This is a genomic window from Chloroflexota bacterium (genome assembly GCA_020161265.1).
In the GTDB taxonomy this organism is placed as follows: domain Bacteria; phylum Chloroflexota; class Chloroflexia; order Chloroflexales; family Herpetosiphonaceae; genus Herpetosiphon.
In genome coordinates this window covers 403,204-460,874 of sequence record JAIUOC010000004.1, presented here as the reverse complement: position 1 = coordinate 460,874, position 57,671 = coordinate 403,204, and the positions used below count along the sequence as shown (strand labels likewise).

At 50.5% G+C, this 57,671-nt stretch carries 47 protein-coding genes (2 of these 47 only partly in view); 17 read left to right on the top strand and 30 right to left on the bottom strand.

Annotated elements, in window-relative coordinates; genetic code table 11:
- Positions 1 to 529, top strand: the 3' portion of a protein-coding gene (rsgA, locus tag LCH85_11945) for a ribosome small subunit-dependent GTPase A (GenBank protein MCA0352698.1). 392 nt of this gene lie to the left of the window's left edge; only the last 529 of its 921 coding nucleotides appear in the window; its start codon lies beyond the left edge, outside the window; the stop codon is at positions 527 to 529.
- Between the two features lie 51 nt (positions 530 to 580).
- Here rsgA and LCH85_11940 read toward each other — a convergent pair whose 3' ends face one another.
- Both LCH85_11940 and LCH85_11935 read right to left on the bottom strand, forming a co-directional pair.
- The gene (locus LCH85_11940) at positions 581 to 1,762 is read right to left on the bottom strand and encodes an AAA family ATPase (protein MCA0352697.1); all 1,182 of its coding nucleotides are present in this window, start codon (positions 1,760 to 1,762) and stop codon (positions 581 to 583) included.
- 98 nt (positions 1,763 to 1,860) lie between these two features.
- Positions 1,861 to 3,081 (bottom strand): SH3 domain-containing protein, encoded by a 1,221-nt coding sequence (locus LCH85_11935; protein ID MCA0352696.1) that lies wholly within the window; start codon positions 3,079 to 3,081, stop codon positions 1,861 to 1,863.
- A gap of 152 nt (positions 3,082 to 3,233) precedes the next feature.
- On the opposite strand from LCH85_11935, the gene LCH85_11930 reads away from it, so the two are divergent.
- Positions 3,234 to 3,857, top strand: a complete 624-nt coding sequence (locus LCH85_11930) for a histidine phosphatase family protein (GenBank protein MCA0352695.1) — start codon at positions 3,234 to 3,236, stop codon at positions 3,855 to 3,857.
- A gap of 137 nt (positions 3,858 to 3,994) precedes the next feature.
- On the opposite strand, the gene rpoD is transcribed toward LCH85_11930, so the two are convergent.
- From rpoD to lysA, 3 genes are all read right to left on the bottom strand, one after another.
- Positions 3,995 to 5,197, bottom strand: coding sequence for an RNA polymerase sigma factor RpoD (gene rpoD, locus LCH85_11925; GenBank protein ID MCA0352694.1), 1,203 nt, complete (start codon positions 5,195 to 5,197; stop codon positions 3,995 to 3,997).
- Between the two features lie 15 nt (positions 5,198 to 5,212).
- Positions 5,213 to 7,150, bottom strand: a complete 1,938-nt coding sequence (dnaG, locus tag LCH85_11920; protein ID MCA0352693.1) for a DNA primase — start codon at positions 7,148 to 7,150, stop codon at positions 5,213 to 5,215.
- Between the two features lie 215 nt (positions 7,151 to 7,365).
- Positions 7,366 to 8,697: a diaminopimelate decarboxylase gene (gene lysA / locus LCH85_11915; protein ID MCA0352692.1), complete on the bottom strand. Its 1,332-nt coding sequence runs from the start codon at positions 8,695 to 8,697 to the stop codon at positions 7,366 to 7,368.
- A 187-nt stretch (positions 8,698 to 8,884) separates the two neighbouring features.
- Between lysA and LCH85_11910 the strand changes: the two genes are divergently transcribed.
- Positions 8,885 to 10,747 (top strand): LpqB family beta-propeller domain-containing protein, encoded by a 1,863-nt coding sequence (locus LCH85_11910; protein ID MCA0352691.1) that lies wholly within the window; start codon positions 8,885 to 8,887, stop codon positions 10,745 to 10,747.
- A 74-nt stretch (positions 10,748 to 10,821) separates the two neighbouring features.
- On the opposite strand, the gene LCH85_11905 is transcribed toward LCH85_11910, so the two are convergent.
- Positions 10,822 to 12,930, bottom strand: coding sequence for a glycosyltransferase family 39 protein (locus LCH85_11905; GenBank protein MCA0352690.1), 2,109 nt, complete (start codon positions 12,928 to 12,930; stop codon positions 10,822 to 10,824).
- A gap of 444 nt (positions 12,931 to 13,374) precedes the next feature.
- Between LCH85_11905 and LCH85_11900 the strand changes: the two genes are divergently transcribed.
- The 5 genes from LCH85_11900 to LCH85_11880 all read left to right on the top strand — a co-directional run bounded on the left by LCH85_11900 (position 13,375) and on the right by LCH85_11880 (position 17,340).
- Complete coding sequence (locus LCH85_11900; protein ID MCA0352689.1) at positions 13,375 to 13,671, top strand: hypothetical protein; 297 nt, start codon at positions 13,375 to 13,377, stop codon at positions 13,669 to 13,671.
- 213 nt (positions 13,672 to 13,884) lie between these two features.
- The gene (locus LCH85_11895) at positions 13,885 to 14,550 is read left to right on the top strand and encodes a pyrimidine 5'-nucleotidase (GenBank protein ID MCA0352688.1); all 666 of its coding nucleotides are present in this window, start codon (positions 13,885 to 13,887) and stop codon (positions 14,548 to 14,550) included.
- Positions 14,551 to 14,635: 85 nt separating this feature from the next.
- On the top strand, positions 14,636 to 15,121 hold the full coding sequence (locus LCH85_11890) for a PaaI family thioesterase (GenBank protein ID MCA0352687.1): 486 nt from the start codon (positions 14,636 to 14,638) through the stop codon (positions 15,119 to 15,121).
- 3 nt (positions 15,122 to 15,124) lie between these two features.
- Positions 15,125 to 15,754, top strand: coding sequence for a macro domain-containing protein (locus LCH85_11885; protein ID MCA0352686.1), 630 nt, complete (start codon positions 15,125 to 15,127; stop codon positions 15,752 to 15,754).
- 146 nt (positions 15,755 to 15,900) lie between these two features.
- The gene (locus LCH85_11880; GenBank protein MCA0352685.1) at positions 15,901 to 17,340 is read left to right on the top strand and encodes a hypothetical protein; all 1,440 of its coding nucleotides are present in this window, start codon (positions 15,901 to 15,903) and stop codon (positions 17,338 to 17,340) included.
- A gap of 50 nt (positions 17,341 to 17,390) precedes the next feature.
- Here LCH85_11880 and LCH85_11875 read toward each other — a convergent pair whose 3' ends face one another.
- Entirely contained in the window at positions 17,391 to 18,080 is a 690-nt protein-coding gene (locus LCH85_11875) for a CvpA family protein (GenBank protein ID MCA0352684.1), read from the bottom strand.
- Between the two features lie 134 nt (positions 18,081 to 18,214).
- Positions 18,215 to 19,660, bottom strand: coding sequence for a tetratricopeptide repeat protein (locus LCH85_11870; protein ID MCA0352683.1), 1,446 nt, complete (start codon positions 19,658 to 19,660; stop codon positions 18,215 to 18,217).
- Positions 19,661 to 19,895: 235 nt separating this feature from the next.
- Between LCH85_11870 and LCH85_11865 the strand changes: the two genes are divergently transcribed.
- Together LCH85_11865 and LCH85_11860 are read left to right on the top strand one after the other, a co-directional pair.
- The gene (locus LCH85_11865; protein MCA0352682.1) at positions 19,896 to 21,095 is read left to right on the top strand and encodes a M20 family metallopeptidase; all 1,200 of its coding nucleotides are present in this window, start codon (positions 19,896 to 19,898) and stop codon (positions 21,093 to 21,095) included.
- The gene (locus LCH85_11860; protein ID MCA0352681.1) at positions 21,092 to 22,051 is read left to right on the top strand and encodes a M28 family peptidase; all 960 of its coding nucleotides are present in this window, start codon (positions 21,092 to 21,094) and stop codon (positions 22,049 to 22,051) included. The genes LCH85_11865 and LCH85_11860 overlap by 4 nt, the downstream gene beginning before the upstream one ends.
- Before the next feature lie 56 nt (positions 22,052 to 22,107).
- On the opposite strand, the gene dnaA is transcribed toward LCH85_11860, so the two are convergent.
- Positions 22,108 to 23,526, bottom strand: coding sequence for a chromosomal replication initiator protein DnaA (dnaA, locus tag LCH85_11855; GenBank protein MCA0352680.1), 1,419 nt, complete (start codon positions 23,524 to 23,526; stop codon positions 22,108 to 22,110).
- A 342-nt stretch (positions 23,527 to 23,868) separates the two neighbouring features.
- Positions 23,869 to 24,081 carry a zinc ribbon-containing protein gene (locus LCH85_11850; GenBank protein ID MCA0352679.1) on the bottom strand — a complete coding sequence of 71 codons (213 nt, stop codon included), beginning with the start codon at positions 24,079 to 24,081 and terminating at the stop codon, positions 23,869 to 23,871.
- Between the two features lie 295 nt (positions 24,082 to 24,376).
- Here LCH85_11850 and carB point away from each other — a divergent pair, with 295 nt between their 5' ends.
- From carB to LCH85_11835, 3 genes are all read left to right on the top strand, one after another.
- Entirely contained in the window at positions 24,377 to 27,574 is a 3,198-nt protein-coding gene (carB, locus tag LCH85_11845) for a carbamoyl-phosphate synthase large subunit (protein ID MCA0352678.1), read from the top strand.
- A 133-nt stretch (positions 27,575 to 27,707) separates the two neighbouring features.
- A complete protein-coding gene (locus LCH85_11840) occupies positions 27,708 to 28,349 on the top strand; it encodes a cyclase family protein (GenBank protein MCA0352677.1) in 642 nt (213 codons plus the stop codon).
- Between the two features lie 49 nt (positions 28,350 to 28,398).
- Positions 28,399 to 28,953, top strand: a complete 555-nt coding sequence (locus LCH85_11835; protein MCA0352676.1) for a hypothetical protein — start codon at positions 28,399 to 28,401, stop codon at positions 28,951 to 28,953.
- A 92-nt stretch (positions 28,954 to 29,045) separates the two neighbouring features.
- Here LCH85_11835 and LCH85_11830 read toward each other — a convergent pair whose 3' ends face one another.
- Entirely contained in the window at positions 29,046 to 29,963 is a 918-nt protein-coding gene (locus tag LCH85_11830) for an ADP-ribosylglycohydrolase family protein (GenBank protein ID MCA0352675.1), read from the bottom strand.
- 100 nt (positions 29,964 to 30,063) lie between these two features.
- A complete protein-coding gene (locus tag LCH85_11825; protein MCA0352674.1) occupies positions 30,064 to 31,227 on the bottom strand; it encodes a GPI inositol-deacylase in 1,164 nt (387 codons plus the stop codon).
- A 302-nt stretch (positions 31,228 to 31,529) separates the two neighbouring features.
- On the opposite strand from LCH85_11825, the gene LCH85_11820 reads away from it, so the two are divergent.
- Positions 31,530 to 31,814 (top strand): hypothetical protein, encoded by a 285-nt coding sequence (locus LCH85_11820; protein ID MCA0352673.1) that lies wholly within the window; start codon positions 31,530 to 31,532, stop codon positions 31,812 to 31,814.
- A gap of 26 nt (positions 31,815 to 31,840) precedes the next feature.
- On the opposite strand, the gene LCH85_11815 is transcribed toward LCH85_11820, so the two are convergent.
- The 13 genes from LCH85_11815 to LCH85_11755 form a co-directional block, all read right to left on the bottom strand.
- Positions 31,841 to 33,046 (bottom strand): hybrid sensor histidine kinase/response regulator, encoded by a 1,206-nt coding sequence (locus LCH85_11815; protein ID MCA0352672.1) that lies wholly within the window; start codon positions 33,044 to 33,046, stop codon positions 31,841 to 31,843.
- 344 nt (positions 33,047 to 33,390) lie between these two features.
- Complete coding sequence (locus LCH85_11810) at positions 33,391 to 34,491, bottom strand: pyridoxal phosphate-dependent aminotransferase (protein ID MCA0352671.1); 1,101 nt, start codon at positions 34,489 to 34,491, stop codon at positions 33,391 to 33,393.
- A 20-nt stretch (positions 34,492 to 34,511) separates the two neighbouring features.
- On the bottom strand, positions 34,512 to 35,285 hold the full coding sequence (locus LCH85_11805) for a class I SAM-dependent methyltransferase (protein ID MCA0352670.1): 774 nt from the start codon (positions 35,283 to 35,285) through the stop codon (positions 34,512 to 34,514).
- 3 nt (positions 35,286 to 35,288) lie between these two features.
- On the bottom strand, positions 35,289 to 36,341 hold the full coding sequence (locus LCH85_11800) for an STAS domain-containing protein (protein ID MCA0352669.1): 1,053 nt from the start codon (positions 36,339 to 36,341) through the stop codon (positions 35,289 to 35,291).
- Between the two features lie 163 nt (positions 36,342 to 36,504).
- A complete protein-coding gene (locus LCH85_11795; protein MCA0352668.1) occupies positions 36,505 to 36,924 on the bottom strand; it encodes a DUF3054 domain-containing protein in 420 nt (139 codons plus the stop codon).
- Positions 36,925 to 36,977: 53 nt separating this feature from the next.
- Positions 36,978 to 37,622 (bottom strand): RNA ligase family protein, encoded by a 645-nt coding sequence (locus tag LCH85_11790; protein MCA0352667.1) that lies wholly within the window; start codon positions 37,620 to 37,622, stop codon positions 36,978 to 36,980.
- Between the two features lie 35 nt (positions 37,623 to 37,657).
- On the bottom strand, positions 37,658 to 38,113 hold the full coding sequence (locus tag LCH85_11785) for a hypothetical protein (protein ID MCA0352666.1): 456 nt from the start codon (positions 38,111 to 38,113) through the stop codon (positions 37,658 to 37,660).
- Positions 38,114 to 38,198: 85 nt separating this feature from the next.
- Positions 38,199 to 38,957: a Crp/Fnr family transcriptional regulator gene (locus LCH85_11780; protein ID MCA0352665.1), complete on the bottom strand. Its 759-nt coding sequence runs from the start codon at positions 38,955 to 38,957 to the stop codon at positions 38,199 to 38,201.
- A gap of 29 nt (positions 38,958 to 38,986) precedes the next feature.
- Positions 38,987 to 39,988, bottom strand: a complete 1,002-nt coding sequence (locus tag LCH85_11775) for an MBL fold metallo-hydrolase (GenBank protein MCA0352664.1) — start codon at positions 39,986 to 39,988, stop codon at positions 38,987 to 38,989.
- Positions 39,989 to 40,189: 201 nt separating this feature from the next.
- Entirely contained in the window at positions 40,190 to 41,572 is a 1,383-nt protein-coding gene (locus LCH85_11770) for a VWA domain-containing protein (GenBank protein ID MCA0352663.1), read from the bottom strand.
- Between the two features lie 125 nt (positions 41,573 to 41,697).
- Entirely contained in the window at positions 41,698 to 42,633 is a 936-nt protein-coding gene (locus tag LCH85_11765; GenBank protein MCA0352662.1) for a MoxR family ATPase, read from the bottom strand.
- A 171-nt stretch (positions 42,634 to 42,804) separates the two neighbouring features.
- Positions 42,805 to 45,804, bottom strand: coding sequence for a hypothetical protein (locus tag LCH85_11760; GenBank protein ID MCA0352661.1), 3,000 nt, complete (start codon positions 45,802 to 45,804; stop codon positions 42,805 to 42,807).
- A 26-nt stretch (positions 45,805 to 45,830) separates the two neighbouring features.
- Positions 45,831 to 49,913, bottom strand: coding sequence for a tetratricopeptide repeat protein (locus LCH85_11755; GenBank protein MCA0352660.1), 4,083 nt, complete (start codon positions 49,911 to 49,913; stop codon positions 45,831 to 45,833).
- Positions 49,914 to 50,063: 150 nt separating this feature from the next.
- Between LCH85_11755 and LCH85_11750 the strand changes: the two genes are divergently transcribed.
- Together LCH85_11750 and LCH85_11745 are read left to right on the top strand one after the other, a co-directional pair.
- Positions 50,064 to 50,912 (top strand): glycosyltransferase, encoded by an 849-nt coding sequence (locus LCH85_11750; protein ID MCA0352659.1) that lies wholly within the window; start codon positions 50,064 to 50,066, stop codon positions 50,910 to 50,912.
- Positions 50,909 to 52,009, top strand: a complete 1,101-nt coding sequence (locus LCH85_11745; protein ID MCA0352658.1) for a glycosyltransferase family 4 protein — start codon at positions 50,909 to 50,911, stop codon at positions 52,007 to 52,009. Before LCH85_11750 ends, LCH85_11745 begins: the two co-directional genes overlap by 4 nt.
- On the opposite strand, the gene LCH85_11740 is transcribed toward LCH85_11745, so the two are convergent.
- The 4 genes from LCH85_11740 to LCH85_11725 all read right to left on the bottom strand — a co-directional run bounded on the left by LCH85_11740 (position 51,995) and on the right by LCH85_11725 (position 56,324).
- A complete protein-coding gene (locus LCH85_11740; GenBank protein ID MCA0352657.1) occupies positions 51,995 to 52,588 on the bottom strand; it encodes a histidine phosphatase family protein in 594 nt (197 codons plus the stop codon). The genes LCH85_11745 and LCH85_11740 overlap by 15 nt on opposite strands.
- A gap of 21 nt (positions 52,589 to 52,609) precedes the next feature.
- A complete protein-coding gene (locus tag LCH85_11735) occupies positions 52,610 to 54,025 on the bottom strand; it encodes a hypothetical protein (GenBank protein MCA0352656.1) in 1,416 nt (471 codons plus the stop codon).
- 34 nt (positions 54,026 to 54,059) lie between these two features.
- A complete protein-coding gene (locus LCH85_11730) occupies positions 54,060 to 54,584 on the bottom strand; it encodes a VTT domain-containing protein (protein ID MCA0352655.1) in 525 nt (174 codons plus the stop codon).
- 432 nt (positions 54,585 to 55,016) lie between these two features.
- A complete protein-coding gene (locus tag LCH85_11725; GenBank protein ID MCA0352654.1) occupies positions 55,017 to 56,324 on the bottom strand; it encodes an NERD domain-containing protein in 1,308 nt (435 codons plus the stop codon).
- 156 nt (positions 56,325 to 56,480) lie between these two features.
- On the opposite strand from LCH85_11725, the gene LCH85_11720 reads away from it, so the two are divergent.
- Positions 56,481 to 57,260: a type III pantothenate kinase gene (locus LCH85_11720; protein MCA0352653.1), complete on the top strand. Its 780-nt coding sequence runs from the start codon at positions 56,481 to 56,483 to the stop codon at positions 57,258 to 57,260.
- A 115-nt stretch (positions 57,261 to 57,375) separates the two neighbouring features.
- Here the strand turns inward: LCH85_11720 and LCH85_11715 are convergent, their stop codons facing one another.
- Positions 57,376 to 57,671, bottom strand: partial view of a HAMP domain-containing protein gene (locus tag LCH85_11715; protein ID MCA0352652.1) — the end only. 940 nt of this gene lie beyond the right edge of the window; only the last 296 of its 1,236 coding nucleotides appear in the window; its start codon lies off the right edge, out of view; its stop codon occupies positions 57,376 to 57,378.

Sequence of the window (57,671 nt, the reverse complement as noted above, 5' to 3'; positions counted from 1 at the left end):
CAGCGATAGCCCGCAAAAGGTCTTTGGCATCTACGAGCAAATTGGCTATCCGGTGTTTTACACGAGCGTTAGCACTGGCCAAGGCATCGAGCAAGTTCAAGAGGCGATTCATAATAAAATTTCGGCCTTTACTGGCCCTTCGGGGGTTGGCAAATCAAGTTTGCTCAACGCAATTCAGCCAGGCCTGAATTTGCGGACTGGCGATGTCAGCGATGCGGTCAATAAAGGCCAGCATACCACGGTGGCAGGTGAATTGGTGCCATTGCATGCTGGTGGTTTTGTGGCCGATACCCCTGGTATTCGCGAGCTGGGCCTCTATCAAATGGAGCCAGACGAACTCGAATGGTGCTTCCGCGAATTCCGGCCATTTATCGATCAATGTGGCTTTAGCGATTGCACCCATACCCACGAGCCAGAATGCGCGGTTTTGGCCGCAGTTGAGGCTGGCCAAATCAGCAGCGCCCGTCATCAAAGTTACCAAAAACTACGCGACCATACCGCTGAACAAAGCGCAAGTCAACGCTTTTAAACCAAAAACCCCCATCCCTGCGATTTGGGATGGGGGTTTTTATGCCTATAATTAGCGTCGATTGTTGTTTTCGGTTGAGCGAGCAATCGATGGGCCAGGGGTATGTGATGGTGGCCCAGCAACTTCACGGGCTGATGGCGGAGCTTGCTCTTGTTTAGCCGCATAATCTGCGGCAAATGCTGCCAAGGTTGCATCAGGCTCGTAGAAGAAATCGAGGTTATTGCCATCCTTGGCTTCTTCTTCCGAGACCACAATTTGTACTTTTGCCCCGCTGGGAATCCCGCCCGAAGCCAGCAAATCGGCCAACGGAGCATCGATATCCTTCATCAAACGCGAGCGCAACGGGCGAGCGCCAAAGCGTGGGTCGAAACCACGGCGCAAAATATAATCGCGAGCTTCCTCGTTTAAGCTAATTTCCACGCCATGGCGGCGATATTGTTCATTCGATTCGGCAACCATGCGATCAAGGACTTGACGTAATGTATCGCTACTTAATGGCCGGAAAGCGATAATTTCATCGATCCGATTGATCCATTCAGGGCTAAAGACCTTTTGCAGCGATTCAAAGCCGATTTGATAAATTTGTTGGCCAGTCGATTCGACGACGCGATTGGGTGTGCGGAAACCGATGGTGCGTTGCGAGACATAATTTGCCATTTCCTGAGCGCCAACATTCGTGGTCATGATAACAATAGCGCGATGGAATGAAACTTTGCGCCCGCCGTTGAGCAAGGTAATCTCGCCATCTTCCATGATTTGCAGCAACAAATTCCAAAGCTCGGATGTGGCTTTTTCGATTTCGTCAAACAAGATCACTGCATTTTCTTGCTCGATCAACTCAGGGTCGAGCAAGGGCTTTTGATCGCGTCCGACGTAGGAGGGAGGAGCGCCAAGCAACGCCGAAACTTCGTGGCCTTGGCTAAACAGCGAACAATCGAGCTTGAGAAACCCACCGCCTTGCGGATGTAAAAATGCAGCTAAGCGCTTAGCACATTCACTTTTACCAACGCCAGTTGGCCCAAGAAACAGCAACGTTGCGCGTGGACGTTGCTGACTACCAGCACTAAAGCCAAAGCGAGCACGATTCAAGGCACGAATTAAACTTTCGATCGCACGATTTTGGCCAAAGACGCTGGTGCGTAATTCTTGTTCAACGGCATCGAGTGGGTTTTTATCACCGCGCACCGCTCGTTGCATGGAACCGCTGATCGGTGTTTTTTGCTGTTCATCCATACTTTACCTCCAAGACAGATACGGCAACCATGGCAAAACCCGTGAGACTATTGTATCCCACGGGTTTTTGCTGAGTCAAGGATGCTTAGTACTGTTTTTTAGGGTGCTACAGGGATGGTATTTAATACCGCAGGGTTGATAGTCAGGATCTGACCAACGACCCATCCTTCACTACCGTTTGGTAACTTGATTTTGAACCAAGCGCTATCGCTGCTGCGGTTGATCAACGAGACATTTACCCCAGCATCAACTTGGGTCAAAACATCGCCGCCAGGTGCTGAGCGCACATTGCCGCCATTGAAGGCTACGGCAAATGGTGCATCACCACTGACAGGGGTAATTTTGTTGACTTCAGTTGCAGGTAAGTCGATCAGGCTGCTATTGAGCCAGCCCGATTGGCCACTTTGGCTGATCGCCACCAAATACCAAACTTCGCCATTGACTGGCATCTTGACGACAATCCGCGCAATTTCGCCAGCAGTTACGTTGCCACGTTGGTTGGCCGGGCCAAACGGCGTGGTGTAGACAATGCCTGGGCGGCTGATCACCACATTATCCAACGGAACTGGCACGCCACCAGGTGCAGCAGTTGGTTGAACTGGGGTGACTTGGGTTACTGGAGTCGAGCCGTCAGCAGGTGTTGGCACCATCGTGCCAGAAATTGGATCGGTGGTGGTTGGGGTTACATCGATAGGAGTTACTGCGGTATCGCCCAAGAAGCGATCAAGTGCATCGCCCTTGATTTCAATCGCTTCATCAGCGGTCGCCAAAGCAACACCATCGGCGCTAGCGACTGTCACCTTAACCGTATATTCCGACGATTTGCGGCCATCTTCGTGGCCTTCCATTTCAGGAATAATCAAGCGAGCCTTGCCGCCGCTGACAGTTGTGGTCATTGCGTCAGATTCAAAAAACTCAAATGGGCGGCCATCTTCCAATAAGATCGCTCCCACTTGGCTGTTATCAGGGGCATCTGTGGTAATTGAGATTTGAGCCGTCAATTTGCCATCGCTCACAATCATGCTGGCACGATCGATCGTTAGGGCTGTGGTTGGAACTTGAGTTGGAACCAGATCTTCTTCGCCACCACCTTGGCCCCAAACAGCATAGGCGATTGCACCCAAAACCAAGAACAATACCACCACAACCAAAATGATCCCTAGCCCACCACCTTTTTTGGGTTCTTCGGGGGTTGGCAACGACGTATAGTCAGTTGGAACATAATCAGCTGGCAACGAAAGTTGATCGGGGACTTTTTTGCGCCGTAACTGCCAAACAGTCGTTGGCTGAGAACGTGGTGTTAAGGCAACTTGAGACATTCGGCTCGCCTCCCCCACGAAGTGTGGGTTACTAAAAAATGCAAAGTTATCGCTTTAGGGCGTATTATAGCGAGGAGAGATTGATTTGACAACGAAGCCAAGTGTTGGCTCTGATACAATAGCCTAGCATTAGTGTCAAGCGAGGTCGTCTTATGCGGTTGATCGTGGTTCGTCATGGCGAAACGGCCTGGAATGCTGAACGCCGTTATCAAGGCCATTTGCCAATTCCGTTGAATCAGCGCGGGCGCGAACAAGCCTTATGCGCTGGTCAACGCCTAGCAAAATTAGCAATCGATCATCTTTATGCCAGCGATATTGCCCGTGCTTGGGAGACCGCCACCATCATTGGTGAACAGATTGGCCTTACGCCTGAGCCATTAATCGATCTGCGTGAGATCAACGATGGCGATTGGGCCGGCCATACTCCCGAAGAATTGCACGATCTGTTTCCCGACCATATGCAATTGATCAAGCTTAACCCCGATAGCACCCAACGCCTGAATGGCGAATCGTATGCTGAGTTGCAACAGCGCATGGCCAAGGCCTTCGAGCATTTTGCCGCCAATCACCGTGGTCAAACCGTGGTAGCGGTTTCACATGGCGGCGCAATTCGTGCTTTGGTTTGCCACTTGCTGGCCGCACCGCTACGCCACTTTGGCCGTTTATGGCTCGATAATGGCGCATTCGTCGAGATTGTAGCGCACGGTGATGAATGGCGAGTCTTGCGGGTTAACGATGCCGCTCATCTTGATGGGGTATTTGCCAAAGGAGAATGAGAGCATAGAACATAGAGCATAGAGCATCGGTACTGGAGTCAGGGATCAGGAGCTTGAAACAGGATGCTTTCAAATCCTGATCCCTAGCCCCTGATCCCTAGCTTCTTCGTGCTCTTCGTGGTTAATATTAAATCGATTTATTCGAGATAATCACGGAGTTTTTTGCCAAAGCGCGGGTGTCGCAGTTTGCGCAGCGCCTTAACCTCGATCTGGCGAATCCGTTCGCGAGTTACGCCAAATTCTTTGCCAACTTCTTCGAGCGTGCGTTGGGTACCATCTTCTAGCCCAAAGCGTAGCTTCAACACGCGCTTTTCACGCTCAGTCAGTTGATCGAGTACCTGCGCCACTTGTTCACGCAACATCTGATGCGAAGCTGCATCGGAAGGCGCTTCAAGTTTTTCGTCGGGCAAGAAATCGCCTAGCTGGCTATCTTCTTCTTGGCCAACGGGGGTTTCCAGCGAAACAGGCTCCATCGAGGTTTTGCGAATTGCCCGCACTTTCTCGACTGTCAGATCGAGTGCTTGTGCCAGTTCTTCATCGCTTGGCTCGCGGCCATTCTCTTGGGTTAAACGTCGTGCTGTGCGCATCATACGGTTGATCGTTTCGACCATGTGCACCGGAATTCGGATGGTACGAGCTTGGTCGGCTATTGCCCGTGTGATTGCTTGGCGAATCCACCAAGTGGCGTAGGTTGAGAACTTAAAGCCTTTGGTGTAATTAAATTTCTCGACCGCGCGAATCAAGCCGACATTGCCTTCTTGAATCAGATCGAGCAACGAAAGTCCACGGCCAATATATTTTTTGGCGACACTGACCACCAAACGCAAGTTGGCGGTGGTCAAGTGTTCACGGGCTTGCTCGCCGCGATCGATCCGACGGCGCAAGGCTAGGCGTTCAGCATCCGAAAGCGTATGATCATGCTCGATCAACTCTTGTTGGGCTTTATCGCCATCTTCCATGGCGCGGGCTAGCTCAACCTCTTGCTCGCCTTTGAGCAACGGCACTAAGCCGATTTCGCGCAAATATAAGCGCACGGTGTCGTTGACACTGATGCCCTCATTGGAAAAATCGGCTTCAGGATTCTCGCTGACCGTAATTTCATCGTCGTCGTCGCCAGTTTCCTCGACTCGAATATTGGCCTTTTGCAAGGTATCGCGAATTTCTTCGAGTTGCTTATCCTCGTCACGCTGCGAATCGATAATTTGCTGAATTTCGCCAGGCGTAACATAGCCGCGTTTTTTGCCAGTGGCTAAAAGATCGCTGAGTGTGCGTAAAGCGGGAAAATCGTCAGTTTCATCACCCGCAAGCTCAGAGTCGAGGATTTCATCGTCAAGAGCCATCTGTTCCTCCTCTAATTATTTGAGCGAATCACGGGTATCAAGAAAATAGCTGCTGCGACGCGGTTCCGAAGTCGCACGCAAATAATGTTGTATGGCCATGGCTTGCTCCAGCAATCGTTCCTGTTGATCAGGTTCGGCGGCGGCAATTATCTGACCAAGGCGGTCGCTCCAGCGCTTGCCTAAACGGTGGCGCAACGGGCGCAAACATTCCTCGGCCTCACGAGTCACACGGAAACTACGGGTTGGTGGAGCATGATCCCAATTAAGTAGGCGTTCGCCATGGGCTTGCAATTCGGCTGGTACCGTTTCAAGCCATTCAATTGGATTGGGAGTAGCCATCGCCTGGGCTGAGCGCCACAGATCCCATAATACACGATTTTCGACTCGTTCAAAAAGTTCGCTCACATCGCCACTCCACAACTCGCGCAGGGTTGGCGCTGCGGCTAAATCATCACGTAGTTGTTCGCTGACCACTGCTTGCACTTGGGGAAAGCGAATTAATAACGATAAAAGAAAATCTTCGCGCCGTGCCTCCTGCTCTAAGATTGAAAAAACTGGCGGTGGCGCAGCGGGGCGGCTTTGACGATGGTTTGGTTTGCGCTGACGCTCTGGTTGGTCGCCACCAATTGATCCTTCAATTAATCGCTGATCGATCTTGATCTGGTTGGCAAGCCGCTGAATATAATGGGCTTTTTCAACTGGATCGGCAATTTGATTGAGCAACGGCGTAAGGCGTTCGACCGCTGCCGATTTGCCTTTGGCACTATTCAAATCCAAGCCTCTCGTCAAAGTTGCTAGATAAAAATCCATCAACGGCTGAGCATTGGCAATCAGCGAGCGCCATTCCTCAGGGTTATTGCGCACAATATCATCAGGGTCGCGGCCATCAGGCAGCAGGGCAATCTTGATCGTGGCATCAAGCTCGCGCTCCCAACGCAACATACCCGAAGCAGTTGGCACAGGCCGCACATGGGTATCGAGCGTTTCGCGCAAGGTTTCCAAGCCACGCAAGGCCGCCGATTGACCAGCCGCATCTCCATCCATTGCCAAGGTGATGCGCTTAGTCATTTTGTTGAGTTGGCCGGCATGCACATCGGTCAAGGCTGTGCCCATCGGCGCTAGTACATTGCGAAAGCCCGCTTGATGGGCCATAATCACATCAACATAGCCCTCAACCACCACCACGCTATCGGTGCTGCGAATCGTCTCGCGGGCTTGAAAGAGGCCATACAACAGGCTACTTTTATCAAACAGCAAGGTTTGGGGCGAGTTGATATATTTGGGGTGACCATCGCCCAAAATTCGTCCACCAAAGCCGACAATCTGGCCCTTGGCATTATGAATTGGAAACATCAAACGCCCACGAAAGCGATCATAATAGCCGCCCTGCTCACGTTCCAAGGCTAAACCAACTTCGGCCACTTCACTCGGATTGGCTCCGTGGCGATCGTGCAGATAGCCCAATAAACTTGACCAATCTTCGCTAGCATAGCCCAACTGAAATTGCTCAACGGTTTGCGGGGTCAGCCCACGTTGCTCGATATAGCTGCGCACATGAGCCGCTTTGGGCGATTGCAACAGTTGATGGCTCCAAAAACGAGCAGCGGCGGCATTCAACTCCAACATGCGCGAACGCAGCACATCTTCTTGGTCATCTTGGGCGGTGCGCTGGCGTAATTGCACTCCTGCGCGAGCCGCAAGTTGATTCAGCGCCTCAGGGAAGTCGATGCCCTCGCGTTGCATCAGAAAATCAAAAATTGTGCCGCTAGCTTTGCAACCAAAACAGTGATAGCTATTACTATCGGCAAAAACCGTAAAAGCTGGTGTGCGGGTATTCGAATGGAATGGGCAAAAACCCACCCAATTGCGCCCCGCCTTACGCAGCGGCACATAATCGCTGATGAACGACACAATGTCAATGCGTTCTTTGATATCGTCAATAACTGAGTTCATAATTTAGAGCATAGAACATAGAGCATAAGTGTATGGGTTGTTGGTAACTGGGGGTTGGGGATCGGTGACTCATACCATCCCAATTACCCTTACCCATCCCAATAATTATTTCGATAGCTGCGAGTCAGTCATTCTCCGCGCCTCTGCGTTAAGCTAAGAATTGATCTACGAACCATCCAAAGCCCGATCCCCAACCCCCAATTGCCGATCCCCAATCAAATATCCCGCGCCATCAAATCGGCATAGGTTTCGCGGCGTTGAATGAGCGTCGCCTGGCCCCGATCTAACAGAACCAAGGCTGGGCGTGGCACGCCATTATAGGCGCTGGCCATACTGAGTGTATAGGCTCCCGCGACAGGCACTGCCACAAGCTCGCCAACTTCGGCAGCAGGCAACGCTACTTCCCGAATTAAGACATCGCCCGACTCACAAAACCTTCCGGCCAATTGCACAGGAGCAATCGGCGGAGCACAAGGACGAGCAGCTAATGCAGCGGTATACTGAGCATTGTACAACGAAGGCCGCAAATTATCGCCCATTCCACCATCAATATGCAAATAATCGCTACCACCAACCACCGTTTTATGCCCAGTCACGCTATACAGGGCCACGCCAGCCCGCGCCACTAACGATCGGCCAGGCTCGATAATCAAGCGCGGCAACGGAATCTGATAGCGTTCGCAGCCCAATCGCACAGCATTGGCAATCGTATTGGCGTAGGTTTCGATATCGCCAGCTTGCTCGTTGGGCATATAAGCCACCGCTAAACCACCACCTGGGCTGAATTCAGTTAAAAGCCAACTTCGCTCACGCCGTTGCTGATCGGCAAAGGCCAACAAACGCCCAATCATCTCGCGCAGGGCCGCCCAATCGCGCATTTGCGAGCCAATATGGGCGTGTAACCCAACCAAATTCAGGCCTGGTGCTTGTAACGCCAAGCGCACTGCCTCGGCAGCAGTACCATCATCAAGTGGCATGCCAAACTTAGCGCTGGCGGCTCCGGTGCGAATATGGGCATGTGCGCCCGCCGCTACATCTGGCGCGATACGCAAGAGAATCGTTTGCGGTGTTGGGCGTTTGGCGCAATAGTCGGCCAAAAATTTAAGCTGATCAAGATTATCGACCACAATTCGGCCAATTCCCGCCTCGACCGCTTGAGCTAATTCGGCTGGTGGTGTACCATTGCCGTGCAAATGAACATGGTCAAGCGGCATTCCAGCACGTTGGGCAATTGCCAATTCGCCACCTGACACCACATCCAACCCCAAGCCCAAGGAATGCACTAATCGCGCCACGCCCACATTTAACAAGGCTTTGCTGGCATAGTGAATGCTGACATTGCTGCCATAGGCATGGCGTAATGCGGCACTATAGCGCATCGCAATCGTGCGAATCGTTTCAGCATCCAGCAGATAGAGCGGGGTACCATATTCAGCCGCCAGCGCCACCAGATCGCAACCAGCAATCTGCAAGCGATCATGAACAACACTGGCACTGATTGGCCAAACATGGGCATTGGGCATGCGACGAACTTCGGCGTGTTCCATTGGCTCATCCTCGTGGCTTGGCTAGATGAAAATTAGGCCTATCGGCTTTATCAGGTTTAACAAGCTTTTATGACAGATATCTCAGATCTGTACAATATGGTTTGCACAATGACCATTGTATAGTAAGACCCAGATGCCGTAGATGACGGATCGAGAAACTGGTTCTTTTGCTTAGGAGGAAGTCGCAATGTCTCGATTGAAGGTTCGCTTAACTGGTCTACTTAGCGCTTTAGTTATGGTTGGTACGTTGTTCAATGGCCATGCCAATGCTGCTCCATGGGCCAATCGTTCAGCCTTTGTCTCACCCAAGTTCGAAGAAGTCTGGCGACGGTCGGATGATCCACGGGTTCGTGATGGGCGCTCGTTGTATTGGGGTTTTGGGCCGTGGTTTGATTATAACGAATATTACCGTGAATCGCCAAATGGCCTGCGCCGCGTGCAATACTTCGATAAAGCTCGCATGGAAATCAATGGGATCAACGGTAATACCGATGTAACCAATGGTTTGTTGGTGGTTGAATTGGTATCAGGTCAATTGAAAACTGGCGATAATGCCTATGATAACGCCTATCGGACTGCCGCCGACCGCGTGCCAGTTGCAGGCGATGGCTATCAAACTAACAGCAATTCGCCAACCTATGCCTCGTTTGCAGCAGTTTCAACCTACAACAACAATGGCTACCGCGATCCAGATCGCCGCGATCAATCGATTGCCGATGCGATCGACAAATCGGGCAATAAATCAACCCGCAACGATTTACGCGATGCCTACAAAGATCAAACCAAAATTGTGGTTTATAACGCGACAACTGGTCACAATATTCCGCAAGTCTTTTGGGATTTCTTGAATCGGACTGGCCCAGTTATTGTCAATGGTCAGCGCACGAATGGCTCAATCGTCGATTGGACTAGCGCGATGGGCTTGCCAATTAGTGATCCCTACTGGGTCAAAGCCACAGTTGGCGGCGTGCAAAAAGATCTGTTAGTGCAATTGTTTGAACGGCGGATTTTGACTTATACCCCAACCAACGATGCCGCCTATCAAGTCGAAATGGGCAACGTCGGTCAACACTACTTCCAATGGCGCTACGGCCATTTGGGAACACCATGGAATAGCTCAGAACCGAGCTTGCCAATTGCTTTTGGTTCAAAGCGTGATGGTGGAGCCGAATGGGATACCTACGCCATGAACGGCGATGGCAGCAGCCAATTGTTGTATGCTAGCAACGATAGCAAGGAAACCGTGCCATACTCATGGGTACGTTCGTGGGACCCAAGCAAAGTTAAATTGTTCGTCGATTCACGCCGTGGCAATGGCAGCAATCGCCAAATCTGGATGGTTGGCGCTGATGGTGCAATGAGCCGCGTGACCTACACCGACGGTACGCCCACCCCTCCAGGTGTGCCTTACCAAGGCTATGTTGGCACTCCATCAAACGATTACAACGCTTCGGTTTCGCCCGACGGCAGCAAAATGGCCTTTGTCTCAGATCGTTCAGGTAAGCCTCAAATCTTTGTGAGCTATACCAACGGGGCCAGCCAAACTCAAGTAACGCTTGATGATTGTGAACATCAAACCCCCAGCTGGAGTGCTGATGGTCGCTATCTCTACTGGGCCTCGAACTGTGGCACGAACGCCAAATACAATGTTTATCGCGCCGAACTGAACTGGTTGGCTGATCAACCAAGCAACGATTATCCATATCTATCGGTCGAATTGCGCAACAAGGTCAATTTGACCAACAGCACAACCAGCGATAATGGCTTCCCACGGGTTTCGCCCGATGGCACCAAAATCGTCTTTACTTCAAATCGTGATGGTAATAGCGAAGTCTATTTGATGAATGCTGATGGCACGAACCAAACCCGTTTGACCAACAGCAGTGCCGAAGATGGTGCTCCTTCGTGGAAACTCGACGGTACCAAAATCGCTTTCGATAGCAACCGCGATGGCAACTGGAATGTGTATGTGATGAACACCGATGGCACTGGTCAAGCGCAATTGACCAACAACAGCGCTGATGATCGCTGGAATGTTTGGGGCCAATAATTCGTCCCCTCACCCCAACCCCTCTCCCACTTTATGCGGGAGAGGGGTTTTTTGTTAGTTGTTACTTCGTTATTTTAGGCATTGCCACAATCGTAGAGGCTAATTTGCATCGCCCCAAAACCGCCACCACGATTCTGCGTCGTTTGGGTGGTACGAGCGCTCGTACCACCTGGCGCACCACTATTTTGAGTAGTGGTATCAAAGCCATTTACAATTGTGCAGGAGTTGTTGATCCAGATTGAGATATCAGATTGGCTGTTGCTGCCAGCCCCAAAGCCATTGCCACCGTTGCGATTCCAATAAATATAGCGCAATTGATTATTCGCTACCATTGTCACCAACTGCTCCTTGGTTAGCACATTGTCGATGCCCATAAAGCCGCCCATATATAAGACTGGCCGCCCCGTTGCCAGCACATAATCTGAGCCTTGCATCGAGCTTGGCACGGCCATGAGATATTCCATATCGTGGGTATTCGCTTGCAGATAATCGATCAAGGCTTGATTGACGGTCAAAGTACCATTATTAGGTGGCCCTGAAACGACCCCGCTATAGGCACTTGGCAACGACTGATTGTCACTAGCGTTCATGGTGGTATAGCCCGACCAAATGCTAGGTGTGATCAACAAGCCAATCAACAAGCTGCTGAACGCCAATTGGGCTAGGCGTGGAATTTGGCGAATATTGGCCCAGAGCAAAACCCCCACACCCAACATAACCATAATCACGCTCAAACCCAACCACCACGGATACTCGACAAACGCCAAGGCCGTAGTTTGTTGTAAACCCAAACTGGCTAGCACTGCCAGCATTAAGCAGGCACTCGCTGCCCAGCGATTGACTTGCCACCAGCGCCAAAACTCGACCGCGCCAATCCCAACCAAGGCCGCCAAGGGAGCTGCCAGCATGGCCAGATAATATTCGTGGTAAAAACCAGCAATGCTAAAGAAGATGATTGCGGTCAGCAACCAACCGCCCCAAAGTGCCGCTGCGCCCTGTTTAGCTCCAACCGGCCAGCCTAAGCCACCGCGTGCCAACAGCAATAGCAAACTAGCCAAACCAAATGGCAACAACCAACTAACTTCTTTGCTCAGTGGCGTGCTAAATAAACGATCAAAGCCCTCTTCGCTGCCGCCAACAATTGCCGAAGAACCACCGCCACGGCCTGCATTCGGGCTAGTTTGGTTAGGCGAGGTGGAATTGCCATTGCCTAGGTTTGGTTGAGCAGGCTGAGGATTTGCCCCAGTTTGATTATTGGGCGGCGTGAAATTGCCGTTACCACGTTGTGGAAATGTACCATTGCCACGCTGCCGCATGCCACCAGCAGTTCCGCCACCAGCATTCATGCCTTGCAAGCGTTGCAAACCGTTATAGCCCAGCATTAAACTGAGCACCGAATTATCGCCACTGCTACCAACATAAGGCCGCTGATCGGCGGGAGTGAGATCGACCGCTACTGCCCACGATAAACTAACCACCGCAAAAACCACGCTTGCGACCACTAATTGTAAGATTGTGCGCCACCATGGCTGCTTGGTACTGACAATATAAAACAGATAGATTGCGGGCAAGGGCAAGATGGCTTGGAGCATTTTGATATTAAAACCGATGCCTATCAGTACTGCGCCCAAGAGCAAAAAGCGCCATTTGGTGGTTTCGCTGGCTTTAATAAAGGCCCATGTCGCCAGCAATAAACAGAAAATCAGCAGGCTATCAATCGTATTATTGCGGTCGGTCGCGATCACTACAGGCGTGACTGCCAAACTTAAGGCCGCCAGCAAACCTGCTGTTACTCCAAACTTGCGCCGCACCAAGTGATTCAGCACAATGATCGAGCCAAGCCCCGCCAAAATCTGCGGCAACAACACCCCAAAGGCATTTACGCCAAAAATAGCAGCTGAAGCCGCTTGCAGCCAAAGCCCAACTGGTGGCTTATCGATGCTGACCGCAGCCCCAGGCTCAGCCGCCACAAAGAAAAAGTTATGCCACGATTGCAACATACTGGTAATGCCAGCGCTGTAATAATGATTGACATAGCCCAATTCGCCTAAATTGGCTAAACGTAAAGCTGCCGCTAAAACCACAATCAAGGCCAACGCCAACCGTGGCCAAGCATCAATCAAGCGAGCTAAACCTTGACGGGGGTGATCAGTGGCCTGCTGATCAAGCGAGAGTGCACTCATGAAGCTTGTTCCTTCCTTCGCATATGCCACACTGTTCGTGGCGAGCACTCAGCTTCGTTGCTGTTGTCCAAATCAGCGTTAACAAACCACAAACCTTTGAAAAACCGATGAAGAAACGCTGGCGGAATAGCACTTGCTATCGAATGGAGAGGTCAGGCGACAAACGAATTGTAACCGCGAAGAACACGAAGAGTCCGAAGTTGGGGAATTGGTAGTGATAATCAGTAATTAGGGTCACTGGACGGGTAATCCAAATATTAGAACGTGATCAGGTTGTCGTTTGGCTAAAAAGTAGGGTACTATACCCAATGCAACCCTTGTTTGCACCCCATAGTTCACCCTCAACCATGCGGAGGTAGATATTTGATGATCGGCGGTGGCTTGATTTTCAGCCTGACCGCTAGCCCCTCTCGTTGCGAGAGGCCAGCCCAAAGGAGCAACCCCATGATGCAAGAATACGATTTAAGCTATCAACGCCAGTACGAGCTGCTTGAGCATTTGGCCGAGCTAGCGAACTGGTGGCGCTTTGCCAACACGGCTCGTCGCCCAATGTTGGTTGAAGCCTATCACGAAACCCTTGATGCCCTCTATACGGCTGGCTGGAACGCCGAATTAGCGCCAACGCAATTGTTGCCACCCTGGCTGATGCCCGATTGTTATCTTGCCAAACACCCTCACCCCTGCGCCAACGATCCTCAATCACTCCACGATTTATTTGGTGAGCGCGATTGTAGCGCCTAACCTAGCGTTATCGGGAAAGCCCAATTTGCAATGGTGCAACTCCTCGCAACAGCTAAAGGTTTAGCCAAACTAAGCCCATTTCTTAACATGCCATTTACACAGGCCTCTTGATCTGCGTGATAGACTAGAAAAACCCTCAATTTGAGGTTTTGGCTGATCGCTTGATTTATTGAGGTATTGCAACCAGCACTGATGTTGTCGAAGGAGGCTCCAATGACGCTTCGTTTTGCTTTGTACGATTTAGATAACACCCTTTACGCTGACTCATCGGGGCTGATGGAACAGATTAATGATCGGATTGGGTTGTTTTTTCAAGAGCATTTACATTTAGCAGGCGAGGAAGCCCAACGCTTGCGCCAACATTATTATGAGCAATATGGCACAACCTTAGCGGGTTTACAAAAACACCACGGCGTAGTCGAAACCGAAGAATATTTGGCATTTATTCATCAATTAACCCTTGATGTGCTGTTGCCTGATGATGGCACGTTGCATGTTGCGCTCCAAGCCTTGCCCTTACAAAAAGTGATTTTCACCAACTCACCGCGTGAACATGCGGTGCGCGTGCTCAATCGGTTGGGCTTGCACGACCATTTTGCGCAAATTTTTGATATTCGGGCCTTTGAATTTTTGGCCAAGCCCGATTTAAGTGCTTACCATACGGTTTTGACTGCGCTGAACGCTCAAGGCCATGACTGTGTGTTGTTTGAAGATACCATGGCCAATTTGGCTCCCGCCAAAAGCTTGGGCATGACCACCGTGCTAATTGCACCCGCTGGTACCCAACATCCTTTTGCTGATATTATTGTGCCGAATGTATTGGCTGGCACCTTGGCCATCCACGAACGCTGTGGTGTGCCGCTCGATTTAGCGGCCTAACGCATTATTCTATGCTACATTAATCAACAAATGTACTTCGATCACAAGCCTATGGCAATCCCATAGGCTTATTTAAGGTGTTGCCATGACCCCACTTTTGGAGCAAACCCAACAACTTTTGGCCCGCATGGACGAGCGTGAACAGCAATTAGCCTTGACGTTAATCAAGCGCATAGGCAAGCACCAAGCCCATGGAGCCGGCTTTACTTGGAGTTTAGGCGTGGTGTATGAGGATGTTCAGCCTGGTTTCTCGCGCTGCTCGTTGCAGATCGACCCAGGCCATTACAATCCGGCTGGTATCGCTCACGGCGGCGTAGCCTATAGCCTGCTAGACACAGCTATGGGTGGCGCGTTTTGGACAGCGCTCGAACGCCCGTTGGGTTGTGCCACGCTCGAATTGAAAATTAACTACTTGCGGCCAATCGTTGCTGGCACAATCATCGCCACTGCTGAATTGGTCGAACGCACCACACGGTTTGGCATTTTGACCGGGCGGGTGGTCAACGAAGCTGGCGAATTATTGGCTTTAGGTCAAGGCACATTTGCGATTATCAATTATCCCAAGGAGTGAGCAATGCAGATTATTCTGGCCGATGTTCAACCAGCCATGGTCGCCGCATGGCAGCACATTTGTGGCGATTTGCCGAACGTTAGCATTCAGCATGGTTCAATTCTCGATTGCGCGACTGATGCCGTGGTTAGCCCTGCCAACAGTTTTGGTTTTATGGATGGCGGGATTGATATGCTTTATAGCCGCTTTTTTGGCTGGCATGTGCAAGAACGTTTGCAAACAATTATTCAACAAGCCCATTTTGGTGAGTTGTTGATTGGCAATGCAGTGATTGTGCCAACCGATCATGCCAAAATTCCCTATGTGATTGCCGCCCCAACCATGCGTGTGCCGATGATTTTGCGGGGCACAGTCAATCCCTATTTGGCCTGCCGCGCAGTTTTGCTGCTGATTAAACATGGGCATTTAGCTGATGGCCAAGCAATTGCTGATGTGGTTAAAACCGTGGCGATTCCAGGCTTGGGAACCGGAGTTGGGCGGGTTGAGCCAGCAATTTGTGCCCGCCAAATTCGCGCGGCGATTGAGGCCGTTAATGGGACAAACTCAACATTTCCGAGCAGCTGGTGGGAAGCCCAAGCTCAGCATCAATGGTTATACGGGGCTGATCCACGCGATTTACAACGCGGAGAATAAGCTGAATCCTCACCAAGGATGAGTGCAAATCACCCGAAAAAACACCCATGCGGGTTCCCTCAAAAGTTTTCTTTTTTAATCTCTTTATGCTAGCATAGGGGTAATCTTTACGACCGCTATTCGTAGTTCTTGGAAAGGAAGTAGCAATGTCGCGAATCCGCGCTTCATTCCGTCTCGCCATTGTTCTATTGGCAATGTTGTTCCTCGTTGGCCCGGTTTTTGTTGCTCGGGCGCAAGTCAGCCCAGCCCAAACTCAAACTCCTGCCACTCCCAACGATACTCAGTATCTATGGATTGCTGGTAGTTCATTTCAAACCCGCGACTCAACCACGGCGTTTGAAACCACTCGCAACGTTAATAATCAACCAACTGGTTGTATTTATGCCACCAGCAGTGGCGAGTTTACCTCCCCAGTCGCTGTGCCCAACGGTGCTACGATCTTGGGCTTGGATTACTATCTCTACGACACCAGCACGACTCAAACCAAAGCTGAGTTGACGCTCAACGATAGCGATATGGTCACTCCCCGCGAATTGATCACGGTGGAAATTTCTAGCTCGGTGGGCTTGACCAACACCTATGCCCCGATGAGTTCGCAATATGCCCCATATGTGGTCAATATGCAAACCCGTGGCTTGTTCCTTGAGTGGTTTCCACGGGTAACCAATTCGGCGATGCAATTGTGTGGCGTGCGGATCGCTTACACTGCACCCGCCGAACCACGCCCATCGACCGATTATCTGTTTATCGTTGGTAGCACCTTGGTCAACAATAATTCCAGCACCGAACATGGCTATGCTGGAGCTGGCTGTACCTTTGTCAAAATTAATGGGCGCACGCTCAATGCCGATGTTGATTTGCCCCAAGGCAGCCAACTAACGGCGGTGCGAACCTATTTCCGCGATATCAACAGCGCTGATCTAACGGTCAAATTAATTGCATCAAACGGCCAAGGGGTAACCAATACTCTCGCCACCTTGACTAGCCCAGTTTCGAATACGGCAGTGGTGAATGCTGACCAATCGTTGAATTACACCGTCAACGAAAGCAGCGAATCATTGAGCGTTTTGGCTGATTTTGGTGGGGTGTTGAGCAACCAAATTCGCTTGTGTGGGGTGCGTTTCCAATATACCAACCCCAGCGCTAAGCCAAGCCAAGATAGCCGCTTCATCACTGGTAGCACCTTCGTGCCCCGCCGCTCGAATGTCAATTACACCAGCGATGCTAATGGTTGTGTCAATGTCAGCAACGAAGTTGAAGATTTGACCACCAATGTGACTGCGCCTGAAGGAGCCAAAGCCGCCCGCGTCACCTTCTACTACAAAAATGCTGCGGCTGGCCCAACCCTCAACCTCTACAGCTTTGTTGGCAGCGGCGATTTTACGTCAATCACCAGTGTGCCAGTGATGGGTACAGGTACGCAGAACTCGGTCAGCATCAATTACCCAATTGAAAACGAAGAAAAAGGCTTTGCCTTGGTGTGGGATGCGTCGTCGGCAAGCAGTGAATATGCTTTGTGTGGGGCAAAAATCGACTTCCTCTACACCCAACAGGTCTTCTTGCCAGCAACCTTGAACAACTACTAAATTTCAGGTTAAATAACAATGGCCGAAGTTGCTTCGGCCATTGTTCTATTTTAGGCTGGTGGCTTATCTTTTTTAATCTCAGCCAAAATCAAATCACGCAAAATTGGGTTGTTGACGGTATCAGGAGCTGGGGGTTTTGGCTCTGGTGGTGGAGGGGGAGCGGCTGGTTTTTCCTCGGCCTTTTTCTTTTCTTCTGGTTTTGTTTCCTTACCATGAATTTTATAGATTAAGCGCTGCAACAAACGCAGATTGACAATCACGGCAATTGCGACAATTCCAATTAGCAACATCGTCGGAAAGCGCTCAATAAACAGCATAGCGACACGGCTATCCGCAGCCCAAACGCTGACCATCAAATCGTTATTATAAACATTGCCATAGCGCAAAATTAGGCTGAGCAGCAAGATTCCATTGAACAAGCCAGCGCCAGCACCAAACCAGCGAGAGCGGCCTTGGGCCAATTGCTTGCGCGACGGCAGCAGCAACGCCCCGCCATAGCCAATGAAAATTGTACAAACCAGCAAGAGAATAATCGAAACCCAAGCAGTCGTATTGGCAATATCTTGATTAAAGCGGGTAGCATTATTTGGACCCCAAATTGGCCCCCACAATTCGGCTAACAAGGCTCCCAACAAAATGCCAATTAATGTCATGGCCTCACGCTGAATTCCGCGGCTCGCACCTAAAACCGTTAAGCCCAGCGGAATACCCAGCAACAATCCATTGAAGACTAGACCCACAACAACCTTCCTTTGTGCTGATGGTTTTGCTACGAGCTATGATAGCACAGCCCTTGCTTGATCCGCACAACCAACAAGCGACCTTCCGAAATTCGAAAGGTCGCTTGCAAATACCAGTGTTGCTTGGATTTTGGTTATTGTGAGTTGCCCCGAACGTAGTAGCCTTGGTCGAGGTATTGCGGGCTGAACAACACCAAATCCGTTGCATCAGGGGCTACATCAAACACCAAGGCAATGGTAAAGTTGCCACCAGGTGCGGTTTGTTTTTGGTTGATGTAGGGGAAACCACGGTTAACAAAATCGGGATAGACATTGGTAACCGCTTCGGAAGCATCAAGATTGGCGCGATAAACCCGCCCTTGCGCATCTTTCAAGACCACCAAATCGGCAGGAACCGTGCGACCGCCAAAGGTATCGGCCATCAACAAGCGTACCGCAACCCAGCGACCTTGGGGCTGGAGATTAATCGCATTGCCATCGGCAATCAAATTACCACCAGCATAATTGAAGAACCAACCATCGATATTCAATGGAATCGTACCATCCGAAGGCAAGAAGGCTGGTTGCGCACTACCCAATTGTTGATCAACTGGGAAGGTATTGGGATCAACCGTTGGCACAACTTCAGGGGTTGCTGGTGCATTCGGGTCGGGAGTTGGCTCGACAATTGGGGTGGCCAAAGCCAAATCAGCCGTTGGTGAAATTGGGTCAGTTGGTCCACCTACCAAGGTTGGTTCAGCTGTGCCATTACCAGCAACTTGACCTTCGCCTGAATCTCGATTAACAAATTGCCACAAAATAAAGACAAACAGCGCCATAATTGCAATAACCGCCAAGGCCCGTTTCAGGGTGCTGGAGCCTTCGGTCGTTTTGCGCTTGCCGCCTTTGGGTGTAACATTATTGCTTTCAGCCGTTGCCGCCGATAAAGTTGGCGAGCGCCGAATCGGTTTTTTAGCCTCTTCTGGCTTAACTTCGATTGTCGAGATATCGACGCGCTCGCGGTTCATATAGGCATCGAGATCGAGGTCATCGCCAAAATCGGGAATATCGAAATCGACCGATGAATCGCCACCGCTACTCTTTTGGCGATCGCTGATCGCGTTAGAATAGCTGCCCAATGAATCCAACGACATGGCAAATTCTTCGTCTGGCGTTAGTTCGCGGGTACGCGCAGGCTCGGCTTTGGCAGCGGGCGCAGGAGTTGGCTCAACGGCACGGGGGCTTGGTTGACCCCAATCGACATCAAAATCATCAAATGCGGTAGTGGTTGCTGGCTCCACAAAAACTGGTGCAGGTTCTGGAGCAGGCGGTGGGGTTGGAGCAGCAGACTTAGCCGCAGGACCACCCAACGCATCTAAACCTTGACGAGCCAATTCATTCGACGGATCAAGTTCGGTGACTTTCTCCAGCGCAGCACGCTTTTCTTCGCGATCCTCGGCAACACCAGCTAACCACAACCATGCTTGAGGGTCGTAGGGTGTTTCGCGGGTCAGCAAACGGAAAAGTTTCCGCGCCTCTTCTTTGTCACCCGCACGCGCAGCTTCGATACCGAGCTGCAGGATGCTCTCTTTGTCTGCCATGCGGTCTCCTTGCCTGCACGTATTGTTCCAGGCACTAGCGCACAATTTGTGCCATAAGAGAGGGATACAACGGTATTGGGCGTTATTGTATCACACGCCTTAGATGCGGGCAAAGCCTATTGTTAAGAGTTAGGGGTGATTTTTTGCCAATCTCAGCTTTTGTCAAAGATCAAAATCTGTGTAGCATGACGGTAGTGGTCTTTTCGGCGCAAGCTCACAATTAAAGGAGTTGTCTATGGCTAGTCGTCCAGATTTTCGGTATGTTGCTCACACGTTGGTCGAGCAATTGATCACTGATCGCCGCGATTTACACCAGCATCCTGAACTTGGCTTCGAAGAGTTTCGTACCGCCAAAATTGTGGCTGATCGCTTGCGTGAGTTGGGCTACGAGGTTACCGAGGGGGTTGCCACCACCGGCGTTTTAGGCCATATTCCGGCTCAGCCAGGCGGCAAAGTCGCCATGTTACGCTTCGACATGGATGCCTTGCCAATCCACGAGCAAAACGATGTCGATTATCGCTCAACCGTCGATGGCAAAATGCATGCGTGTGGCCATGATGGCCATGTTGCGATTGGCTTAGGCGTGGCCGCAGCCCTGATGCAAAATCGCGAAGCGCTTGGCACAGGCGGGATTAAATTGCTGTTCCAGCCTGCCGAAGAAGGCGGCGGTGGTGCTCAAAAGATGGTCGAAGCAGGCGCGATGCAAAATCCACGGCCTGATATTTCGCTTGGCTTGCATATTTGGGCACCCATGCCGTTGGGTAAAGCCAATGTGCGTTCAGGTCCAATTATGGCTTCTGCTGATACTTTTATCGTGGAAATTACTGGCAAAGGTGGTCACGGTGCTCAGCCTGAAACTACCGTCGATTCGGTATTGGTGGCTTCGCATATGGTCGTTGCCTTGCATTCAATCGTCAGCCGCAATGTTCACCCTGAACAGCCAGCAGTGCTTTCGGTTGGTTCGGTGCAAGCTGGCACAGCCCATAACATCATTGCCCACAACGCCACCCTGACTGGCACGATTCGCAGCTATGATCCCGAAGCTCGCGAGCGCTTGAAACAACGAGTGCATGAAGTGGTGCAAGGTGTGGCCGCAACCTTCGGTGCAACCGCCACGCTCAAATACGATGAAATGTGCCCAGCAACCATCTGCGACCCTGCGGCAACCGCCTTGGTACGTGGTGCGGCTGAAGCGATTTTGGGCGCTGAGAACGTCGATGACAGCGTGCGCACCATGGGTTCAGAAGATATGTCGGTGCTGTTGAATGAGGTGCCTGGTTGCTATTTCTTCTTGGGTGGGCAAACCCTTGAGCGCGAGTTGGGCGCACATCCGCATCATCACCCAGCATTTAGCTTCGACGAAGGCGTATTGCCCTTGGGCGTTGCGATTTTATGCGAAGCCGCAACCCGCTATCTCAACGGGAGCAACGAATGATCCAACGCCTTTGGTTCCAACGCTTGCTGCAACTTGGTATGATCATCAGCCTAACTGGTTGTGGTGCAACGACTGGAACACCTGTTGCTAATCCCGTTCAAACCGTCGCCGCTACGAGTGCGCCAACGATTGTGCCTTTGCCCAAGCCAAGCCTAACCGAAAGCCCTCAATTCAATGGGGCCAACGCCATGGAATTTGCCAAAGTCCAAATGCAATGGATTCCACGGGATACAGGCACACCTGGCTGGCAAGCTAACGGCGATTGGATTGTACAGACCTTGTTGGAATATGGCTGGGATGTTGAAGAGCAATTTTTCAACGTGCCCGAAAATAAAAAAGGCCGCAATATTATCGCTCGACGCGGAACTGGACCGTTAATATTGCTTGGAGCGCACTACGACGCTCGCCGCTACGCCGATAATGATCCCGACCCAACCAAGCGCATGCAGCCAGTGCCAGCCGCCAACGACGGAGCCAGCGGGGTTGCGGTGCTGCTGGAATTGGCGCGGGTACTCAAGCCCGAACGCCTCAACGAGGAAGTTTGGTTGGTGTTTTTCGATGCCGAGGATAATGGTGGGATTGGCACATGGAACTGGACGCTTGGCTCAATCGACCTAGCCCCCAAGCTCGAAACCGCCCCCAAAGCTGTGGTGATTGTCGATATGATTGGCGATGCTGATCAACAGGTCTACCTTGAGCAAAGCTCGACTCCGGCTTTACGTGCCGAAATTTGGCAACAAGCTGCCGATTTGGGCTATACCACCTTCATCTCGGAAACCAAACATCATATTCTTGATGATCATACCGCCTTCTTGCAACGCGGTTTTAGCGCCGCCGACCTGATCGACTTCGATTACCCGCATTGGCACACCACTAGTGACACGATCGATAAACTCAGTGTTTCGGCTCTAGAATCAGTTGGTCGCACGCTCGAAGAGTGGCTCACCAAGAATTAAGCTGATTAAACACAAATGCCACGGTTGATCGATCAACCGTGGCATTTTTTTTTCGATTAACGGGCGTTTTCGCCGTAGAGCCGTTGGCGCAGCGAGGTGATATCGTTGCGCAAACGGGCATCGCTGGTGAGGTCGTCGTTAATTTTGTTGTAGCCATGCATGACGGTGGTATGGTCGCGCCCGCCGAGCAACTCGCCAATTTCAACCAGCGAGGCATCGGTCTCTTCGCGCAGCAAATACATCACCACTTGGCGCGGCAACACCACATTGCGCGAACGGCCTCGCCCACGAATTGCCCGTTGATCGATGCCATAATGTTGCGAAACTTCGCGAAAAATATCATCAGATGTGACCCGTTTGCGCCGACTGGTATCGAGCAAATCGGCCAAGGCTGCTGAAGCAACTTCAACCGTAACCGGCGTGCGATTAAGGTTGGCATAGGCGATCACCCGATTCAAACAGCCCTCAAGCTCCCGAATATTGCTTTGAATTCGTTGAGCCAAGAAGTCGATCACCTCTGAGGAAACTGGCACTTGCAAGGTCTCGCCTTTAGCTCGCAAAATCGCCGTGCGGGTTTCGAGATCTGGGTTTTGCACATCGACAATCAAGCCCCATTCAAAGCGTGAACGCAAACGCTCCTCAAGGGTCAAAATCGCTTTTGGTGGGCGATCTGAGCTGAGCACAATTTGTTTGCCCGCGCCATGCAAGGTGTTGAAGGTATGGAAAAATTCTTCCTGTGTGCCTTCTTTGCCCGCGATAAACTGAATATCGTCGATTAGCAAAATATCGATATTGCGATAGCGAATGCGAAATTCTTCGGTTTGTTGGCGACGGATGGCGTTGATCAAATCGTTGGTGAATTTCTCCGACGACACATAGAGCACATTCACTTCAGGATTACGATCAAGCGCATAGTTGCCAATCGCCTGCAACAAGTGGGTTTTGCCCAGCCCCACGCCGCCATATAAAAAGAGCGGATTATAGGCTTGGGCGGGGTGTTCGGCTACCGCCATACAGGCAGCATGGGCCAAACGATTGGATGTCCCAACGATAAACGAGGAAAACGTATAGCGTGGGTTGAGCACTGACGAGCGATTGGGATCGCCCAACGGCAGTTGGTTGAGCATTGGCGCAGTTTGATTGAAACTGGCAAAACTTGGCTCGACCACCTCAGTTGTTGGGCTTGGCTCGCTGGGAGTTACGGCAACTGGCTCGCTTGGAGCTGGCGTAGCGCTGCTGATTATCACCCGTACATTGACTTGATAACCCAAAACCTCGCCTAAAGCACGGCGCAACACACTCATAAAACGATCTTCGATCACTTGTTTGGTGGTGACATTGGGTGCGCCAATCACCGCCAAATCGTTGGCTACCGAGACCAATGCTGTGGTTTTAAGCCATGTATCGTAATCGTAGCGAAGTATTTGGTTTTGCAACGTTCCGAGAGTAGTAAACCAAATCTGTTTTGTATCCAAAGCCAAAAGCTCCTCTGTGCTGGTGGGTCGTCCAACTCGCCGTTGAGTTCATCAGCCCACAGGAGAGTCGTTGTATCGATGTAGGCAAAATGTAGCTTGCATGATAGCGGATAGTAGCGTTTCTTGGCAAACTCAGCACAGCGTTGCTAAACCAATGTGCATAAGCCACGTTGTGGATATGTGGAAAACCATGCTGAATAAGTTCCAAGCAATCTATTTTACTGATTAGAATAAGCTAAATGCAAGAGTTTAACGCTTGGGATAGGATGTTGATAGCTAGTGGAAGCTTGTGGAAAACCCCACAAAAATGGAGACCTTGCAGTCTCCATTGATCGGATTGATTTAGGCAGCACGTTGATCATTTTTGCTGCGGTTGGGATTATTGCGTCGCACAAGGTTGGTCGAGCCACAAACATGGCACTTGGCATTATGCGGCAATGGGCCAGAAATTTGCATTTCATGATTACATTTTTTGCAGATCAAGGCCTCGCTGGCGAAATCGCTTACATCTTCATACTGCGCGGTATTAATCATTTTCGGTTTGAACAGCTTCATTGAATGCCTCCTTCGGCATGTGGCGTTGCTGCTTTTACTATAGCTAGCCACGCTGTTGAAGGCGACCCATGAAGATGACAAATCAAAGACAATTTGCCCCAAATCCCAACCGTATAAACACCCAAATAGAGCTGTCTGGAGCTGAGGGCACACAGGCGTTAGCAATGCTTGGTTTGAATTGTGGCAGGCAATTTCATCGTATAATGGCAGCCCGACACACGAACTTGGCTAGGATGGGGCGCGGCAAGCCAACGGCGTGCCTTGCGGGCGTACATCCCCCACTATGGAGATACCGATGCCAAAACGCAGCGACATTCACTCGATTCTGGTGCTTGGCGCAGGCCCAATCGTGATCGGGCAAGCATGCGAATTTGATTATAGCGGGACTCAGGCGATCAAAGCGCTTCGCGAAGAGGGTTTCCGCATTATTTTGGTCAATTCCAACCCAGCCACGATTATGACCGACCCGTCGTTGGCTGATCGTACTTATATTGAGCCGTTGGATGTGCCAACGGTCAGCGAAATTATTGCCCGCGAACGGCCCGATGCCTTGTTACCCACGGTCGGCGGCCAAACCGCGCTCAATCTGGCCATGGATTTGCACCGCGCTGGCGTATTGGATCAATATAATGTCCAGTTGCTCGGCGCAAATGTCGAAGCCATCGCTACCGCCGAGGATCGCGAGTTGTTCAAGCAGGCCATGGATCGAATTGGCTTGCAATCGGCGCGTTCAGGCATCGCTCGCTCGCTCGAAGAAGCCCTCGAATTAGTCAAAGCGACGGGCTTTCCTTCGATTATTCGGCCTTCGTTTACCCTCGGCGGCGCTGGCGGCGGGATCGCCTACAACTCCGAGGATTTTCGGCGGATTGTCGAAGAGGGCTTAAAACTTTCCCCCATCGGCGAGCTGTTGATTGAAGAAAGTTTGCTGGGCTGGAAGGAATACGAGCTTGAGTTGATGCGCGATAGCGCTGGCAATGGTGTGGTGGTCTGTTCAATTGAGAATTTCGACCCCATGGGCGTGCACACTGGCGACTCGATCACCGTTGCTCCGGCGATGACCCTCTCCGACCGCGAATATCAACGGTTGCGCGATATGGGCTTGGCGGTGATGGAAGTTGTTGGCGTGGCAACTGGCGGCTCGAATGTCCAATTCGCGATCAATCCCCACGATGGCCGCGTGATCGTGATTGAGATGAACCCACGGGTTTCGCGTTCATCGGCGCTAGCATCTAAGGCAACCGGCTTTCCAATTGCCAAAATTGCCGCTAAGTTGGCAGTTGGCTACACCCTTCCCGAATTGCCCAACGATATTACCAAATCAACCCCAGCCTCATTCGAGCCATCACTCGATTATGTAGTGGTCAAAATTCCGCGCTGGAATTTCGAGAAATTTCCTGGTTCGCAGCCAGTGCTTGGCACCGCGATGAAATCAGTCGGCGAGGCGATGGCTATGGGGCGCACCTTCACCGAAGCCTTGCAAAAAGCCTTGCGCTCGTTGGAAAATGGTCGCATGGGTTGGGGCGCTGATGGCAGCCAACCGGTGGCCCAAGAACGCTTGCGCGAACTTTTGATCACGCCAACGCCACAGCGCATTTTTGCCATGCGCACCGCCTTCGACCTTGGCTGGACGGTCGATCAAATTCATGAATTGACCAAAATTGATTATTGGTTCCTTGATCAGTTGGCCAGTTTGATTGTGCTTGAAAAAGAAGTGCGCAACTATGACTTGGCGACGATTCCCGCTGATCTATTGCTGCAAGCCAAACGCAACGGCTATAGCGACCCGCAATTGGCCTATTTGCTGAAGGCAACGCCAGCAGAGGTTCGCCAACAACGGCTTGGGCACAATATCAAGCCAACCTATCATCATGTTGATACCTGTGCGGCGGAATTTCCGGCCCAAACGCCCTATCTCTACTCTTCATATGAAACCGAGAGCGAAGCCAACCCCAGCGATCGGCGCAAAGTGATGATTTTGGGTGGCGGCCCCAATCGCATCGGCCAAGGGCTTGAATTTGATTATTGTTGCTGTCACGCGGTGTTTGCCCTGCGCGAGCTTGGCTATGAAACGATTATGGTCAACTGTAACCCTGAAACGGTTTCAACCGACTATGACACGGCGGATCGACTGTATTTTGAGCCATTGACCCTCGAAGATGTGCTGAATATTGTCGATGTTGAGCAACCAGCTGGCGTGTTGTTGCAGTTTGGTGGTCAAACTCCACTCAAATTGGCCAAAGGCTTAGAAGCCGCAGGCGTGCCATTATGGGGAACCTCGCCAGCCGCAATCGACCGCGCCGAAGATCGTGGTCAATTTGGCGCAGTGCTGGCAGAATGTGGTTTGCGGGCAACGCCTTATGGCTCGGCAACCTCGTGGGATGAAGCGCGGGCAATCGCTGAGCGCATCGGCTACCCCACCATGGTGCGGCCATCGTATGTGCTGGGCGGCCAAGGCATGGCGATTATCCACGATCAAGCGGGGCTTGACGATTATTTGCGCCATATTACTGAGGCCTCGCCCGAACACCCTGTGCTGCTCGACCGCTTCCTTGAAGATGCGACTGAACTTGATGTTGATGCGGTTGCCGATGGCGAAACCGTGGTAATTGCCGGCATGATGGAGCAAATCGAACGCGCAGGCATCCACTCCGGCGATTCGGCCTGTGTGATGCCAACCGTTGGCATCAAGCCTCAGGTGATCGAGCAACTTAAAATCGCCACCGATAAATTAGCCCGCGCCTTGGGTGTGGTTGGCTTGATGAATGTTCAATTCGCGGTCAAAGACGACGAAATTTACGTGCTCGAAGTCAATCCACGGGCTTCGCGTTCGATTCCCTATGTTGCCAAAGCTAGTGGGGTAGCCTGGGCCGCCCTCGCTGCCAAAGTGATGGCTGGCGTGAGCCTCAAGCAACAAGGTATCAGCAGTGCGCCGGAGTTACGCGGCTTCCACGTCAAAGAAGTTGTATTGCCATGGCGGCGCTTCCCGGGTGCGACCATCGCCTTAGGCCCAGAAATGCGCTCAACTGGCGAGGCCATGGGTAGCGGCGATAGCTTTGGAGCAGCCTTTGCCAAAGCTCAAGCAGGCTGTGGCCGCAGCTTGCCAACCAGCGGGGCAATCTTTGTCAGCGTCAACGACCACGATAAACCAGCCTTAGTGCCAGTTGCCAAGCAATATAGCGAACTAGGCTTCAAAGTGATTGCGACTGCTGGTACTGCCCAATATCTGCGTGAGCATGGTTTGGTCGTCGAAACGATCTACAAAGTTAACGAAGGCCGACCCAACGCCGCCGACTATATTATCAACGGCCAAGTTGATATTATTGTCAACACGCCATTGGGCCGTGCCTCGTTATTTGATGAGCAGGCGATTCGCCAAACTGCCTTGCGCCAAGGCGTGATTTCGATCACCACCGTGGCCAGTGCCGCTGCGGTTGCCGACGCGATTCAAGCGCTGCGCCAAGGTGGCTTGGGCGTGCGAGCTTTGCAAGATTAAGCCGTAGCCCGATTTGCAGCCAGTGGGTTTAAACCTACTGGCTGCCTGCTATTTTAGAATCATTTTTGTGAGACAATGGAAGCAGCTATTCTAGAGGTATGTGCAGCATACCTTGCCGTTGAAGGAGCCACCCATGGCCCACTTGATCGATATTAGCGTTCCGATTTCGCCAGCCCTGCCGGTTTGGGAAGGCGACCCGCCGATTGAACAAAAACGCGCCGCCGATATGAACAAAGGCGATATTTGTAATGTAACCCGCCTCAACACAGGGGTGCACATTGGCACGCACGTTGATGCGCCGCTGCACTTTATCAACAACGATTTGGCAGTTGAAAGCTTGGAGCTTGATCGGTTTGTTGGTGATTGTTATGTGGTGGAATTGACTGGCACTGGCCCAATTACTGGTGCTGAACTGGCCGCCGCGAATGTGCCTAGCGATTGTACTCGTCTCTTGCTCAAAACCAGCAATTCGGCCTTTTGGCAAGAAGAACCCTTGCGGTTCCATCGCGATTTTCGCGCACTCGACAGTAGTGCTGCCCGTTGGGTGATTGAGCACGATTTGCGCTTAATTGCAATCGATTATCTTTCAATCGAGCCCTTTGAGGCCGAACCAGGCAACCCTACTCACTGTATTTTGCTTGGCGGTCGGGTGGCAATCTTAGAGGGCATCAATTTAACCGAGGTTGCTCCAGGCCCATACAATCTGCTCTGCTTGCCCTTGAAAATTCTGGGCAGCGATGGTGCTCCAGCTCGGGCCGTGCTTCAACCACGCTAATTGCGAACGCTTGCTACAGCCAGTTTGTGGCAATTCTGGGAGTTTTACTATGTTGCATACCATTGATCTTGTGGTTGAGCCGGTAACCGATCCACGGATTACGCTTGTTTTGCAAGCCTTGCGTGGTATGTATCTCAATGGTGGCGTGATTTTTCGTAGTATTCGGCCAAATGATGCATCGGCGTATGATAGTTTGTTTGCTAATACGAATCTTAATCCCAGCCATCTGATTTATCGGTTTCTCAGCCATCCCACGCTTAATCGCGAATTGCCCGAGCTAGGGTTACCTACCGAAATCCCCTTTGACCTGCCGCTGACGTTTTATAGCGGCTATGAATATGAAGGCGCTTTGACCCATGCCTTGGTCAGCGGCGGAGCCTACACCAGCTCGCCATTTAGCGATGGCGATGCCCGCACCATGAGCAAAGTCTGTGTCGAGGCTATGTTGGGCGGCGAAATGGCTACCACCACGGTTTGCCGAATTGAAGGACCATGGGCACCATGGTTTAATTCGAGCCAATGGGATCGAAGCTTCGCCACTTTTAATCATGGTCAGCGTCGCTGGACGCTCTTATGTTTGACCGACACCAAGCATACTGCTTAACTAAAGTGGCGGCTCAATCGAAACATTGAGCCGCCACTTCGTTTAATCATTCAGCTTTGAGCGATACAGGATGAACGTTCATCCCTCATCCTTCATCCTTGTAAACGATACAGCCGCTCAGCAAATTCCACAATCAAATCATGACTGACAATCGGTTCACGCCATTCGCTAGGAATTCCAGCTTCGCCATAGTAGGCTCCGGCGATTTGGCCATAAATTGCGGCGGTAGTGTCGGCATCGTGGCCCAGATTGGCCGCCATCAAACAGCCCTCACGAAATGAATCGCTCTTAGCAAACGCCCACAACGCCGCTTCAAGCGAACGCACCACATAACCAGTACCTTGGATTTCGGGCGGTTGGCGCTGCCAAAACGAGCCAGCAGCAATCTCATCAATATCGGCGTGCAATGGTTGTTGCTGCCAATAATTGGCGATTGGGCTATAGCGCGGGTCCAGCAACGTTGCTTTATCGACTCCATTCAATGCCCCAATCAGCAAGCCAGCAAAATAACGACAAGCATCGACCGCCGCTGCTGCACCATGAGTTGTGCGCGAACTATCGACCGCCAGTTGCATAGCTTGCTCAGGCTGGTTGGCGTAGGCCAAAACTACTGGAGCCAAACGCATCAACGAGCCATTGCCAGCAGTCGCAGGATCGGTTGAGCCGCTGTAGGGGTTGCCCGTGCGTTGAAATGTGCTGAGCGCATTGCCAACTGTAATCCCACAATCAAAACACGAGCCAGTGCTGCTCATATAACCATAATCGCGCCAGCGACAATAGCGCTGCATCTGATCCGCTGGATCGAAGCCTTGGCGCTCGATCAAACTGGCGGCAAGGCACAAGGCCATCGAAGTGTCATCAGTCCACGCGCCGCGTGGCAAATTGAAAGGCCCACCACCAACCAGATCAGTCAACGGCTTAAATGAGCCTGGCGGGCTAAATTCGACCGTCGTGCCAACTGCATCACCAACCGCCAACCCCAACAAACAACCACGATATCGCTCAAGCATAGCCACCTCATCAACGTTGATGGATCAATTGTAGTGCTGCAATGGTTCTTGTCTATCAGTTCTCGGTTGCAATCTTAGCAGCATTCATGCCAGATTCAAGCTATTGCAACCACACCAAAATCTGCTGATAGGCCGCCTGATTGGCGAGCATGCCAAAATGATTCGTTGCATACACAATCGCTTGGTTGGCCGCAGGGATGTGAAGATTATGGCTTGGCTGCTCTGAATCGTGGCCCAACGCGCTGGCAACTGCGACTAAACCATCGCCCCGCAGATTGCTGAGGCTTTGCTGTTCTGAACGAGTTGCTGCCAAGGCGTAACAGGCCACATGGGCGGGTAGTGGCATTAAGTCGGGGCGATAAGCAGGCTGTTCAAAGCGATCAAACGTCGGCTGCGCATGCGGCAAAATCGTGCCATAGCGTAAATCGGTGATGCCAGCGCTGCGCAAACGGGCAATTTGGCCGAATAAGGCGCTATAGCGATTGCGCTCAAGCACATAATGCAGCCAAGCGCCATAACGTTCAAAAGCTGAACCATGGTGCGGCGTGGCTAAAAAAATCAATTTAGTTAGCCGTTGGCTCCAGCTATGGCCCAACTGCTCAGCATAATAACAGGCGCTGCGGGCGACAAGCCCACCCATGCTATAGCCGAGAATCACCAATTCTTCGACGGGTACAGGCCAATCGGCTAGCAGTTGTTCGAGCAATTGGCTGAGTTGCTGACCATTCTCGGCGATATGCAAGCCAGTGTTGTAGCGAACATGGATTGGGCTATAGCCAAGCTTTGCGGCGGCAGCTAAACCATGATCATGGTCCTGTTGCTGGAGTTGTTGCTCGTGCATACAAACCCCATGAATGTATAGCAATATGCGTGATTGGGGTGCGGCAATTGTAGCTGGCTCAAGTTCGGCTCCGGCTACCCGCAAGCTCATACTGGTTTGTAAGGGATTGTTGCTAGCAACTAAATAATCGCCCATAACGCCATTCAAGGCGGCAATCAGATCGTCGCGTTGGCGTGATGAGACTCGCTGCGAGTTGGCCGTACCAAGTGCCCCAAACAGCTGATCAAGGCTCCAGCCAACCAAGTGCGTAATACCATGAATTTGGCGATAGACCAAGCCTGGAATGCCACCAATGCGGCGATTGGGGCGGCGCATAATCGTGGCAAACAAGCCTTCGCTAATGTTGGTCACTTGGGTTGTCGCCTCGATCGCCAAGCGGCTGATGCCTTGCAGATCACGACCATACAAATGGGCTTTGGGCATAACGCCTCCCCGATTACAACCAAATTTCAAGCTATGATGCAGGTGGTTCTACCAGCTATTGTACCTCAGATAGCCAAGCCTCAGCCCCGTGTATGCTATACTATGTTAAGCTTCTTCGATCAATGTTGCGATGATTACCTAGATTCAGGATGGTACGAGTTGCCGTTATTCGCTTGAATCTATGCAATCTTCTCGCGCTTAATCAACTACCCATAGCTGCTAAAACGTACAGTATTGATCCTCAGCCAATTGACTATTGACTTCGCGAAATTCCCCACAACGCTATGAAACGAGGATGATGAATGGCCCCAAAAACCTATATCCACACTCGCAGCCAACGCTTGGCTGCTAATGCGGCTGCCAAGGAACGCTTGTTGGATGAACGAATTGCTCGGGTTGTCGCCGCTGCGCATGTCGCTGAGGCTGCTCGCTTGGTCGAAGTCTGCCCAGGTTGTAGGCAGGCTCCCTGCCAAACGCCACGCAGTTGTACGATTCGCTTACGAGCCATTACTCAACATCGTTTACGAGAAGCTGAATTGGCTGCCCTGTGGCCATCGAAGCACGAGTTGCAGATTAAATTAACTTAAACCCTTGTGGTGCAAATGACCACAAATCAACTCAATGAGCGTTGGCGAATTAGCACTTCATCAAGCTCATTGATCAGGGTTGGGAGTTCGACCAAGCGGTTTGGGCGAACCGTGCAGGGAAATTGTAAGGTCATGGTGGTTCCGCTCCCCAGCTCACTGGTAACCGTAATCGTGCCATCGTGCTGTTGAACCAGATCTTGCACAACTGCCAAGCCAATGCCATAGCCCGCGCCACCCTGAAGTTGAGCGTTGGCTGCCCGAAAAAATGGATTGAAAATCTTGGGCAGTACATTGCTTGGAATGCCAATGCCATAATCTTGGACTGAGATTTGGCCATCGGCTCGCAAGGTTAGGGTAATTTCACTATGCAGGTCGCTATATTTCAGGGCATTCAATAGCAAATTATGAAAGATCTGCATTAATCGCCCATAATCGCCATCAATCCATACTGCCACCTCAGGGAGGCGCAAGACCAACAAATGCGGCGCTCGCATGCCTTGAATTGAGGCGACAACTGCCCGCAACACGGCTCCAAGCTCAAGTGGCCGCCGCTCAAGTTTGCCATAATTGGTCGCCATCTGAGTTGAATCGAGCAAGATGCCCACCAAACGACTAATATGAATTGTCTGCAATCGCATTGTATTGAGCATTTGGCGTTCCCGCAACGGAATGCCACCCCAACTAGACACTCGGCGCTCAAATAGCTGAATATAGCCCAGCAAAATACTCATCGGGGTTTGAATTTCATGAATCGCTACATCAAGGTTTTGTTCAAGCTGTTGGGCTGCGCTCATGGCAGTGGCTAAGGCGAGGGTTAATGCTTGGACTTGTTGTTCGGCCACGCTTTGAGCAACAATCGCTCGGGCATAACGAATCGTTCGTTGAAAGACACTGGGGCTAAGATCACTCGCTAAGACATAATCATGAGCACCGCTATGCAGCGCATGCAAGGCAACCGACTCGTCGGTATCTTCAGCATACACAATCACAGGACAAATGGGAGCCTTCGAACGGATTGTTTGAAGCCAATTTAGCTCATCAATATGGGCTGTAAGCGCGATAATCACTACATCAATCCGTTGTGTCGCTAAACTATCAAGCGCTTGAGCCACTTCAGTAACGGGCACAAGCTGGTAACGCACCGCCTGAATTGCAGTGATCAGGCTCGTAATCTGCCTCGTTGCCTGCCCATTCTGATCAAGCAGTACAATCCGAACATGGTGAAGATCCATAAAATTCCTGTCTCGTGGCATGGCCAGCGATGGTGGGATAAGCTCAACCGTCATGGTTAATGCTGCAATCTGTACCAAACAGGGCAGCATCAGCACGTTAGTTGTGTTGGTAGATGGTTGATGTTGAGAGGTCAGTGCGCCGATTGGCTAGAACCAAAATAGTTGGGTTAGGATGTTCGATTTGGTGAGAAACCTTGGAGCGATTCGCGAGCCAACGGCTATCAAGTGAGGGCTATGATCGAATTAAATTGGCTTGATGTTGCTTGTACAAACCAATTTAGATGTCTTGGTAGTATAACATTTGCAGGAGTATCCTACAAATAGCGGGTTGAACCGAAGTTCACTCAAGTGGTAGGATTGATTATTTGGGTAAAAGTTTTCAAGGCTGCTTCAATTAAATTGCTGGGGCCGCCATAGCCAATCCGCAGCTGCTGCTGATAGGTCGATCCGAAAAACCGCCCAGGTACACAGCCAGTTTGTTGGGCTAATTGCTCAATTTGGGCTTGATCAAGCATAATTTTGGGAAAATAGGTGCAGCCCGCCGTTGGAATTATGCCGTTGATCACTTCGCGCTCAAGCAGCGGCTGCACATAGTGTTGTAGCAATTGGCGATTGGCGACAACATGGGCTTGGGCGGCAGTTTGATAATTAGCCAATTGTTCAATAATGCTGGCTGCCAGATATTCAGTCAACGGCGAACCAATGTTGATCAAATCGAGATAGGCTGGGCGCAATTGATCAAGCAGCTGGGGTGCGGCCATAATCCAGCCGCAACGCAGCATGCTTAGGCCATACACCTTCGATAGACTGTTGATCCCGATCCACTGCGGGCCAAGCTCGGCTACCGAAAGAAACTCATCCTGCGATACCAAATGCCAATAAATCTCATCAACCACAATTGTGATCGGGGCAATTCCAAGCGTATCGGTGGCTTGATTGAGGGTTTGTTGCAATCGAAGTAATTGGCTTTGGTTGCTCAGTGTGCTGCTGGGGTTATGTAAGTTGCTGATTAATAGCAGCTTGGTGCGGGGCGTGATGCTGCTGGCTAATTGGTCTAATTGCAAGTCAAAGCTCTGCGGATGGCGCGGCCAAGCACACCAAGTGGCTGCTCGGGCCGCGACACAACGGCTGAATGGCTCATATTGCGGGGTTTCGATCAGGGCATGATCGCCTGGTTGCAACAAGGCTTGGCATACCACCGCCAAAGCACTTGAAGCGCCAGCCACGATTAACGGCGGATAGCTGCTGCGGTGCCATGCTTGCAAGGCGTGCTGAAGGTTGGGATGCCCCCAAGGATTGGCTTGTTGGGCGGCTTCAAACCATGCAGCATCAGCCAACTGTTGTTGAATTGCGTTTCGAACGTTGGTCAAATAGACACTGCTATTGCTCAAAATCGCAGTGGCAGGCTGTTGTTTGGCCCATTCAAGGTAGAGTTGTTGTAGCATAAGATTCGCTTCTCTGCTGATTAAGCTTTGCGAGCAACCACACAAAACAATTGTTCATGCGGTTCGGCTGGCTGCCACGCAAAGCCTTGATACAACTGAACCTCAACAAAGCCTGCTTGCTCAAACAGCGCTTTAATTTCAGCTTGCTGATACGAACGGGTCGCTGGATCTCGTTGATGTGATTCTTCGGCAATAACCTGACCAGCCTGAATTTTTTGATAGCGATCGTTGGTTGCTTCACATTGGCTAGTTGGATCGAAACGCGACCAACTTTCGCGCCGAAATACTACGCCATCACTGCTGCGGGTAGCCTCAGTGCTAGAGGTCGATTCTAGTGGATCATCAGGTTGCCACAAGGTCATAATCGAGGCGGCAACCACGCCACCTGCCAGCAAGTGCGCATACACATTTTGCAGTGCTTGTTGCACGAGTGCTGGCTCGGTAATTAATTGCAACGAGCTCGAAGGAATTAAGATTGTGGCATATTGGCGGGGTAGCGCTAAATTTTCAAGCTGTTGTTGATAAAGGGTTGGGCTAAGGCCTAGAGTTCGGGCTTTGAGCCGACAGAGTTCCAACATATCGGGTGAATTATCAACCCCATCGATATCAATTCCCTCAGCCAGATAATCGAGCAATAAGCGACCCGTTCCGCAGCCAACATCAAGCACAGGCTGCCCACGTTGCGCAATCAATTCACGATAAAAAAAGCGATCACTCCAACCAGAAGTATCGCCGCGTAGCACATCCCACGCTTCGGCCATCAGCCCATAATATTCATAATCGGCTTGAATCATTGATTACCTCTTACGCTGTAGGGCGGTTAAATCTTCAATTGCATCAGCAATTGTGGCGTAGGTTGATGGTAAGGCGGTATGCAGATCTAGATCAACAAATATATGAGCAGTTTTTGGCTGAATACCAGTTAGAAAGACTTTTGCGCCTAGGACATAAATTGCTTGGACTAAACGCTTTAAGCCTTTGGCAAAGCTCTGATCAACACTGGTAACGCCAGTAATATCAAGCAATACGGTTTGAATCCGCTCACGATGAATATGTTTAAGCACAAGTTTTTGAATCTTCTCTAAACGATCATCAGAAACATAGCCGACAATGGGAATAACCACGGTATCAGCTAAAATTGGAATTGCTGGGGTTTCGAGGGCTGCAATCACATCAAGTAATTTTTGCTTTTCAAGGTTGTCGTGGTGCAATTGGTCATTCAGCGCAATTTGATCGAAGCGAGCTTCTTCAGCATCACGCGCCCGCAAAAATGCCTCATTGGCACTTTCTTCTAAGCGTTTGACTGCCATATTAATCACTAGGGCGGTGACAATCAACATACTCAAGGTGGCAATAATCTGAATAATCAATGATAAAATCGCGCTACTATCAAATTGATAGGGCTTGAACCATTGATTATATTCTGAAATCATCAATAAGGTTGAAATAACAACTGATAAGCTTAACGGATAAATTGTATAACGAAATCCAATTAAAATAGCGCTAACGATAATTAATAAAATCGAAACTAATGCCATAAATGAGGGAACATTAAATACGACCGCTAGAATTGCGCCTAATAGAATCGAGGTCATAATAAAGAAAAATGCCCCACGCCGTGGATAGCCGCGCCGAATCCAATATTGACTGGTTACGATAACGATAACACCACACACAGCGACAACCGTCATAATCACAAACGGGATTGTACGGGCTTGGGGAAAGGCTAAGGCAATCAGCATTATCACGCTGAGCGTGCCGGTTGAGGCTAAAATGGTACTGAGAATTTGATTAAGCAGGGTTTGTTGAATTTGGCGATACGATTGGCCGATTGATTTATCTGCTGCCATGAAAAGCTCCCAAGACCCTAGCAATATGGATTGATGCTTGGGGCTATTATACTCTAGGCCTTGCTCCAATGATAGTTATGATTGTGGCAAGTTGATGACAGCAATAGGTTAGCAATAGGCATTAGCGCAGCGCATAAACCTGCATTTATGCGCTGCACTTGGTTTAGCGGCTTTGTTTCCCAGCACGATAGGCCGACCAGCCGCGCCATGCTAAGAGCAAAATCATGTTGAAAATAAAGGTGGTAATTGCAAAGCCTGGCTTGAAATCGTGTTTCCATAGCACTGAACGCAAGGTTAAGCCAATTGGCGCGGCCACACACCAAGCCAAGGCCGTGCGCTGCAACGCCGTTTTGGTATGATCACTAATCGCTGGAGTGTACAGCTTTAGCAGCGGGGCGGCAATTCCCCAACCAATCACAAACGGCGCAGCCACATTCACCACATCCATGGCATTCACGCCTTCGGCATGCGAACGCCGCCCAATAATTACAAACAAGGCAAAAATCGCCACATCGCCAACAATCAGGCCAATTACGCGGGCCGAGTTGCTGGGTGTGGTTGCAAGTTCTTGATTTGTCGTCATAATCCACAATCCTTTGTAAAGCGAGTTGCTAGCGTGGATTGTAGCATAGCTGGTTACTCCCAGTAATCTTCCCAGCGCTCGGCAAAGGCTTGTTTGAGCCGCGCTTGATAGTGGCGCGTTTTGATTTTGACCATCCACAGATCGCTGCCACCAGTGCCGCCTTTGCAAACCACGCCCTCTTGCACTCCAAATTTCCCATTGCGCACATCTTCAAAAAATTGGCCAGTCAACTTACCTTCGTAAACCACCCGCGCACTATTGAGGCTGGTAAAATCGGCGACAAATTGCTGTGGCCCAATAAAACCATAGCCCTCAAGCCAAACATCAAACAAACACAATTCTTTGGGATCGCTGGTTTTGTGCAGACCAGCGAATGAGTTGAGGCCAAAAAACTCAGTAAACACGCGAATTTCGTTGTAGGCTTGATAATTGGCATGGCTCAGCAAGATTTCGGCTAATGGCTGGGCTAATGTCGCTTGAAACAGGCTTGATGCAGCCTGAATATGGGCATGAGCTTGACTAAATTGCTCGATGCCATGGCTGGTCAATTCAAAAGCTTCGCGGCGCGTGCCAAAGCGATGCCAACCAGCCTCACGATCCCAATCCCAGTGCAAATTTGTGCCATCATATTTTTCAAAGGCCCAGCAACGGGTCAAGGGTGCATTGCGGCTATCAGGCATTTTAGGGTAGTAGAGCATGATCATTCCTCATCTCCAGATCATGCATGGTCATTTTAGGGCACAATCTGGGGCAAATCGCCGTTAATTAAGTGTATTTTCCAGCTCACTTCAGCTTTTGTGCTTGGCAAATATTGATGATTGACCCGCACCTGCTGAACCACAACTTTATCCACAAGCTGGCGTTTCTGGCCGGATTGATCGGTTAATGTGCTGGTGATAATTGCGGTTTTGTAAAATTGATTAGCGGTATCATGGAATGCCACAGCTTGAAAATTAACAGTTTGATTGGCGTAAATCGCCGTAGCTTGCTGTAACTGGCTGCGTTGCTGGGCAATCTGGTCAACAAATACTTCTTGCTCGCTTAAGGAATCGGGTTGCTGCATAAATTGCAAATAAGCTTCAACTGCCGCTTGAGGATGGGCATGCAGCGGCGGTGTTTTATTCACTAGCAACAATCCACGGATTAACAATAATCCAGCTAATAACCCGCCAATGAGCCATTTTTGCATTCGCTTCTCCCAATTTGAAAGCAACAAAGCCACAAACGAATTAATTGAAAACGCTTGTGGCTATTTGCTCAAGTTGTTGCAAAACTCACTTAATCCGTTTGGCCAAGGCTTCAAGGTTGTGCAAACTGATGTGATAATGTTGATCGACGCTCAGATAGCGGCGTTGTTTGAAATAGCCAATCACTTGGTTGACTCGTTCGCGTGATGCTCCGACCAAGCCTGCCAAATCGCTTTGGGTCAGCCGAATTGGAATTTGCACCGTGCCCGTTTCATCGGCGTGGCCGTATTTTTGGGCAAACGCCAAGAGCTGGCGAGCCACCCGCCCATGCACATCGAGCGTCGCTAAAGCCTGAATTTGCTCATTGGCCAGCCGCAAACGACTTGAAAGCATACGCACAAGGTTTAAGGTAATCACCGGAGCGTTTTGCAAGGCTTCCAAAAAAGCTGTGCGATTCATCCAGAGCAAGGTTGATTCTTCTTGAGTAACCACGGTTGCCGAGCGGCCAGCGCTATCGATTAAGCTCATTTCGCCGACGGTATCGCCAGCCCCAAGCATGGCAATAATCACATCGGTGCCATCAGCTTGCTCAACATGAATTTTGACCGTGCCATTCAGAATGATATATACAACCTCGCCTGGTTGCTCCACCGACATCAAATTGGTTCCAGCAGGGAAGGTACGCCGCACCAAGCGCCGACTAATTTGAGCGGCCTGCTCAGGAGCGAGGCCGTCAAATAGCTCAACATCGCGGAGTAACGCCAGTTCTGTATCGCTCAACATTGGGCTATCTCCTAGCATGCGCCAGCCAAAACTCGGAGTAATCGTTGTTATGGTTGGATTCATGGGCGTGTTCCTCCACCTGCTACCGTTGATCAACTTGCAACGTCGCTGCTCAATGGCTCGGTTACAGCAGTGCTGGCATCCGCAACGCTGGCTACTTCGGGTTGCGGTTGGTTCAGCACCAATTCTAAGCCTTCGCGGGCAGCGACTGCCCCAGCAAACATCGATTTGGCATGGTTTTCAATTGTCTCGATCACATCGTCGCCATAGGTTGGCTCATGATGGAACAAGACTAATGTGCCGACTTTGGCCGATTTGGCCACATCACACGCCATCGTGGCGGTTGAGTGGCCCCAGCCTTGGGTTGAACCAAAGCCTGGTGCTTTGCCCAGATAATGCTCCTCGGTATATTGAGCATCGTGGATCAGCACATCAGCACCTTGAGCAAATTGAGCTAGCCGTTGATCACCATTAATATAGCCTTCTGTGTCAGTGGCGTAGACAACGCTCATTCCTTGCCATTCAATTCGGTAAACTAACACGCCATCGGGGTGTGCATATGAGCGCAAGGCTTTGATCACAATCATATTTTCATCGATATCGCTCAGATTATCGTGAAAACGATTGCGCAGCATCGCGCCGCCCACCGCCTCTGAAAGCAATAATACATCAGTTTCGCGGATGCTCGAAACGATTTTTTGGGCAGGCAATTCGGCCATCGACACTGGAAAAACCGGCGGCAACATCGTTTTTGCTAAGGTTTCTTCTAAATCACGTTCAAAAATACCAGGCCCAAAGATGTGCATATTGGTGTCACCACGATAGGCAGGGGTGAAAAATGGAAAACCCTGGGTATGATCATGGTGCATATGGCTGAACAAAATTGTCACATCGATGGGCTTACCACTGGCTTTGGCGCGGGCGTTGAGGCTTTTGCCAAGGTTAATAATGCCAGTTCCTGCATCGAGGATGATCGTATGGCCATTGGCCTCGACCTCGACGCATAACGTGTTGCCGCCGTACTTCAAATATTCTGGGCCGGATACTGGGTGGCTGCCACGCACACCCCAAAAACGCACTGTCATGGTTGTCATTGGTTGTCTCCTTCTGGGTTGACGTGGGTTTGATGTATCGTGGTTCTATTATGCCCAATTCGTAAACAAGCGGCTGTTAGCTAGCTCACACTTGCCCAACGAACTATAGCACAGGTTAATTGTGGATTAAAGCAACCACAGAGGGGATTAATCGAGAGGGTGCAGGAGCCACCTACGGCCTATAGGTGGCTTGCTAAATAGCTAGTTAGCCAACAAGCGATCAACCGCAGCGGTTAATTCAGCCAAGTTGGTGACGAGATGCACCCGATCGCAGAGCGGCGCGTAGAGCTGCATATCACTATCGCCAGTGCCCCATTGCCAGCGATCTTCGGGAGTAAACCAGATTAAGCGCTTGGCATGGCGACGAATTGTTTGCAATGATTCGAGCCGTGGATTGTTGAAATTATTGCGACCATCGCCCACAATAATCACCGTAGTACGCCAATCGACCGTACTAAGGTGGCTATGCAGAAAGGTATCGAGGCTACGGCCAAGGTCGGTGTTGTAGTAGCCAGGCGGGATACTTTCGAGCACATCATTGACGCTAATATCGGCGCGGCTATCATTCAATTGCTCAGTAATGTCGTGCAAATTGGCGATAAAGGCAAATGAATGGGTCTTGCTGACTTGATCTTGTAATTCATAAATCATGCGCAGCATAAATTCTGCTACTGGCCGCATCGAGGTCGAAATATCGCAGATGATTACCAACTTGGGTTTTTGTTGCTTTTTACGATATTCCAATTTCATCGGCACGCCGTCGTAGCGCATATTGTTGCGCATAGTGCGTTTGATATCAACCTGACCTGCTTTATCGCGTTTTTGGCGCAACGCTGCTCGTGAACGCAACAAAGCGGCTAAACGACGCACTTCTTGGCGCATGCGTTGTACTTCAGCATCAGAGAGCGAGCCAAATGGTCGATGCTGGAGATCATCGCCAGTTTGCGGATTGTAGTCGTCGCTCATGCGCTCGGCTAAGCCCGAACCAACGAATTGGCTAATTTGGTCGCGCATGGCTTGGGCGTTGCCCTGCATTTGCTGCATAATTTCGGCCAAGGCATCGGCATCCATCCCGCCTTCTTCCAATTGTTTGAGCAAAGCTTCCAGCGCCTGTTTAAATTCATTCAGGCCCATTTGTTGTTCCATGCGCCGTTCGACCCAGCGGCGTTGGTTGAGCGATTGAATGTGATTGATGCCCGAACTTCGTGCTAGTGCCGCCAATTCCTCAGGCGTAAGATTTTGGCCATCCATCAGCCGTTGCATCAATTCGCGAATCCGTTCGCGTAATTGGGCAATTTCTTGGCGCAATTGCTGTAATTCGTCAGGATCTAGTCCGCTCAAGCCATTGGCACCGCTGATCATCGGGGCATCGCCATGGCCAAAAAAGAGCGGAAATAGCTCCTCGAACTGTGCTTGCTGGCTCGCATCTTTGACCAAGGTTGCCAACAGTGCATCGTGAAAAAGCTGGCGATCGCTGATGCCAAGCTGTTCTAAGGCATTAAAACTATCAAGGCTTTCGGCGAGCGACACACGAACTCCGGCTGCTCGCAGCGCCTTGACAAAGGCCACAATTCGTTCATGCATCGTAAAAAAACCCCTTTTGAAGGGATGAAGGATGAGGGATGAGGGATGAAATAGCTTTGAACCGGGTTCCAGATGAGCATTGTTGTAATTCTAAAGATAAGGTTTCATCCTTCATAATTCATCCCTCATCCTTTCCTTCGTCCTTCGTCGTTGCGGTTGCGGCCTGTTTGGATGGCGCGTTGGGTGCGTTGCAGGTCACTTTCATGCTTCAATAGCACGGTCATGGTTTGATCAAGGACATCCTGATCGAGTTGTTTGGCATTGAGCAGCACCAAAGCGCGTGCCCAATCCAGCGTTTCGGAGATTGAAGGCGACTTTTTGAGATCAAGATTGCGCAAGCGTTGCACAAACTCGACCGCTTGGCGAGCCAATTTGGCTCCCAAGGCTGGCACTTTCATCTCGACGATTCGCAATTCTTCTTCGAGCGAAGGATAGCCAATAAATAAATACATACAGCGGCGCTTGAGGGCTTCGGAAAGCTCACGAGTATTGTTGCTGGTCAAAATCACAATTGGCCGATGAGCAGCCTTGAGCGTACCAAGCTCCGGCACAGTAATTTGAAAATCCGACAGCACTTCGAGCAAAAAGGCCTCAAACTCAGCATCAGCTCGATCAATTTCGTCGATCAAGAGCAGCGTAGGTTTAGGATTGAGAATCGCCTTGAGCAAGGGTCGTTGCAATAAAAAGCGCTGCGAAAAGAACACTTCTTCTTCGGCGGCAAGCCGATCGGCAGCGGAACGCAACGAATCGGCATCAGAAAGCAAATTATTGAGTTTATCGCGTAGCAGTTGGGTATATAACATTTGCTTGGCATATTCCCACTCGTAGAGCGCTTTGGTCTCGTCAAGCCCTTCATAGCACTGCAAACGAATCAACTCGCGGCCAGTTGCCGCAGCCCATGCCTTGGCAAGCTCAGTTTTACCAACTCCGGCTGGCCCTTCGGCTAGTAACGGCTTTTCCAAGCGATCAGCCAAATACAACACCGTGGCAATTTGATCGGTTGGAATATAACTTTGGGCGATCAGCCCATCCTTAACAGGCTTCGTCGGTTGCTCTTCCATAGGTTTTATGCTCCTGTAGGCTTGGCGGAAACTGGGTTTAGCTGAGGTAGGGATAGGGGTAACAATCACACAAAGTTAAGTGTAGCACTTTTTTGATCAAATGCATGGCTCATTAAAAGCAGTGGGTGCTAACTTGCAGCTAGCACCCACCACCGCCAATATTAGTAATAGCTAGCGGTTGACATTTACGTTGGGCAGATACATTTCATAATCAATATCGAAACGCCCGCCATAGGTTTCAACCCCCACATTACCAGCCTCATCTTCCGCTTGAATCAACAGTTGCAAGGGTAGAAAGGTATTGGCTGGAAGGCTACCTTCAATTTGCCAGCGTTCAGTTGTGCCAATTTGGAAGGTATTCATGCTGACAGTTTGCCAAGCACCAGTGTTGGTTTTGACAACCATCTCAGCATCAAGCTCATCGCCTGGGCCATCGTTATCGCGCTCGATCACAATTGCCCGAATTTTGCCATCGCTGGTGCGCTGGGTATCACGAACGATTGGGTCAAAATTATCATCTAGCAAATCATCATCAGCGCCATCGCTCAAATATTTCAGCCGTAGCGTAATGGTGCTGAACTGGCGTAACTCACCGCCCGATGTGTTGCCTTTAAATTGAGTTGGAGTCAACAAAAGCTGCGAAAAACGTCGATCTTGGTTGAGCGGGCCATCATCGTCGAGGTTATCGCTTTCGAACACGCTATAGCTAAATGGTTGGTCGGGATACCAACGATCAGTAAAATCAAAGGTTGGTTCGTGGCTCAAATAAATCTCGTCAGTAATCAAACGCGTAATAACTGGATTAAAGGTTGCAGCAGTGGTTGTGGTTCCACCAAGGAACTGAACCCCTTGAATCCGTTGTTCGCCAAAACTATCGGTCAAGGAAAGTGGAATGCTAAAGTTGGGCAATGATGGCAAGCCCGCCGCATTAACCAACGAGCTATTAAACATCTGACCAGTCAATAAGCCTTCAGTATCGTTGACTACGGTTGCCTGCGCCCTGAGAATTTTGCCACGGGCATTATCTTGGGCAGTTGTGTAGTTAATATTGAAGGTAATGTCGCGATCAATCGCCCGATCAGTGACGGTTGCCCGATGCGCTACCTGTGGCGGACAGGTCAAACAGGCAAAATCTTGGCGATCACCTGGTGGGAAGGCAACCGGATTCGGGACTGAAACTCGAATCATCGGCAGGCCATATAAGGTTGATTGCAACAACACTTTTTCGTCGTAGACGCTAAATGTACCTGGTGTACCTTCGCGTAAGTAACTGCGTTTGGCGCGAACCAAAGCATAGCCAACAGGCATACCCCCATAAAACCCTGATTGATTTTTCCACTCACGGCCAATTTCGAGCGTAAATTGGGTCATAAGTTTTTCCGAATAGCCGACTAAATCACTATCACCATAGCCAAATCCAGTATTGCCAATCCACGTGCCATGTTGCTTCATGTAGGCTTGCGGAAAGTCGATCGCAACTGGATTACCAAGACCGCCAGCATCGTTATCATAGACACTATAACCGGAGTGGCAGCCAACACTATAGCCTAGGCGATTACGCTGATAGGCATCTTCTGGCGCAACTATACTAAGCGGATGCAAATAGAGCGACGAGGCCTCAACTACATCACTTGAAATTTCAAAATTGGCTGGAATCGCCTGATAGTGGGTAAAGTGGGCATTGATCGATTGAGCGGGATAGGGTGAGTTGGCGATCCCGTTATTAACATCGGGCCACCAGATTGAAAGTAAATCGTCTGCATCCCACGTATCGCTGATCAAACCAACCGGACGCGCACCGACTAAATTTGTCAACGTTCCCGAGACAACCTTGGCTTGATCGAGCAAGAAATCATAGCCCGTCACCAAATTTGCTTGTTGCGGTTGAGGATCTAGATTAATCATACTGCCACTTGGGAAATCGGTATGCAGATTCATGCTCTTGAGATAAAAATGAATTGAATCAGCACCTTCGACTAAGCGGCCCACACTCAGTTCAGGCACCCACAATTGGCGACCACGATAAGGAATCGGCTTGATTGCCCCATAAATATTATCAGTCAAGATTGTTTTATATTTCAGGCTGCTGGCGGTAAAGCTATTGGTGTTAATTCCCGAACTTGCCAAATAATCGCCTTCGTTGGCAATGACGGTTTCGTCGGGCACACGATAAAATGGCACGACGTAATCGCCGCCAACAATTGTGACATAGCGTAAGCTCGCACAGCGTCGCGCATATTGAGTGATTAGATGATGCACGCCCTCAGCAATCCGATTGGCATAGAACGGATTGGTGCGATTGGCATTCCACTGCGTCGATTGATTGCTAAATGCATTACTTGGTTGAATCCATGAAATATTAGCTAAATCAAGCACCAAGCCGCTTGTATCGCCTGGTTTCGACGCTAAACCAAGTAATTCAGTATAAACACTGGTATTGTAAGGGGAAAAACTCTGATGAATATTTAGATAATCGCTATTGGTAATATAGAGCGAGCGTTTGCAATCCGGTGGCTCACTTTGGTTAATCATAAAGGGAATTGGCAAAGGTTTAGTCAAATTTTGATCAAATGCTGCTTCAATTGCCAAGTTGTAATCACCCGATTGATCTTCATCAAGCGGATAGACCAGTACATAATAAAAACCAGGTGTCCATAAAAAACTATTGATGCTGGCATCGGAATAGCCATTTGAGCCAATCGCGTTCAGGTTGCCAATCGCGTTCAGGTTGCCAATCGCGTTCAGGTTGCCAATCGCGTTCAGGTTGCCAATCGCGTTCAGGTTGCCAATCGCGTTCAGGTTGCCTAGCGACACATGGCCAGTTTGGGTGATAGGTTGGCCCAAATCATAAAATAAAGCAACTTGATAATCGCCAAAGGTATCGGTGAGGCTAATTGACAAGGTGGTTGCAGGTCGCACCGTAATTTTGTACCAATCTAAGTCCTCGCCATCATCAAGCTCGCCCGTTACATCACAAATCGTAATGCTCGGCCATAAACAACTACTGGTCAGATCATGGGCATTTTGCCAGGCATCGTTTGATTCGATTTCGGGCACTGGCACAAGGCTGCGAAGCACTTGAGCCGAACTATTGGGAGTTCGCTGATAAGCCGTCAAACTTAGCAGCAAAACCCATATTCCCAGTAAGCGGACTTTACTGAAACGACGCATAAACCCTCCATCGCGAAAATCTGTTGCTATGCCTTGGTTAACTGGTCTAGTTGATTCTGATAATCAGCCATGCGCTGCGGATCATTGGTCTGGGTCAGAGCGATCAGTTGCTCCAAACAGCGTTCAACATCAGCTTGGTTATCGCATTCTTGCAACAACTGGAGTGCTTGTTCCGCAGCATGTAGAGCTGGATCATAATGGTCTAAGGCCAGCAGAATCTTACTTTGAGTCAGTTGGGCTAGGCCTTCATCGGCTTTGGCTGAATGTTGGCGAGCCTGTTCCAAGGCAAAATCACAATAATCTAAGGCTTTGGCATAGTTGTGGCGGCTATAAAAAAGTTCAGCATAAATCCGATACAGCTCGGGTAAAAATGAATCGACATGGATTTCATCAAAAATAGCGCGGCTGCGATCAAGCATGGATTCAGCGGTGGCGCTTTGGCCTTGAGCAAACAGCGTGTTGCCCATATTCATCTGGGTGACGGCGGCTCCAAGCTTGGAGTTAAGTTTGTTCCAAAGCTGTAAACTTTGGTTGAAGGTCTCTAAAGCTTGGTCAAATTGCTGAGTCTTGCGATATAACTCACCAAGGTTGAGGCTAACAAGGGCTTGACCATAACTATCATTGATGGTCTTTTTGATGTTCAAAGCAGCCTGATATAGGGCGATTGATTCCTCCCATTGTTCAAGATCGCTAAAGTTGATCGCGGCGTTGTTATAGGCATCGGCCAAACGCGAAATGTCGTTGACTGCCTGATACAGTTCGATCGATTTGGCTAAATAGCCGACGGCCTGCTCACGCGAGCCAAGCACGCGATGGGTTCCGCCAATCAGCAAATAGGCACGGGCTTGTTCTGGTTGGGCATTTAATTGTTCGGCAATTGCTAAGGCTTGCTCGGCCCAGGTAATCGTTTCATGATAACGACCTTGGCGCTGATGCAGCCCCGAGCCAAGCAACAAGGCTCGTACTCGCTCCGCCGATTGACTTTCGCCCAACAAATCAAGCGCTTGTTGCAGATGCTCGAAGGCTGGTTCGTATTCGCCGCGCCGCTCGTAAATTGTGGTGATATGGCGCAAAATCCGTGCTTCGCGGCTACTACTATACACGCTGCTTTGGCGTAATTGGCTTTGGGCTTGAGCGAGAATTGGTAGGGCTTCAGCATAATCGCCAGCTTGCATCGTGACATAGCCCAAACGCTCAGTTAGTTCTTGCTCCAACGAGCGATCAAAGGCACTCAGATTTGGCAATAACTCAAGGGCATCACGATAATGGGCACATGCCTCGGCGTTGTAATAACGTTTTTGCGAGGCGATCCCAGCTTCGCGATAATAGCGTACTGCTTCATGCCAAGCCTCAGCCCGCGCATAATGGCGAGCCAAAATCGGCAGAACATCAACTAGGTTTTGCCGATAAACTTCTTGAATCCGCGCAGCCACCCGTCGATGTAATTCGCGCCGGCGGGCATACAGAATGCCTTCGTAGGCCACATCGCGAGTTAATGTATGTTTGAATAAATAGGCCAGTTCGGCGGCAATATGGTCGGGCAACACCACATCAGCATTGGTCAAGCGATCCATTTGATTAACTAAATCGTCGTCGTTGGTAATGCCACGCAAAATATTCAGTTCAAAGCGTCGCCCAACTACCGAGGCCACTTGCACTGTTTCGCGAATCCGATTATCCAATCGATCCAAGCGTGCGGTAATGACACCCTCAATCGTGGTTGGCAAGCTATCGAGTTCGCCGCGTAAATCCCAGCCCGCCGCAGTTTCAACAATCACACCTTGTTGAATCAAGCTGCGCATCATCTCTTCAATGAAAAATGGATTGCCTTGTGGATTGAAAAAGCGTTCATCGCTGCGTCGCCAGCGTTCGAGCAAGGCCGTTGGCAATGGTGCATGGCCAATAATTGCGCTGGCGAGGGCTTCGCTTTCGGGCATGCTCAATTCGCTTAACTCAAGATGCACAGTTTGCTCAGGCCAGGTCATGGCACTTAAGCCCTTGGTGCGCGAACCAATCAGCAAGGCTATCGCGGCCTGATGTGCATGCTTGGCCAAACGTTCAAGCAATTGGCGCGATGAGGCATCGATCCAATGAGCATCATCCCATAAAATCACCAGTGGCGTGGTGTTGGCGCTGGCGAGCATCAAGGCCACCACTAATTCAATCGTTTGATCATGGCGTTGTTCGGGGGCGAGGGCTTGGGTTAGTTCGTTTTCGGCCAAGCTCACATGCAAAATATCGCTGAGCAAGGGCAAAAAGCGCTCTAACTCGGGCACAAGCCGATTGACTCGTTGGCTGATGACTTGCACCAAGCGTTCGCCATTCAGGCTGCTGCTCAAGCGCAATACCTGGCGCAAAACTTCGCTGGCCGAAGCAAATGGAGTCGTTTGCTCATACAACTGGCATTCAATCGTGATCGGCATAAATTCGGGCACGTTCAAGCTTGGGTCGAACGAAGCCAACGACAAACGGCTGAGCAATTCTTCGAGCAAACGTGATTTGCCAATGCCTGCCTCACCGAAGATATTGATAATTTGGCCTTGGCCTTGCAGCGCTTGAATGCTGATTGTGGCTAATTGTTCCAGTTCTTGCACCCGCCCAACCAAATCGGCTCGCATAGTTTCGCGTCGCACATTGTAAGCTCGATCGACCCGAGCTGGCTCGATTGGTTGGCTTTTGCCTTTGAGTGGCAAGGCTGGCAGGGTTTCGTAGGCAAAGGCATGGCTGGTAAGCCGTTTGATCGTGGGGCTGGCCAACACTTCGCCATAGCGACAAACGCTCATCAAGCGCACAGCAGTATTGACTGGATCGCCCATCACGGTATATTCGCGGCGGGTTTCGCTGCCAACAATTCCCGCAAACACATGGCCTTGATTGATCCCAATTTGTTGGTCAAGCAAGGGTAAGCGTGGGTCGTGCTGTTGAATCAAGGCATTAATTTCGTTCATGGCCGATTGCATATCAAGGCCAGTGCGCACTGCCAACTCAGTATCGTTTTCGTTGGCAATCGGTGCGCCAAAGATCGCCAGCAATTTATCGCCATCGGCAGCCATATCGAGCTTATTGACCACCCCGCCATAGTGATTGACGATTTGCTGCATGCGTTGGTAGTAGTGGTTGAGCAATTGGGTTGCGCTGGCATCATTGCACAATTCGACAATCGTGCTGAAGGGAGCAATATGGGCAAAAACAATTGTGACCAGCCGAATTTCACCGGTTCTGCTGGCGGCATTGCTGAGCAGTTGTTCTTCGCTCATGCGTTGGGGCAGCAAACGCTGAATGCCTGCATAGATGCTGGCAAGGGCTTGAACATCAGCTAAAGTGATGGTTTGCGGGATACTTGGTGCTTGACTGGTTGCTTGATAAGGCGGATGTTCAAGCGCAGTGGTTAAGGCCGTAAATGGATTCATGGGATCGGTCGGCAAGCCTAGCAAACGCATGGTTTCTTTGGAACAAACCACCTCGCCAGGTCGCGCCAACTCTTGAGCACGCGCCACCAAGTTGACGGCAATCCCAGTCAGCATCAACTCGGCATGCTGCTGATCGCCCAGCAACGCAGCAAACGCCTCGCCGCTATGCACGCCAATCCGCAGCGTGAGATTAAATTGGCCAGCCCGAATCTGGATTTTGCCTAAAGTTGCCATTGATGCTTGCATGGCTTGAGCGGCGTGGGCGGCATACAAGGCATGCTGCTCGCCAAGTTTGGTTTGATCAAAAAAGGCGGTGACTGCATCGCCGCCAAATTTGATTAATGCACCGCCGTGAGCCTCGATATCAGCTACCAACTGATTAAATAAGCGGTTGATAATGCTGGTTACTTGCTCAGCTCCCTCTTTGCCCAAGCGGGTTAGGCTTTCGGAAAGCGCAGTAAAGCCCGAAAGATCGGCAAACAGCAACGAACCCAACCAACGTTCGCCATAGGGAATGGGCAACTCGCCGTGTTTTAAGCGCTGCACAATTGGGTCGGGCACATAGCGCTGCAATTGCTGAATCCGTTGATCAAGCTGACGATACACATCATCGAGCTGCGTTTGGGTGGGCATTACCTCGGCCTGTTGAACTTGACGCAACAATGAGGCAAATTCTGACGATGGGGGCTGAATCGACATGGTATAAACCTTAGCAAAGTATCAAGCATCAATCACTGTCAAATGCATTATAGAGGGTTCTGGCAACAAAACAACGGGACTCTAGCAGGTATTTCTTATCACCATGGTATATTAACCGCAGCATTGCTGGTTTAGCTGAATGGATTGGTTGTGACTGAAATTCCCCAAATTGCTGTGGTTATTCCGGCCTTGAATGGCGAGATTACGGCCTTGCGGGCCTCGATTGCCCGCCAAACCTGGCAACCCTGCCAAATTGAGGTTGCGGTCGGTGTGCGCCCCAATGGCAAAGCCCGTAATACTGCCACCGTGCGCACAACTGCGCCCTACCTCGTTTTTATTGATGATGATGCGATTTTAGCCAACGACGATGCGATTGAACAACTCGTCAAGCCCTTGCTCACCGACCCAACGATTGGCGTAACGGGAGCATCGAAACTCTTGCCGCCCGATGCTTCGGCTTTTCAGCGTTGGGTCGCCCGCGAAGTTCCGCGAATTGAACATGCCGTCGTGCAAACGCCACTCGAAAGTAATCCTGATCCGCCTTCGTTTTATTGCGAATTAACCACGACCTGTTGCGCGATGCGGCGCGAAGTGTACGATGAAGTTGCTGGGTTTAACAACGAATTGATTCGCGGGGTTGATACTGAGTTTTTTACGCGGATTCGGCGGGCGGGCTATCGCTTTATTTTAGTCCCTAATACCTGGACATGGCATCCGGCTCCGGCCAATTTGTGGGCACTGTTGCGCAAACACTGGTTGTATGGAGTTGGCCATGCCCAAGAGGTGCGGCGCGACCCAGCACGAGGGCGGGGGCGTGTGCTCAAAACGCCATTGCATGCCTTGGCCTATTGGCTGCTGCGCACGCTAATTTTGCCGATTAATATTTTCCTGCCTTACTCGTTTGCTGCGCCATCGTGGCGACCCAGCTTCAAGCCTTTAAAAGCATTAACTAGTTATGTTGGAGCCTTGGGTTACATTTGGGGTTGGTATCAGGCATGAAACAAGCCACAATTGCGCTCGATTTACGCGTGCTCGACGACCATTTTCCGGGAATTGGGCGCTTTTGCTATGAATTAAGCTTGGCTTTATTGCAAACGCCAATCGCTGAACAATTGCATCTCATCTTGCCACAGCAACCGCGTACCCAATTTAATCTCAGGCCGTTTTTGCAACACCCTAAAGTCTCGCGGGTTTCCCATGGCTTATTTAGCATCGGTCAACATCGCGAATGGCGCAGCTTGCTACGTGAGATTCAGGCTGATCTAGCGATTTTCCCCTATTATATTCGCCCATTATTCCAGCCCTGCCCTAGCCTGACATTAATTTACGACACAATTTCGTGGCGCGTGCCAGCGACATTTAGCCGCCTCAAACGTTGGCAAATAGCGGCCTTGCATCATGTGGCGATTCAGCAATCGGCGGCGATTGGCACAATTTCGCATTCAGCAGCTAGCGATATTGCCCAGTTTTATGGGGTGAAGCCACAGCGTTTGGCCTATTTGGGAGTTGGCATTTCAGCCCAATTTCAGCTCCAGCCTGCCACTGCAATTACAGCACTACGGGCAAAATATGGCTTACCAGAGCGCTATATTGTGTATGTTGCCTCGGATAAACCACATAAGCAAATCGACTTTTTGCTTGATGTTTGGCAGGCTGCTCAAACTGCTGAGGTTGGTTTGGTGCTGGGCGGGCGGTGGCGCAACCCTGCCAGCGAACAATTACTAGAGCATCCCAAACTTCAAGGGCGAGTTTGGCGCATTGCCGATGTACCCGAAGCTGAACTTGCTGCGTTGTATAGTGGAGCGTTGGCGCTGGCATTTCCTTCGTTGTATGAAGGCTTTGGCTTGCCAGCGCTCGAAGCGATTGCCTGTGGCACACCAGTTTTGGCCCAAAATAGCTCATCGTTGCCTGAGGCGGTTGGGGCAGCTGGCTGCTTGTTGCCAAACGATCAAGCTGCGTGGGTTGCAGCTCTAGAACGCATGTGCCATGACTCGGCATGGCAACAAAGCTTAGCCGCTCAAACCAGCGCTCAGGCTGCCAAATTTAGCTGGCAGCAGGTTGCTCAACGGTTAGTAGCGACTTTAGATACTCTCTAATTCAGAAATTCCAGTATTGTCGGTGCTGCGCCGAATGATCCGCCAGCCACCATGGCGTTGCAAATAGCGTAGGGTCATCCAAATAAAAGCGCGATGGGCCACGACCACGGCGCGAGTACTAGGCGACCATTGCTCAAGCATGGTATTCCAAGCTTTGATCACGCGGCGTTGCGCGACCCACCAAGTTTCGCCCCACAGTGGTCGATGCGGAATTAATTGTGAGAGATAACCGCGAATATACATTGTGCGCAAGGCACGATGACGCTCGCGGCGCAGCAAAAATGGCACAATCGCACTAATTTCATGCAATTCGTTGATCGTTTGGATTGGTAGCCCAACCCGTGCCGCGATAATTTGGGCCGTATCGAAGGCCCGGATATAAGGGCTGCTATACAAATGAGTAGGTTTGAATGCGGCTATTTCCTCGGCAACGGTCGCCGCCTGTTCACGGCCCAAGGCAGTTAATGGCGAATGCTGGGCATGCTCCAATAACTGCCGAAAATCTTCTAGTCCAATTAAACGTTTTAAATCAGCGGCATTTTCTTCCGATTGACCATGCCGTATCAAATAGACCCGCATGAATCCCCCACAGGCTAACACTTATTCGCCAATAGCTAATGGCGTATATTGTTTATACCTGAATGGGTCGGGAAATGCTAGTGCATGCATGTTTGGATCGATCATGCGCACCGTGCTACTATTTGATGGATAGCCATCAAAATTGAAAATATTCAAGCCACCAGCTAATTCAGCCATCCCAACTGAGGTCATGGTTTTGTCGTCGCCTTGGCCGCCAACCATGCGAAAGATCGTCAAATCGCTGGTACGGGTGCTGCCGATGATCGGATCTGTATTGCTGCGTAAACGGGTGCGCACTTGTGGCTCGCCATTTTGCTGGCCCACCGTCACGTTACCAACGACAATCACCCGATGAGCACCAGTAACGATTAACAAACAATTAGCCCATGAGCTAAATTCGCTATTGCTGAAAAAGCTGCTCAAATCGTTCATACTGGTGCAGGTGCGAAATGGGCTAATGCTAGGGAAGATCAATACCACCAAGCTTGAGCGTGAAAGGTAGGCTGCATCACTACCATTGCCATGGCCTAAGAAATTAATGGTATGGTTGCCCGCAGTTAAGTTGAAGCTCGCGGCAATTGAGGTTGAGATATCGTTGCCATCAACTTGCTCAGAATTTGGCTCAACACTATCAACATCAACATAACGATCAGTGCGAACATCGCCAATCGTGGCCTCATCAACGCCTAAACGGAATTGCAATGCTACCTCATTGCCTGGAATGGGTAGGGCTGAGCCATCAGCACTAACAAATACCGTGCTATTACTGGCTAGATTGAAGCTACATGAACGGATTGTGCTGATGCTTGGGGTTGCTCGCCAGACCCCTAAGCCCGTATCGGTGGCGCAAACCTGAATATTGGCCGAGTTGGTTGGGAAGGCTAAGACGGTTAACTGGGCATTGTTTAATGTCAAAGGGCCATAACCAACAAAGCCCCCAACTAAACTTACTGTGTGCACGCCGGCGCTGGCCGTAAAGACTGTGGTACTGGCAAAAATGCTCGTTTCGCCAGTATTGAGTTGGCCTAAAGCGTACACGTTGCCCCAACGGGTGCTGCTTTCGCGCAAAACTTGATCAAACGTTAGGCTAATGCGGCCTTCGTAGGTATTGGTTACCGCATTGGTTTGCATGCTGAAACTACCCGTCGCCATGACAAAAACCATGGCCGATTCAGGCACATAAATTTCGCAATTGAGTGCAGCAGTATCTTCGCGTACAGCACTTTGCCAATTCTCTGCGCTGGCAGAACACGGAACGAGCCATTCAGTGCCACCTTGAGGAGCAGTGCTACGCAAAGGTTGGCGATTACTCAACGTTGGTTCGGGCCTAATTTTTGGCGATAGCGGTTGTTGGGCTTGGCTTGGCTGCACCACAATTAACAGCAACCCCAGCAAACTAAGCAAGCCTAATGTACGAAACGTTCGCAAATGATGCACATGTTCCTCCCTTCCAAAAAAGATGACACTGGCATCAAGTTGTAGATTGACCGATCAGCGCAAGGATGGTAAAGCGCACAATTTTACCAGCACAGCATGCCAACAAAAATTTGTACCATGGCATCCGTGCGATCCCTGCGGCTATGCCTGCAAGATCCATCAGTGGATTCGGTAGGGCTGCTAAGCCAAAAATTGCGAGTGCTCCCCAACGTTCAACATAGCCCTGAATCCGTGTAAAGCGTTGTTGATCAAAGGCGCTACGACCTGCCCGCCCAGCAATATAGCCAGTTAGCTCACCGATACCAGCCCCTAACCCACTGATAACTCCTACAAACCAGGGATTGAGGGTGCGGCCAGCAGCGAGGGCGGTCATAAACGCTGGCGCGGGCACAACCACAGTTGCATTACCCAACAGCACCAGCACAAACACTCCAACATAGCCATATTGACCAAAATGGCGAAAATCGACCAGCAACAACCCAAGGCTGATTACGATCATAAGCACAATGGTAAGGATCGCCCGCAAGCGGTTGGGCTTTGGCATCGCTGGTGTTGTCATCGACTGGCTCTTTCAATTCTAGCATTCATTGCAACTGTTGCGCATAGTACTATCCATTGATCAGTTGCTAGTTCTTAGGGGCCAAAAATAGTTGCGAATGTACTGGTTTGGCCCAACCTTAAAGCATAGCTATCGCAGGATCAAGACCATTAGGTTGATTTTAAGTCAAAACGAGAGCATAGAGCAAAGAACAAAGAACATAGGGGTTGGGGATCGGTTGTTGGGGATCGGGGAGCAAATTTAACCCAGAGGTGCAAAACCTGAAAAGGGTTGAGGCTAGGGATTAGAGGCCAGGGGAACGTGGCACTGTTTTTTGAACATAGAACTTCGTGTCCCTTCGTGTCCTTCGTGGATCAAAACAAGCTTCGAATTCTTCTATTTCCAAATACCCGACCACGCATTTTATGTTCTATGCTCTCTGTTCTATGCTCTTTATTTTTTGGGTACTTGCACCGTCCACAATTGGCCGCCGAATGGCTCGTTGAGCAGCTCAATCGTTAGGGTATTGGCACTAAAATTGACTGAGCGTGGAATCGTTACAGTGCCACTGCTGATTTTGCCGTTGCGCACGCGAATGGTTTGGCGTTCTTCGCGTAGGCGATAGATGATTCCGCTGGTGTCGCTCACCGCAATATTATTATTCGTCAAACCTAATTGAACAATGCCAGCTGTTGTGTTTTGGACGCTCCAATGCAGCACAATTTGGTCGGCACAAAATTGCACCCGATCAAGCGTTACTGCTACATAGGCCGTCTCGCTGGCCCGACTATCGATCGTATACCATTGATAGGAAATTGGGTCGCGTGCCTTGCGAATGGTTTGCCCAAACGTCGTAATACAGCCACTTGGGGTTGGCGAGGCTGCTGGAACTGGAATTGTGCCATAAACCTCAGGCGTTGGTGCATTCGAAATGATCGTGATATTGCGACCCTGAACTAACACTAATATCAACAAAATTGAGACAACCGCCCAACCTAAAACATTGAAACGGGTGCGTAACGAGCTATCGCGTAGGCGTTCGGGCCAAGTTTTTGGCAATGCTGGCTCGATCACCGGTTCGGGCAAGGCAATCGGCTCAGGTGGTGGAGCAGCTGGCGGCGGATCAGAGGGTGTATCATCCCAGGCAGGCATCACACCCGCCACTAATTGATTTACTTCTTCCCAGATCGAGCAATTCAGCAAGCGCGGAATTTTGAGCATTTCCTCATCGGTGAAATGAATTTCATCGGTGCGCTCAGTCACCAAGTGGGTTGGTAATTCATCCAAGCCTTTAACATTGACCCGCCAATCGAGATTTATTTCCGAGCCACGCTCTAAAATAGGTGAGATGACGATCAAACGCTTGCATGCCCGAAAATCGGTTTGACTAGCCTTTTGCTCCGACATAATTTCGTGCTGATGGTCGTGCAAGAAATTGCGGAAGGCATAGTAATAGGCAATCACTTGGTTGTAGGGGTTTTTGCGGCCTTGATTGAGCCATTTGACCGAACCAGCGCTACTGACCACCTTCCAGCGCCCATTGACCGAACCATAAACCTTGCCATCGCAGTGCTTCATTTCAAGAATAAAGACTGCATCGTTCTTCAACACCACAAGGTCAATGGTATGGCCACCGACGCTAAAATTTGCCAGCATGACATAAAGGCCTTCCAAGCGGTCGAGACCGTTGGCTAAGGCAATAATTGCTTTACGCTCATTAGGGTGTTCGGGCTTTTCGCCAATCCAAACTTGAACGGCCACGGGTACGCTCCCTAGCCAAAAAAAAGCCAATTCTGTGCTTATATTATCATTGTTTCGTTGCTCCGTGCATTGACGAATTGTTAAAAATAGTTGAAAAAGCAAAAGTATGCAATAATGGATTGGATTTTTGATTCACGCTGATGTGGAAAAAGCAGAATGTTAATAACAATCGATATTGGCAATACCAATAGCAAAATCGCTGCATGGGATGGCGATCAGATGGTGGCGCATTGGCGTTTATCAACCCAACGCCAAAAATTAACCGATGAGTATGCTGTGTTGGTGCGTAGTTTGTTTGAATTGCGTGGCATTGCGATCAATCAAATCGAGGGCTGTGCGATTTCGTGTGTTGTGCCGCCCTTAACCAGTGTGTTTAGCGAATTGAGCCGCACCTATTTGAATGTTGAGCCAGTCGTGATTGGCCCAGGCATCAAAACTGGTATGCGATTATTGATCGACACACCGCGCGAACTGGGAGCTGATCGGGTTGCCAACTCGGTTGCCGCCTTTCGGCGCTATGGCGGGCCTGTTATCGCGATTGCCTTTGGCACGGCGACGGCCTTTGATGTGATTTCAGCTGAGGGCGATTATATTGGTGGCGCGATTGCCCCAGGCATTGGGATTTCGGCTGATGCACTGTTTCGGGCTGCTGCCAAACTTTATCATGTGGAATTAGCCCGACCGCCGCGCGTAATTGGCAAAAACACCTCGCACTATATGCAATCGGGGATTGTTTTGGGCTATGCGGGCTTGGTCGAAGGCTTGGTCACGCGTATGTGGCAGGAGTTGGGCATGCGTGGAACAGTTGTCGCAACTGGTGGTCAGGCTGAAGTTATTGCCGATATTATTGCTGGCGAAACCCATGTCATTGATCATGTTGACCCATGGCTGACCCACGAAGGCCTCAAAATGATTCATGCCATGAATCGTCAATAATCGAGCGTCCCTAACCCCAACCCCTCTCCCACTGCGGCGGGAGAGGGGAGTTCCAAGTTTCATGATGCGGTGGTTCCCCTCGCCCAGTGGGCGGCAAAGGGTGTGAGGATATCGCTTAGCTATGGCGTTCGGCGTAGGCGATGCCTGCTTGCAGCGTAGCCTCAACCACCAAACTATTGAAATTCATACCTGTGGTGACTAAGGCTTGGGCAACTTCGGGCCGAATGCCAACCAGCATTGGTTCGCTGCCCAAGAGTCGCACACTATCAATTAGTTCTGAGAAGGCTTCGCTGACCATATTGTCGATTACTGGCACACCCGTCACATCGATAATAATCCAGCGTGGGCGGTCAGTCGAGATGCGGCCAAGCACATTGGTTTGCAGGGTTTTGAGGCGTTGTGGGCCAAGTT

Bases quoted from the DNA above. Each gene is read 5' to 3' on its own strand.
- LCH85_11940 (MCA0352697.1), bottom strand. From the start codon at position 1,762: ATGGATGAACAGCAAAAAACACCGATCAGCGGTTCCATGCAACGAGCG.
- LCH85_11935 (MCA0352696.1), bottom strand. From the start codon at position 3,081: ATGTCTCAAGTTGCCTTAACACCACGTTCTCAGCCAACGACTGTTTGG.
- LCH85_11930 (MCA0352695.1), top strand. From the start codon at position 3,234: ATGCGGTTGATCGTGGTTCGTCATGGCGAAACGGCCTGGAATGCTGAA.
- rpoD (MCA0352694.1), bottom strand. From the start codon at position 5,197: ATGGCTCTTGACGATGAAATCCTCGACTCTGAGCTTGCGGGTGATGAA.
- dnaG (MCA0352693.1), bottom strand. From the start codon at position 7,150: ATGAACTCAGTTATTGACGATATCAAAGAACGCATTGACATTGTGTCG.
- lysA (MCA0352692.1), bottom strand. From the start codon at position 8,697: ATGGAACACGCCGAAGTTCGTCGCATGCCCAATGCCCATGTTTGGCCA.
- LCH85_11910 (MCA0352691.1), top strand. From the start codon at position 8,885: ATGTCTCGATTGAAGGTTCGCTTAACTGGTCTACTTAGCGCTTTAGTT.
- LCH85_11905 (MCA0352690.1), bottom strand. From the start codon at position 12,930: ATGAGTGCACTCTCGCTTGATCAGCAGGCCACTGATCACCCCCGTCAA.
- LCH85_11900 (MCA0352689.1), top strand. From the start codon at position 13,375: ATGATGCAAGAATACGATTTAAGCTATCAACGCCAGTACGAGCTGCTT.
- LCH85_11895 (MCA0352688.1), top strand. From the start codon at position 13,885: ATGACGCTTCGTTTTGCTTTGTACGATTTAGATAACACCCTTTACGCT.
- LCH85_11890 (MCA0352687.1), top strand. From the start codon at position 14,636: ATGACCCCACTTTTGGAGCAAACCCAACAACTTTTGGCCCGCATGGAC.
- LCH85_11885 (MCA0352686.1), top strand. From the start codon at position 15,125: ATGCAGATTATTCTGGCCGATGTTCAACCAGCCATGGTCGCCGCATGG.
- LCH85_11880 (MCA0352685.1), top strand. From the start codon at position 15,901: ATGTCGCGAATCCGCGCTTCATTCCGTCTCGCCATTGTTCTATTGGCA.
- LCH85_11870 (MCA0352683.1), bottom strand. From the start codon at position 19,660: ATGGCAGACAAAGAGAGCATCCTGCAGCTCGGTATCGAAGCTGCGCGT.
- LCH85_11865 (MCA0352682.1), top strand. From the start codon at position 19,896: ATGGCTAGTCGTCCAGATTTTCGGTATGTTGCTCACACGTTGGTCGAG.
- LCH85_11860 (MCA0352681.1), top strand. From the start codon at position 21,092: ATGATCCAACGCCTTTGGTTCCAACGCTTGCTGCAACTTGGTATGATC.
- LCH85_11850 (MCA0352679.1), bottom strand. From the start codon at position 24,081: ATGAAGCTGTTCAAACCGAAAATGATTAATACCGCGCAGTATGAAGAT.
- carB (MCA0352678.1), top strand. From the start codon at position 24,377: ATGCCAAAACGCAGCGACATTCACTCGATTCTGGTGCTTGGCGCAGGC.
- LCH85_11840 (MCA0352677.1), top strand. From the start codon at position 27,708: ATGGCCCACTTGATCGATATTAGCGTTCCGATTTCGCCAGCCCTGCCG.
- LCH85_11835 (MCA0352676.1), top strand. From the start codon at position 28,399: ATGTTGCATACCATTGATCTTGTGGTTGAGCCGGTAACCGATCCACGG.
- LCH85_11830 (MCA0352675.1), bottom strand. From the start codon at position 29,963: ATGCTTGAGCGATATCGTGGTTGTTTGTTGGGGTTGGCGGTTGGTGAT.
- LCH85_11825 (MCA0352674.1), bottom strand. From the start codon at position 31,227: ATGCCCAAAGCCCATTTGTATGGTCGTGATCTGCAAGGCATCAGCCGC.
- LCH85_11820 (MCA0352673.1), top strand. From the start codon at position 31,530: ATGGCCCCAAAAACCTATATCCACACTCGCAGCCAACGCTTGGCTGCT.
- LCH85_11815 (MCA0352672.1), bottom strand. From the start codon at position 33,046: ATGGATCTTCACCATGTTCGGATTGTACTGCTTGATCAGAATGGGCAG.
- LCH85_11810 (MCA0352671.1), bottom strand. From the start codon at position 34,491: ATGCTACAACAACTCTACCTTGAATGGGCCAAACAACAGCCTGCCACT.
- LCH85_11805 (MCA0352670.1), bottom strand. From the start codon at position 35,285: ATGATTCAAGCCGATTATGAATATTATGGGCTGATGGCCGAAGCGTGG.
- LCH85_11800 (MCA0352669.1), bottom strand. From the start codon at position 36,341: ATGGCAGCAGATAAATCAATCGGCCAATCGTATCGCCAAATTCAACAA.
- LCH85_11795 (MCA0352668.1), bottom strand. From the start codon at position 36,924: ATGACGACAAATCAAGAACTTGCAACCACACCCAGCAACTCGGCCCGC.
- LCH85_11790 (MCA0352667.1), bottom strand. From the start codon at position 37,622: ATGCTCTACTACCCTAAAATGCCTGATAGCCGCAATGCACCCTTGACC.
- LCH85_11785 (MCA0352666.1), bottom strand. From the start codon at position 38,113: ATGCAAAAATGGCTCATTGGCGGGTTATTAGCTGGATTATTGTTAATC.
- LCH85_11780 (MCA0352665.1), bottom strand. From the start codon at position 38,957: ATGAATCCAACCATAACAACGATTACTCCGAGTTTTGGCTGGCGCATG.
- LCH85_11775 (MCA0352664.1), bottom strand. From the start codon at position 39,988: ATGACAACCATGACAGTGCGTTTTTGGGGTGTGCGTGGCAGCCACCCA.
- LCH85_11770 (MCA0352663.1), bottom strand. From the start codon at position 41,572: ATGCATGAACGAATTGTGGCCTTTGTCAAGGCGCTGCGAGCAGCCGGA.
- LCH85_11765 (MCA0352662.1), bottom strand. From the start codon at position 42,633: ATGGAAGAGCAACCGACGAAGCCTGTTAAGGATGGGCTGATCGCCCAA.
- LCH85_11760 (MCA0352661.1), bottom strand. From the start codon at position 45,804: ATGCGTCGTTTCAGTAAAGTCCGCTTACTGGGAATATGGGTTTTGCTG.
- LCH85_11755 (MCA0352660.1), bottom strand. From the start codon at position 49,913: ATGTCGATTCAGCCCCCATCGTCAGAATTTGCCTCATTGTTGCGTCAA.
- LCH85_11745 (MCA0352658.1), top strand. From the start codon at position 50,909: ATGAAACAAGCCACAATTGCGCTCGATTTACGCGTGCTCGACGACCAT.
- LCH85_11740 (MCA0352657.1), bottom strand. From the start codon at position 52,588: ATGCGGGTCTATTTGATACGGCATGGTCAATCGGAAGAAAATGCCGCT.
- LCH85_11730 (MCA0352655.1), bottom strand. From the start codon at position 54,584: ATGACAACACCAGCGATGCCAAAGCCCAACCGCTTGCGGGCGATCCTT.
- LCH85_11720 (MCA0352653.1), top strand. From the start codon at position 56,481: ATGTTAATAACAATCGATATTGGCAATACCAATAGCAAAATCGCTGCA.